Annotated in this window: 53 protein-coding genes (1 of these 53 cut by a window edge); 32 read left to right on the forward strand and 21 right to left on the reverse strand. The window is 70.2% G+C overall.

Annotation, left to right across the window (positions count from 1 at the left end; translation table 11 throughout):
* Both ALA01S_RS00520 and ALA01S_RS00525 read right to left on the reverse strand, forming a co-directional pair.
* On the reverse strand, positions 1–329 hold the start of the coding sequence (locus tag ALA01S_RS00520) for an anti-sigma factor family protein (RefSeq protein WP_066330595.1). It extends 472 nt beyond the left edge of the window; only the first 329 of its 801 coding nucleotides appear in the window; the start codon lies at positions 327–329; its stop codon lies beyond the left edge, outside the window.
* 48 nt (positions 330–377) lie between these two features.
* Positions 378–908 (reverse strand): RNA polymerase sigma factor, encoded by a 531-nt coding sequence (locus ALA01S_RS00525; protein ID WP_066330597.1) that lies wholly within the window; start codon positions 906–908, stop codon positions 378–380.
* 112 nt (positions 909–1020) lie between these two features.
* Between ALA01S_RS00525 and trxC the strand changes: the two genes are divergently transcribed.
* Positions 1021–1464 carry a thioredoxin TrxC gene (gene trxC / locus ALA01S_RS00530; RefSeq protein WP_066330598.1) on the forward strand — a complete coding sequence of 148 codons (444 nt, stop codon included), beginning with the start codon at positions 1021–1023 and terminating at the stop codon, positions 1462–1464.
* Positions 1465–1699: 235 nt separating this feature from the next.
* Here trxC and ALA01S_RS00535 read toward each other — a convergent pair whose 3' ends face one another.
* Positions 1700–3202 carry a PAS domain-containing sensor histidine kinase gene (locus ALA01S_RS00535; protein WP_066330599.1) on the reverse strand — a complete coding sequence of 501 codons (1503 nt, stop codon included), beginning with the start codon at positions 3200–3202 and terminating at the stop codon, positions 1700–1702.
* A 137-nt stretch (positions 3203–3339) separates the two neighbouring features.
* Between ALA01S_RS00535 and ALA01S_RS00540 the strand changes: the two genes are divergently transcribed.
* Positions 3340–4623: a solute carrier family 23 protein gene (locus ALA01S_RS00540; RefSeq protein ID WP_066330600.1), complete on the forward strand. Its 1284-nt coding sequence runs from the start codon at positions 3340–3342 to the stop codon at positions 4621–4623.
* A gap of 30 nt (positions 4624–4653) precedes the next feature.
* Here the strand turns inward: ALA01S_RS00540 and ALA01S_RS00545 are convergent, their stop codons facing one another.
* From ALA01S_RS00545 to purB, 3 genes are read right to left on the reverse strand one after another with little or no spacing between them, the layout of a single operon-like run.
* Positions 4654–6804: a hybrid sensor histidine kinase/response regulator gene (locus tag ALA01S_RS00545; RefSeq protein ID WP_066330602.1), complete on the reverse strand. Its 2151-nt coding sequence runs from the start codon at positions 6802–6804 to the stop codon at positions 4654–4656.
* A gap of 35 nt (positions 6805–6839) precedes the next feature.
* Positions 6840–7661, reverse strand: a complete 822-nt coding sequence (pyrF, locus tag ALA01S_RS00550; protein ID WP_066330604.1) for an orotidine-5'-phosphate decarboxylase — start codon at positions 7659–7661, stop codon at positions 6840–6842.
* A 14-nt stretch (positions 7662–7675) separates the two neighbouring features.
* Complete coding sequence (gene purB, locus ALA01S_RS00555) at positions 7676–9046, reverse strand: adenylosuccinate lyase (RefSeq protein ID WP_066330606.1); 1371 nt, start codon at positions 9044–9046, stop codon at positions 7676–7678.
* 262 nt (positions 9047–9308) lie between these two features.
* On the opposite strand from purB, the gene ALA01S_RS00560 reads away from it, so the two are divergent.
* From ALA01S_RS00560 to ALA01S_RS00630, 15 genes are all read left to right on the forward strand, one after another.
* Complete coding sequence (locus ALA01S_RS00560; protein ID WP_157118677.1) at positions 9309–10301, forward strand: BMP family protein; 993 nt, start codon at positions 9309–9311, stop codon at positions 10299–10301.
* 31 nt (positions 10302–10332) lie between these two features.
* Positions 10333–11940: an ABC transporter ATP-binding protein gene (locus ALA01S_RS00565; protein WP_066330611.1), complete on the forward strand. Its 1608-nt coding sequence runs from the start codon at positions 10333–10335 to the stop codon at positions 11938–11940.
* Entirely contained in the window at positions 11930–12985 is a 1056-nt protein-coding gene (locus ALA01S_RS00570; protein ID WP_066330613.1) for an ABC transporter permease, read from the forward strand. The genes ALA01S_RS00565 and ALA01S_RS00570 overlap by 11 nt, the downstream gene beginning before the upstream one ends.
* On the forward strand, positions 12982–13908 hold the full coding sequence (locus tag ALA01S_RS00575) for an ABC transporter permease (RefSeq protein WP_066330777.1): 927 nt from the start codon (positions 12982–12984) through the stop codon (positions 13906–13908). Before ALA01S_RS00570 ends, ALA01S_RS00575 begins: the two co-directional genes overlap by 4 nt.
* 26 nt (positions 13909–13934) lie before the next feature.
* Positions 13935–15203, forward strand: a complete 1269-nt coding sequence (locus ALA01S_RS00580) for a GTP cyclohydrolase II (protein ID WP_066330616.1) — start codon at positions 13935–13937, stop codon at positions 15201–15203.
* Positions 15193–16494: a URC4/urg3 family protein gene (locus ALA01S_RS00585; RefSeq protein ID WP_238455644.1), complete on the forward strand. Its 1302-nt coding sequence runs from the start codon at positions 15193–15195 to the stop codon at positions 16492–16494. The genes ALA01S_RS00580 and ALA01S_RS00585 overlap by 11 nt, the downstream gene beginning before the upstream one ends.
* A 52-nt stretch (positions 16495–16546) precedes the next feature.
* Entirely contained in the window at positions 16547–17176 is a 630-nt protein-coding gene (gene upp, locus ALA01S_RS00590; RefSeq protein ID WP_066330617.1) for a uracil phosphoribosyltransferase, read from the forward strand.
* A 14-nt stretch (positions 17177–17190) separates the two neighbouring features.
* The gene (locus ALA01S_RS00595; protein ID WP_066330779.1) at positions 17191–18534 is read left to right on the forward strand and encodes an amidohydrolase family protein; all 1344 of its coding nucleotides are present in this window, start codon (positions 17191–17193) and stop codon (positions 18532–18534) included.
* Positions 18535–18563: 29 nt separating this feature from the next.
* Complete coding sequence (locus ALA01S_RS00600; protein ID WP_066330619.1) at positions 18564–19181, forward strand: glutathione S-transferase N-terminal domain-containing protein; 618 nt, start codon at positions 18564–18566, stop codon at positions 19179–19181.
* Positions 19182–19377: 196 nt separating this feature from the next.
* Complete coding sequence (gene metX, locus ALA01S_RS00605) at positions 19378–20559, forward strand: homoserine O-succinyltransferase MetX (protein ID WP_066330625.1); 1182 nt, start codon at positions 19378–19380, stop codon at positions 20557–20559.
* Positions 20556–21140, forward strand: a complete 585-nt coding sequence (metW, locus tag ALA01S_RS00610) for a methionine biosynthesis protein MetW (protein ID WP_066330626.1) — start codon at positions 20556–20558, stop codon at positions 21138–21140. The genes metX and metW overlap by 4 nt, the downstream gene beginning before the upstream one ends.
* 94 nt (positions 21141–21234) lie before the next feature.
* Positions 21235–22701: a M20/M25/M40 family metallo-hydrolase gene (locus tag ALA01S_RS00615; RefSeq protein ID WP_066330627.1), complete on the forward strand. Its 1467-nt coding sequence runs from the start codon at positions 21235–21237 to the stop codon at positions 22699–22701.
* Positions 22702–22869: 168 nt separating this feature from the next.
* On the forward strand, positions 22870–23427 hold the full coding sequence (locus ALA01S_RS00620) for a TRAP transporter small permease (RefSeq protein ID WP_066330628.1): 558 nt from the start codon (positions 22870–22872) through the stop codon (positions 23425–23427).
* Positions 23424–24722 carry a TRAP transporter large permease gene (locus ALA01S_RS00625; protein WP_066330629.1) on the forward strand — a complete coding sequence of 433 codons (1299 nt, stop codon included), beginning with the start codon at positions 23424–23426 and terminating at the stop codon, positions 24720–24722. Before ALA01S_RS00620 ends, ALA01S_RS00625 begins: the two co-directional genes overlap by 4 nt.
* Before the next feature lie 60 nt (positions 24723–24782).
* Positions 24783–25826 (forward strand): DctP family TRAP transporter solute-binding subunit, encoded by a 1044-nt coding sequence (locus ALA01S_RS00630; protein ID WP_066330631.1) that lies wholly within the window; start codon positions 24783–24785, stop codon positions 25824–25826.
* A 40-nt stretch (positions 25827–25866) separates the two neighbouring features.
* Here the strand turns inward: ALA01S_RS00630 and ALA01S_RS00635 are convergent, their stop codons facing one another.
* On the reverse strand, positions 25867–26925 hold the full coding sequence (locus ALA01S_RS00635; RefSeq protein WP_066330632.1) for an aminoglycoside phosphotransferase family protein: 1059 nt from the start codon (positions 26923–26925) through the stop codon (positions 25867–25869).
* Positions 26926–27170: 245 nt separating this feature from the next.
* Here ALA01S_RS00635 and ALA01S_RS00640 point away from each other — a divergent pair, with 245 nt between their 5' ends.
* The 3 genes from ALA01S_RS00640 to rsmA all read left to right on the forward strand — a co-directional run bounded on the left by ALA01S_RS00640 (position 27171) and on the right by rsmA (position 31806).
* The gene (locus ALA01S_RS00640; RefSeq protein WP_066330633.1) at positions 27171–29582 is read left to right on the forward strand and encodes an LPS-assembly protein LptD; all 2412 of its coding nucleotides are present in this window, start codon (positions 27171–27173) and stop codon (positions 29580–29582) included.
* A gap of 89 nt (positions 29583–29671) precedes the next feature.
* Entirely contained in the window at positions 29672–31021 is a 1350-nt protein-coding gene (locus ALA01S_RS00645; protein WP_238455645.1) for a peptidylprolyl isomerase, read from the forward strand.
* Positions 31022–31023: 2 nt separating this feature from the next.
* Complete coding sequence (rsmA, locus tag ALA01S_RS00650; RefSeq protein ID WP_066330638.1) at positions 31024–31806, forward strand: 16S rRNA (adenine(1518)-N(6)/adenine(1519)-N(6))-dimethyltransferase RsmA; 783 nt, start codon at positions 31024–31026, stop codon at positions 31804–31806.
* A gap of 248 nt (positions 31807–32054) precedes the next feature.
* On the opposite strand, the gene ALA01S_RS00655 is transcribed toward rsmA, so the two are convergent.
* The 3 genes from ALA01S_RS00655 to ALA01S_RS00665 form a co-directional block, all read right to left on the reverse strand.
* Positions 32055–32450, reverse strand: a complete 396-nt coding sequence (locus ALA01S_RS00655; RefSeq protein ID WP_084267083.1) for a barstar family protein — start codon at positions 32448–32450, stop codon at positions 32055–32057.
* Positions 32451–32486: 36 nt separating this feature from the next.
* The gene (locus tag ALA01S_RS32485) at positions 32487–32783 is read right to left on the reverse strand and encodes a guanyl-specific ribonuclease (RefSeq protein ID WP_238455646.1); all 297 of its coding nucleotides are present in this window, start codon (positions 32781–32783) and stop codon (positions 32487–32489) included.
* Positions 32784–33189: 406 nt separating this feature from the next.
* Entirely contained in the window at positions 33190–35484 is a 2295-nt protein-coding gene (locus ALA01S_RS00665; RefSeq protein WP_066330642.1) for an NADP-dependent malic enzyme, read from the reverse strand.
* Between the two features lie 110 nt (positions 35485–35594).
* On the opposite strand from ALA01S_RS00665, the gene ALA01S_RS00670 reads away from it, so the two are divergent.
* From ALA01S_RS00670 to ALA01S_RS00700, 7 genes are all read left to right on the forward strand, one after another.
* Positions 35595–37634: a sensor histidine kinase gene (locus tag ALA01S_RS00670; RefSeq protein WP_066330644.1), complete on the forward strand. Its 2040-nt coding sequence runs from the start codon at positions 35595–35597 to the stop codon at positions 37632–37634.
* A gap of 29 nt (positions 37635–37663) precedes the next feature.
* The gene (locus tag ALA01S_RS00675; RefSeq protein ID WP_084267095.1) at positions 37664–38320 is read left to right on the forward strand and encodes a response regulator transcription factor; all 657 of its coding nucleotides are present in this window, start codon (positions 37664–37666) and stop codon (positions 38318–38320) included.
* 63 nt (positions 38321–38383) lie between these two features.
* Positions 38384–39358 (forward strand): thiamine-phosphate kinase, encoded by a 975-nt coding sequence (gene thiL, locus ALA01S_RS00680; RefSeq protein WP_066330645.1) that lies wholly within the window; start codon positions 38384–38386, stop codon positions 39356–39358.
* A 16-nt stretch (positions 39359–39374) separates the two neighbouring features.
* A complete protein-coding gene (locus ALA01S_RS00685) occupies positions 39375–39905 on the forward strand; it encodes a phosphatidylglycerophosphatase A family protein (RefSeq protein WP_174548598.1) in 531 nt (176 codons plus the stop codon).
* 28 nt (positions 39906–39933) lie between these two features.
* The gene (locus ALA01S_RS00690; RefSeq protein WP_066330646.1) at positions 39934–40437 is read left to right on the forward strand and encodes a CinA family protein; all 504 of its coding nucleotides are present in this window, start codon (positions 39934–39936) and stop codon (positions 40435–40437) included.
* Positions 40434–41360: a 2-hydroxyacid dehydrogenase gene (locus ALA01S_RS00695; RefSeq protein ID WP_066330647.1), complete on the forward strand. Its 927-nt coding sequence runs from the start codon at positions 40434–40436 to the stop codon at positions 41358–41360. Before ALA01S_RS00690 ends, ALA01S_RS00695 begins: the two co-directional genes overlap by 4 nt.
* Positions 41361–41432: 72 nt before the next feature.
* Positions 41433–42401 carry a DNA-processing protein DprA gene (locus tag ALA01S_RS00700; RefSeq protein WP_066330649.1) on the forward strand — a complete coding sequence of 323 codons (969 nt, stop codon included), beginning with the start codon at positions 41433–41435 and terminating at the stop codon, positions 42399–42401.
* On the opposite strand, the gene ALA01S_RS32490 is transcribed toward ALA01S_RS00700, so the two are convergent.
* The 8 genes from ALA01S_RS32490 to ALA01S_RS00735 are packed head-to-tail and all read right to left on the reverse strand — an operon-like array spanning position 42394 to position 49632.
* Positions 42394–42927: a hypothetical protein gene (locus ALA01S_RS32490; protein WP_157118680.1), complete on the reverse strand. Its 534-nt coding sequence runs from the start codon at positions 42925–42927 to the stop codon at positions 42394–42396. The two genes, ALA01S_RS00700 and ALA01S_RS32490, sit on opposite strands and share 8 nt — an antisense overlap.
* Complete coding sequence (holA, locus tag ALA01S_RS00705) at positions 42861–43901, reverse strand: DNA polymerase III subunit delta (RefSeq protein ID WP_066330650.1); 1041 nt, start codon at positions 43899–43901, stop codon at positions 42861–42863. Before holA ends, ALA01S_RS32490 begins: the two co-directional genes overlap by 67 nt.
* Position 43902: 1 nt before the next feature.
* Positions 43903–44400, reverse strand: a complete 498-nt coding sequence (locus ALA01S_RS00710) for an LPS-assembly lipoprotein LptE (protein WP_238455650.1) — start codon at positions 44398–44400, stop codon at positions 43903–43905.
* Positions 44401–44405: 5 nt separating this feature from the next.
* Positions 44406–47033 carry a leucine--tRNA ligase gene (leuS, locus tag ALA01S_RS00715; protein ID WP_066330652.1) on the reverse strand — a complete coding sequence of 876 codons (2628 nt, stop codon included), beginning with the start codon at positions 47031–47033 and terminating at the stop codon, positions 44406–44408.
* A 33-nt stretch (positions 47034–47066) separates the two neighbouring features.
* Positions 47067–47516, reverse strand: coding sequence for an ExbD/TolR family protein (locus tag ALA01S_RS00720; RefSeq protein ID WP_066330653.1), 450 nt, complete (start codon positions 47514–47516; stop codon positions 47067–47069).
* A 42-nt stretch (positions 47517–47558) separates the two neighbouring features.
* Positions 47559–48215 carry a MotA/TolQ/ExbB proton channel family protein gene (locus ALA01S_RS00725; RefSeq protein ID WP_238455647.1) on the reverse strand — a complete coding sequence of 219 codons (657 nt, stop codon included), beginning with the start codon at positions 48213–48215 and terminating at the stop codon, positions 47559–47561.
* A gap of 15 nt (positions 48216–48230) precedes the next feature.
* Positions 48231–49064 (reverse strand): 4-hydroxy-tetrahydrodipicolinate reductase, encoded by an 834-nt coding sequence (dapB, locus tag ALA01S_RS00730; protein WP_066330654.1) that lies wholly within the window; start codon positions 49062–49064, stop codon positions 48231–48233.
* Between the two features lie 31 nt (positions 49065–49095).
* Complete coding sequence (locus ALA01S_RS00735) at positions 49096–49632, reverse strand: outer membrane protein assembly factor BamE (protein WP_066330655.1); 537 nt, start codon at positions 49630–49632, stop codon at positions 49096–49098.
* Positions 49633–49734: 102 nt separating this feature from the next.
* On the opposite strand from ALA01S_RS00735, the gene fur reads away from it, so the two are divergent.
* Complete coding sequence (gene fur, locus ALA01S_RS00740; protein ID WP_066330656.1) at positions 49735–50163, forward strand: ferric iron uptake transcriptional regulator; 429 nt, start codon at positions 49735–49737, stop codon at positions 50161–50163.
* Between the two features lie 85 nt (positions 50164–50248).
* Here fur and hprK read toward each other — a convergent pair whose 3' ends face one another.
* The 3 genes from hprK to hpf all read right to left on the reverse strand — a co-directional run bounded on the left by hprK (position 50249) and on the right by hpf (position 52284).
* Complete coding sequence (hprK, locus tag ALA01S_RS00745; RefSeq protein ID WP_066330665.1) at positions 50249–51193, reverse strand: HPr(Ser) kinase/phosphatase; 945 nt, start codon at positions 51191–51193, stop codon at positions 50249–50251.
* Between the two features lie 53 nt (positions 51194–51246).
* Entirely contained in the window at positions 51247–51717 is a 471-nt protein-coding gene (locus ALA01S_RS00750) for a PTS sugar transporter subunit IIA (protein ID WP_066330666.1), read from the reverse strand.
* A 228-nt stretch (positions 51718–51945) separates the two neighbouring features.
* The gene (hpf, locus tag ALA01S_RS00755) at positions 51946–52284 is read right to left on the reverse strand and encodes a ribosome hibernation-promoting factor, HPF/YfiA family (protein ID WP_066330668.1); all 339 of its coding nucleotides are present in this window, start codon (positions 52282–52284) and stop codon (positions 51946–51948) included.
* Between the two features lie 279 nt (positions 52285–52563).
* Between hpf and ALA01S_RS00760 the strand changes: the two genes are divergently transcribed.
* The 4 genes from ALA01S_RS00760 to ALA01S_RS34570 all read left to right on the forward strand — a co-directional run bounded on the left by ALA01S_RS00760 (position 52564) and on the right by ALA01S_RS34570 (position 55628).
* Positions 52564–53349 (forward strand): Stp1/IreP family PP2C-type Ser/Thr phosphatase, encoded by a 786-nt coding sequence (locus tag ALA01S_RS00760; protein ID WP_066330791.1) that lies wholly within the window; start codon positions 52564–52566, stop codon positions 53347–53349.
* A 59-nt stretch (positions 53350–53408) separates the two neighbouring features.
* The gene (locus ALA01S_RS00765) at positions 53409–54086 is read left to right on the forward strand and encodes an FHA domain-containing protein (protein WP_066330669.1); all 678 of its coding nucleotides are present in this window, start codon (positions 53409–53411) and stop codon (positions 54084–54086) included.
* Positions 54087–54133: 47 nt separating this feature from the next.
* On the forward strand, positions 54134–54913 hold the full coding sequence (locus tag ALA01S_RS00770; RefSeq protein ID WP_066330794.1) for an MBL fold metallo-hydrolase: 780 nt from the start codon (positions 54134–54136) through the stop codon (positions 54911–54913).
* A 205-nt stretch (positions 54914–55118) separates the two neighbouring features.
* Positions 55119–55628, forward strand: coding sequence for a pilin (locus ALA01S_RS34570; protein WP_066330670.1), 510 nt, complete (start codon positions 55119–55121; stop codon positions 55626–55628).
* Positions 55629–56071 lie beyond the last annotated feature (443 nt).

A 56071-nucleotide genomic window follows, 5' to 3' on the forward strand; every position in this document is an offset into this window, starting at 1 on the left:
GCGTCCTGCCAGCGCCACATGGCGCCGGCCCCGGCCAGCGCGCCGCCCGTCACCAGCAGCAGCGCCGCGGCGGCGCGGCCCCAGGTGCGGTCCAGCCACGCCTGGCGCGGCCGCAGCAGCCGCTGCATGCCCGCGGGCACGGGCTCGTCCAGCACGGAGTCGAAGCGCGCGCGCAGCGCGTCGCGGTCCGCCGCCCACTGGCGCACGCGGGCGGCATCGGCCGGGTGTTCGCGCAGCCACTGCTCGGCGTGGCCGCGCTGCTCGGGGCTCAGCTCGTCGTCCAGCCAGGCGCTCAGCCGCTCGTCGTCCATGCGTTGATCGGTGTCCATGCTCTCCCGCGGTCTTGTCGTGAGTCCTGTGCCCGGTGGCCGCGCGCTTCAGATCACCCGGCGCAGGTGCGGCACGCGCGTGGGCGGCTTGCCGTCGCCGAGCAGCCGGCGCAGCAGTTGCCGCGCGCGGCTGATGCGCGACATCACCGTGCCCGGCGGTATCTGCAGCACCTGCGCCGTTTCGGCGTAGCTCAACTGCTCCACCACCACCAGCAGCAGCGGCGCGCGCAGCTCCGGCGTGAGCGTGCGCAGCGCGGCCAGCAGGTCCAGCCGCAAGCCGATGTCCGGCTCCAGGGCGGATTGCCGGTCCAGCTCCTGCTCCACGCGCACGGGCTCCAGCACCGACAGCCGCGCGTCGCGCCGCAGCCCGTCCTGGTGCGCGTTGTGCGCGATGGACAGCAGCCACACCAGCAGCTCGCGCCGCTCGTCGAACTGCTGCCAGCGCGCCAGCGCCCGCTCCAGCGTGCTTTGCACCAGGTCGTCGGCCCGCTCGGCGTCGAAGACCAGCGAGCGCGCATAGCGGCGCAGCCGCGGGATGGCGGCCAGCAGTTGTTGTCTGAAGGAGTCGGGAGCGTTCACTTCAGCGGTGTACGAACGAGGTCAAGCCATTATTCCCGGGCACCGCCCTGCCGGAACGAATCGACACGCCAGGCGCCCTTGCGAGGCGGCCAGCCGCCTCCACCATCGGGTCATGGATGCCTCAAACTCCCCCGCTTCGACCCACGTGGCCTGCCCGCACTGCGCGGCGCTCAACCGCATTCCCAGCGCGCGGCTGGGCCAGGACCCGAGCTGCGGCCGCTGTGGCCAGCCGCTGCTGGACGGCCACCCCGTGTCGCTGACCGACGCCAACTTCGAGCAGGTCGTCTCCCGCACCGAGCTGCCCGTGGTGGTGGACCTGTGGGCCCCCTGGTGCGGCCCCTGCCGCAGCATGGCCCCGGCCTACGAGCAGGCTGCCCAGCAGCTCAAGGGCCGCGCCCTGCTGGTCAAGGTGGACACCGACGCCAACCCCCGCACCGCCGCGCGCTTCGCCGTGCGCAGCATCCCCACGCTGCTCAAGCTGCAGCAGGGGCGCGAAGTGGCGCGCGTGAGCGGCGCCATGCCGGCGGGCGAGATCGTGCGGTGGGCAGGGATGTAAGGCGCGCGGCGCCCGCAAGGAACGGCGCCTCCCGCAAGCCAAGGCGCTGCGCCTCCCGCTCCGTCATGCCCGCGAAAGCGGGCATCCACGAGCGCTGAGGTGTCTCCTTCCAACCGCATCGCCCAGGGCTGGCGTCGGCGCGCCAGCAGCCCGGCAGGTGTGGATGCCCGCTTTCGCGGGCATGACGAGGTAGAGGAGGGAGCGCCGCCGCTCACGGGCCGGCAGCGGTCCAGTCTCAACTCGTCGCCGCCAGCGGCGAGCTGAAGCACAAGGTAAAGCAGCTGCCCTCGCCCACGCGGCTTTGCACTTCGATGTTCGCGCCCAGCAGCTCGGCCAGGCGGGCGCTCAGGTGCAGGCCCATGCCCGTGCCCTCGGGGCGGCGGCGCGGGTCGCCCACCTGCGTGAAGGCGCCGAAGAGCTTTTGCTGGTCCGCCTCGCTGATGCCCACGCCCGTGTCGCACACCTGGATGCGCGTGCGCCCCTGAGCCTGGCTCAGCGCCAGCCCAACCGAGCCCTGCTCGGTGAACTTGATGGCGTTGTTGCACAGGTTGATGAGGATCTGCCGCAGCGCGCGGCGGTCCACCTGCAGCACGGGCGAGTCCGCCGGCGCCGCGATGTCGAAGGCCAGCGCCTTGGCCTGCGCCAGCGGCATGAGGCTGGCGTGCACCTCGCGCAGCAGCGCGCCCACGTCCACCGGCTCGGGGTTGAGCTGCACCATGCCGGCCTGGATGCGGGCCACGTCCAGCAGGTCGTTGATCAGCGACAGCAGGTGCTCGGCGCTGCTCTTGACGATGCCCAACTGCCGCTCCTGCTCCGCCGTGAGGTCGCCCCCCAGCCGCATGAGCAGGATGCCGGTGAAGCCGATGATGGCGTTGAGCGGCGTGCGCAGCTCGTGGCTCATGGTGGCCAGGAAGCGGTCCTTGGCCTGGTTGGCCACCTGCAGCGCGGCGTTCTTCTCCTGCAGCTCGCGCTCGAAGCGCTTGCGCTCGGTGGTGTCGCGGATGGCGCTCATCACGAAGAGGCCCTCCTCCGTCTCCAGCGGGCTCAGGCTGATCTCCACCGGAAACTCCAGGCCCGCGTCCCCGTCGCCGCGCAGGCCGAACAGCTCCAGCCCCGCGCCCATGTTGCGCAGCGTCGGCGCGCCGTGGTAGCGGCTGCGGTGGCCGATGTGCGCCTGCCGGTAGCGCGCGGGCAGCAGCGTCTCTATGGAAGCGCCCACCACCTGCTCGCGGCGGCGGCCGAACAACTTCTCCGCCTGGCTGTTGAACAGGACGATGCGCCCGCTGTCGTTGACGATGACGATGGCGTCCGGCACCGACTCCAGCAGGTTGCGGTAGCGCTGGCCTATCCACTGCGCGTCGCGCGCCACCTTTTGCGCCGTCACGTCGCGGTAGCTGCTGATGAAGCAGCGCACCCCGCCCGCGTCACCGTCATCGCGCACCACGCGCTTGAACAGGTCCACGTACAGCAGCCGCCCGTCTTGGTGGCGGCGCATGGCCGCGCGGGCCTGGGCCTCGCCCTCGTCCAGCGCGCGCTGCTGCAGCGCCTCGTGCTCCGCGACATGGTCCGGGGGCACCAGCAGCTCCACCAGCGGGCGGCCCAGCGCCTCGTCGGCGCTGTAGCCGAAGGTCTGCTGCGCCTGGCGGTTCCACAGCCAGACCTCGCCCTCCGGCGAGGTCACGACCAGGGCCTGGGGCGATTCGTCTATCAGTAACTGTTCCAGGCTCCGGCGGGGCATTGGATGGTCCACGGGGCTCCTTGATGAGGGTCAGGGGTGCAATCTAGCGCAGGCCACAAGTGCCCACCATGCGAATGCTGGGTGCTCCTACACTGCCGCGCCGATTTTTTGATTTGCCTCGCAGGCAGGAGCAGTTGATGAGCTTTTTCCCCCATTGGCGCCACGTGGAGGCCCCCGCGGGCGCCGTGGTTGCGCCCGATGAACGTTTGTCCTGGGCGCAGACCGCCGCCTTGGGCGTGCAGCACGTGGTGGCCATGTTCGGCGCCACCGTGCTGGCGCCGCTGCTCATGGGCTTCGACCCCAACGTGGCCATCCTCATGAGCGGCGTGGGCACGCTGGTCTTCTTCGTCCTCACCGGCGGGCGCGTGCCCAGCTACCTGGGATCGAGCTTCGCCTTCATCGGCGTGGTCATCGCCGCCACCGGCTACGCGGCGCCGGGCGCCAATGCCAATCTGGGCGTGGCGCTGGGCGGCATCGTGGCCTGCGGCGCGGCCTACGTGCTGCTGGGCCTGCTGGTGCAGGCCGCGGGCACGCGCTGGATCGAATCGCTCATGCCCCCGGTGGTCACGGGCGCGGTGGTGGCCGTCATCGGCCTGAACCTGGCCTCGGTGCCGGTGAAGAACATGGCGCCCACGGGTTTCGACGCCTGGATGCAGGCCGTCACGTTCACCTGCGTCGCGCTGGTGGCGGTGTTCAGCCGCGGGCTGGCGCAGCGGCTGCTCATCCTGGTCGGCCTCATCCTCGCTTCGCTGCTGTACGCGCTGCTGACCAACGGGCTCGGCCTGGGCAAGCCCATCGACCTCTCCGCCGTGGCCGCCGCGCCCTGGTTCGGCCTGCCGCGCTTCGCGGCGCCCGTGTTCGACGGCCACGCCATGCTGCTGATCGCCCCCGTGGCCGTGATCCTGGTGGCGGAGAACCTGGGCCACCTGAAGGCCGTGGCCGCCATGACCGGGCGCGACATGAACCCCTACATGGGCCGCGCCTTCGTCGGCGACGGTCTGGCCACCATGGCCAGCGGCCTGGTGGGCGGCACGGGCGTGACGACCTACGCCGAGAACATCGGCGTGATGGCCGCCACGCGCATCTACTCCACGGCCATGTTCGTGATGGCGGCGCTGGTGGCGCTGGTGCTGGGCTTCAGCCCCAAGTTCGGCGCGCTGATCCAGGCCATCCCGCTGGCGGTGATGGGCGGCGTGTCCATCGTGGTGTTCGGCCTGATCGCCGTCTCCGGCGCGCGCATCTGGGTGGGCAACCGCGTGGACTTCTCCGACAACGCCAACCTCATGGTCGCGGCCGTCACGCTGGTGCTGGGCACGGGGGATTTCACGCTGCGCTTCGGCGACTTCGCGCTGGGCGGCATTGGCACCGCCACCTTCGGCGCCATCGCGCTGCACGCGCTGCTCAAGCGCGGCGCGCGGTGAACAACGCCTACAGGCTGCGTACCAGCGGGCTCAGACGCGCAGCACCCGCTGCAGCGTGGCCAGCAGCTTGGCCGCGTCGATCGGCTTGGTGAGGAAGTCGTTCATGCCGGCGGCCAGGGCCTCGTCGCGCTCGGCGGGCAGCGCCGCGGCGGTGAGGGCCACGATGGGCAGCGTCTGCGCGTCGAAGCGCCGGCGCAGCTCGCGCGTGGCCTCGCGCCCGCCCATGCGCGGCATCTGCATGTCCATCAGCACGGCCTGGAAGGGGCGGTTCTCGCGCTGCGCGCGCTCCACGGCCTCCAGCGCCTGCAGCCCGTCGCCCACGCCGGTCACGTGCGCGCCCCACTGCTGCAGCATGGCCGTGGAGATGGTCATGTTGATGAAGTTGTCCTCCACCATCAGCACGCGCACGCCGGCCAGGGCCTGCGCGGACGGCGCGGGCGCGGGTGTGGGCGGCGCCAGCGGCGCGGCCGCCGCGGGCAGCGGCACTTCGCACCAGAAGCGGCTGCCGCGCCCCGGCGCGCTGGTCACGCCCACCTCCCCGCCCATGAGCTGCGCCAGCTCGCGGCAGATGGACAAGCCCAGCCCCGTGCCGCCGTGGCGCCGCGTGGTGGAGTCGTCGGCCTGGATGAAGGGTTGAAAGAGCCGCGCCTGCGTGGCCTCGTCCAGGCCCGCGCCGCTGTCCTCCACCTCGAAGCGCACGCGGTCCGCGCCGGCGCGGCGGGCGCTCAGCCGCACCGTGCCCTGCTCGGTGAACTTCAGCGCGTTGCTCAGGTAGTTGCCCAGCACCTGGCGCAGCCGCACGGGGTCGCCATGGGCGCCGGCGGGCAGCGCGGGGTCCACGTCCAGCGTGAGCGTCAGGCCGTGGGTGCGGGCGATGGCGGCGTAGCCGCGCTGCAGCCGCTGCAGCAGGGCGTGCAGGTCGAAATCCTGCGGATGGATGTCGAGCTTGCCGGCCTCGATCTTGGAGAGGTCCAGGATGTCGGAGATCACGGCCATGAGCGTGTCGGCGCTGTCGAGCATCTGCGCCAGGTACTGCTGGCGCTTGTCCTCGCCCACGCCGGGCACGCGCGCGAGCTGGGCCAGGCCCACCAGGGCGTTGAGCGGCGTGCGCAGCTCGTGGCTGGTGTTGGCCAGGAAGGCGCTCTTGGCGCGGCTGGCGGCCTCGGCCTGGTCCAGCGCCTGGCGCAACTCGCGCTGCGAGCGCTCGCGCGCGGCCTCGGCCACGGCCGCGGTGCGCCGTGCCACCGTCACGTCACGCCCAACGCCCCAGTAGCCCAGGAAGCGCCCGCGCGCGTCGCGCCGCGGCTGCCCGCTCACGCGCAGCCGCCGCAGCGCGCGCGGCCCGGCCTGCCAAGCGATCTCGACCTCGCGCAGCGGCCGCTGCGCCAGCAGCTCGGCCTGCAGCGCCTGCGTGGCCGCGCGGCCCAGGCGCAGCGACGGCTGCTCCCACACCGGCTGGCCCAGCCGCACGGGCTGCACGGTGAAGCGCCCGCCCCGGCCGCGGCGCAGCACCTGGGTGAGCCGCCAGTGCGCGTCGGTTTCCCAGTAGATGTCGGCCGCCACGGACAGCAGCGCGGAAAAGCGCTGGCCGCGGTCCTTGCCCGCGTCCTCGTACAGGCCCAGCACGCCGTGCAGCACCCGCCCGCCCGCGGCGGCGGTGGCCAGCACCAGCGCCTGCCAACCCACTTGCAGCACCAGCGGCTGCCCCGGGTGCGCGGGCAAGGCGCCGCGCCACTGGCCCCAGGCCAGCACGCCCAAATGCACGGCGGCCATGGCATTGACCAGCAGCGCCGTGCGCCGCGACGCGATGGCGCCGCACATGCACACCAGCACCGCCAGCAGCCCGCTGCCCGCACCCTGCAGCCCGCGGTCCACCAGCCAGGCGATGAGGCCTATGGGCAGCAGCGCCGCCAGGCAGACGCGGCACACCGCCGCGTCCAGCGCCCCCGAGCGCGAGCGCAGCGCGTGCAGGCTCACGGCGCACAGCAGCAGCTCGGCCAGCAGCAGCGCCGGCCGCTCGACGCCGGGCAACTCCACCCCGGGCAGCGCCAGCAGCGCCGCGCTGCCCGTGGCCGCGGCGGCCGCGGCGGCAAAGAAGAAGCGCGCCACGCGCGGGCGCACGTCGTTCTGCAGCTCGCGCAGCAGTTTCGAGTCGGGTTGGGAAACCAGCGGTCCGAGCATCGCCGCCACCTCGACGAGTGAAGGGCCGGCGGGAATCAGCCCCCGCGGGCGGCGTTGAGCAGGTCGCGCGTGCGCTGCGCCTCGGCGCGGGCGGCGGCGGCGAAGTCCGCGCCCGCACTGGCGTAGAGCACGGCGCGCGAGGAGTTCACCATCACGGTGCCGCCGGCCGCGAGGCCGGCGCGGATGGTGGAGGCGGCGTCGCCGCCCTGCGCGCCCACGCCGGGGATGAGCAGCGGCAGCGTCGGCGCGAGCTCGCGCACGCGCGCGATCTCGGCCGGGAAGGTGGCGCCCACCACCAGGCCCAACTGCCCGCTGCGGTTCCACGGGCCCTGCGCCAGCCGCGCCACGCGCTCATAGAGCAGCTCGCCGCTGTCCAGGCGCTGGGCTTGTAGATCGCTGCCGCCGGGGTTGGAGGTGCGGCACAGCAGGATCAGGCCTTTCTCCGGATACGCCTCCATGTAGGGCTCTATCGAGTCCAGCCCCATGAAGGGCGACAGCGTGAGCGCGTCGGCCTGGTAGCGCTCGAAGGCTTCCTTGGCGTACTGCTGCGCCGTGGAGCCGATGTCGCCGCGCTTGGCGTCCAGGATCACCGGCACGCCGGGGGCGACCCGGCGGATGTGGGCAATGAGCCGCTCCAGCTGCTCCTCGGCGCGGTGCGCCGCGAAGTAGGCGATCTGCGGCTTGAAGCAGCTCACCAGGTCGTGCGTGGCGTCCACGATGGCGGCGCAGAAGTCGTGGATGCGCGAGGCATCGCCCTTCCACTCGCCCGGAAAGCGCGAGGGCTCCGGGTCCAGGCCCACGCACAGCAGCGAGGCGTTGCGCGCCTCGGCCGCCTGCAGCATGTCGGTGAATTTCATGGCGGCGCCGCCTCTCAGATGCGCTTGGCCAGGGCCTCGGCGCAGCCGGTGTAGCTGCCGGGGCTCATTTCCTTCAGGCGCGCGCGCTCGCTGTCGGGCAGCTCCACCAGCGTGTCGATGAAGCCGGCGATGGCCTCGCGCGTGATGGCCTTGCCGCGGGTCAGTTCCTTGAGACGCTCATACGGGTTGGGCAGGCCGTAGCGGCGCATGACGGTCTGGATGGGCTCGGCCAGCACTTCCCACGACGTGTCCAGGTCCGCGGCCAGCGCGTCGCGGTTGAGCTCCAATTTATCGAGGCCGCGCGAGAGCGATTCCAGGCCGAGAACTGCATAACCCAAGGCCACGCCCATGTTGCGCAGCACGGTGGAGTCGGTCAGGTCGCGCTGCCAGCGGCTGATCGGGAGCTTCTGCGCCAGGTGCGTGAGCACCGCGCTGGCCAGGCCGAAATTGCCCTCGGCGTTCTCGAAATCGATGGGGTTGACCTTGTGCGGCATGGTGCTGGAGCCGATCTCGCCCGCCTTGGTCTTTTGCTTGAAGTAGCCCAGGCTGATGTAGCCCCAGACGTCGCGCGACCAGTCCACCAGGATGGTGTTGGCGCGGGTGGCGGCGTCGAACAGCTCGGCCATGTAGTCGTGCGGCTCGATCTGGATGGTGTAGGGATTGAAGGTCAGGCCCAGCGAGCCCTCCACCACCTGGCGGCTGAAGGCTTCCCAGTTCACGGCCGGGTAGGCCGAGAGGTGGGCGTTGTAGTTGCCCACGGCGCCGTTCATCTTGGCCAGCAGCTTGACTTCGGCGATGCGCGAGCGGGCGTGGCGCAGGCGGGCCACGACGTTGGCGATCTCCTTGCCCACCGTCGTCGGACTGGCGGTCTGGCCGTGGGTGCGGCTGAGCATGGGTTCACTGGCGAACTGGTGCGCCATGCCGGTGAGGCGCTCGATGACGCGGTCCAGCGCGGGCAGCAGCACCTGCTCGCGCGCGGCCTTGAGCATGAGGGCGTGGCTGGTGTTGTTGATGTCCTCGCTGGTGCAGGCGAAGTGCACGAACTCGCCGGCGGCCTGCAGCTCAGGCGACGCCTCGAAGCGCGACTTGATCCAGTACTCCACGGCCTTGACGTCGTGGTTGGTGGTCTTCTCGATGTCCTTGATGGCCTGCGCGTCGGCTTCCGAGAAGTTCTCGACCAGGCCGCGCAGCAGCGCGCGGGCTTCCTGCGACAGCGGCAGGAACTCGGCGAAGCCGGCGTCGGACAGGGCGATGAACCACTCGACCTCGACCTGCACGCGCCGGTGCATCAGGCCGAACTCGGACAGCAGGGGGCGCAGCGCCGCGACCTTGGAGGCGTAGCGGCCGTCCAGCGGCGACAGGGCGGTGAGGGCGGAGAGGTTCATGGCAGGAGACTGATTTGTCCACGCGGCGTCGGACCGGCCCGCGGCGGCGGGCGGTTTCAAGCGGCGCGTGAGGGTGGGAAATCGGGGCCGACATTGTAGGAGGCGGGCCACAACGGGCTCCCGGCGCGCCGGTCGGTCTTTCCCTGGGTGACCCTTGCGGGCATGCTTGAGGCGTCCACGGCGGCGGGCCGCACCGGCAGTGGAACAGGTCTTGCGTCAGAGCGCCTACAAGCCACGAACAAACCCCAGGAGGCTTCCCGCCATGCGATCCATGTCCCGCCGCCCCGCTCTCGGCCTGCTGGCCGCCACCGCCCTGCTCGCCGGCGCGGGCCCCGCCCTGGCGCAGTCCAAGCTCAAGGTGGCCGCCATCTACACCGTGCCGGTGGAGCAGCAGTGGGTGAGCCGCATCGACAAGGCGCTCAAGGCGGCCGCGGCGCGCGGCGAGGTGGAGTACGTGTTCAGCGAGAACGTGGCCAACGCCGACTACGAGCGCGTGGTGCGCCAGTACGCCGAAGGGGGGCACGCGCTCATCGTGGGCGAGTCCTTCGCGGTGGAGGCCGCGGCGCGCAAAGTGGCCAAGGACTACCCCAAGGTCGCCTTCCTCATGGGCAGCTCCGGCAAGCCCCAGGCGCCCAACTTCTCGGTGTTCGACAACTACATCCAGGAGCCGGCCTACCTCAGCGGCATGATCGCCGCGGGCATGAGCAAGAGCGGCAAGATCGGCATGGTGGGCGGCTACCCCATCCCCGAGGTCAACCGGCTGATGAACGCCTTCATCGCCGGAGCGCGCGAGATCAACCCCAAGACGGAATTCAGCATCAGCTTCATCAACAGCTGGTTCGATCCGCCCAAGGCCAAGGAAGCGGCCTTCGCCATGATCGACAAGGGCGCCGACGTGATGTACGCCGAGCGCTTCGGCGTGTCGGACGCGGCCAAGGAGCGCAAGGTGCTGGCCGTGGGCAACGTGATCAACACGCAGTCCAGCTACCCCGACACCGTGGTCGCCTCGGCGCTGTGGAACATGGAGCCCACCATCGAGGCCGCGCTGAAAAAAGTGAAGGCCGGCCAGTTCGCGGCCGAGGACTACGGCCTGTACTCGGCCATGAAGCACAAGGGCGCGGAGCTGGCCCCGCTGGGCACGTTCGAGGCCAAGGTGCCCGCCGACCTCAAGGCCAAGGTGAAGGCCAGGGAAAAGGCCATCCTGGACGGCAGCTTCGCCGTCAAGGTGGACGACGGCGCGCCCAAGGCCAGGTAAAGGCGCTCCAGCCGCAGTACCGGGCCGGCGCATGACCTCCACCACCGCAGTTCCCGAGCCGCCGCTGCTGCGGCTCTCCCACATCTCCAAACGCTTTGGCGCGCTGGTGGCCAACGACGACATCTCGCTGGAGCTGCACCGCGGCGAGGTGCTGGCCCTGTTGGGCGAGAACGGCGCGGGCAAGAGCACGCTCATGGCCATCCTGTTCGGCCATTACGTGGCCGACGCGGGGTGCGTGGAGGTCGAAGGCCGCGCCCTGCCCGCGGGCGACACGCGCGCGGCGCTCAACGCCGGCATAGGCATGGTCCACCAGCACTTCACGCTGGCCGACAACCTCACGGTGCTGGACAACGTGATGCTGGGCACCGAGCCGCTGTGGCGGCCCTTCTCGCGCCGGGGCGCGGCGCGGGCCCAGCTGCTGGAAACGGCCGGGCGCTTCGGCTTGCAGGTGGCCCCGGATGCACGCATCGCCGAGCTGTCCATGGGCGAGCGGCAGCAGGTCGAAATCCTCAAGGCGCTGGTGCGCGGGGCGCGGGTGCTGATCCTGGACGAGCCCACGGCCGTGCTCACGCCGCAGCAAAGCGAGGCGCTGTTCGCCACGCTGCGCGATCTGGTGCGCGAGGGCCTGTCCATCCTGTTCATCAGCCACAAGCTCGACGAGGTGCGGCGCGTGTCCGACCGCGTGGCCGTGCTGCGCGCCGGGCGCCTGGTCGCGCGGTTCGACACGCTGGACGGCGTGGACAAGGCGGCCCTGGCCGAAGCCATGGTGGGCCACGCCGTCGCACCGCTTGGGCGCGGCGTGCGCCAGCGCGGTGCGCTGGTGGCGCGGCTGCGGGAGGTGACGGTGGCGGGCAAGCCGCGCCCGCGCCTGAACCGCGTGACGCTGGAGCTGCATGCCCACGAGGTGCTGGGCATCGCCGGCATTTCCGGCAACGGCCAGCAGGCGCTGGCCGACCTGCTGTGCGGCGTGCTGGCCCCCGACAGCGGCACCCTGGTGCTGGAAGGCCAGCGCCTGCCGGCGAAACCCCGTGCGTGGCTGCGCGCGGGCGTGGCGCGCATTCCCGAGGACCGCCATGCCGTGGGCGCCGTGGGCGACCTGGCACTGTGGGAGAACGCGGTGCTGGAGCGCTACGCCAGCCCCAGCTTTTCCGTGCTGGGCTGGCTCAAGCGCCGCCGCGCGCTGGCCCATGCGCAGGCGCTGGTGCAGCGCTTCGACGTGCGCGGCACGGAGGCCGGCGGCTTGTTCACGCCGGCGCGGCGGCTGTCCGGCGGCAACCTGCAAAAGCTCATCCTGGGCCGCGCGCTGGCGGGCGACCCGGCCGCGCCGGCGCCCAAACTGATCGTCGCGAACCAGCCGACCTGGGGCCTGGACGTGGGCGCTGTGGCCTACGTGCACGGCCAGTTGCAGTCGGCCTGCGCGGCCGGGGCGGCGCTGCTGCTCATTTCCGACGACCTGGACGAGCTGTTCGCGCTGTCCGACCGCATCGCCGTGATGCACGGCGGCCGCTTGGGCGTGGCGCGGCCCGTGGCCGAGTGGACGCGCGCCGACATCGGCCTGGCCATGGCGGGCGCGGCGGCGGCGGGCCACGCCGGCTCCTTCTTTGCCACGGCGGCCGACGGGGTGGTGCATGCGGCTTGAGCGGCGCGCCTTTCCCTCCCGCGCCATGGCGCTGGCCGCGCCGCTGCTGGCCGTGGCGGTGACGCTGGCCTTGAGCGCGGCGCTGGTGGCCTGGGCCGGCGCGCCGGTGGGCCGCGCCTACTGGCTGCTGCTCGAAGGCGGCTTCGGGTCGCGCCTGGCGCTGACGGAAACGCTCACCCGCGCCACGCCGCTCATCCTCACCGGGCTGGCCGCCGCGGTCGCCTTCCGCGCGCGGCTGTGGAACATAGGCGCCGAGGGGCAGCTCTACGCGGGCGCGCTGGCCGCCGTGGCCGTGGCGGGCGCGGGCGGCTCCTTCGCGCTCATGGTGATCGCGGCCATGGCCGCCGGGGCGCTGCTGCTGCTTGGGCCGGCGCTGCTCAAGCGCTTGGGCGTGGACGAGGTCGTCACCACGCTGCTGCTGAACTTCATCGTCCTGCTCTTCGTCTCGGCCATGCTGGACGGGCCGATGAAGGACCCGATGGCCATGGGCTGGCCGCAGAGCATCGCGCTGCCGGACGAGCTGCAGATCGCCAACCTCGTGCCGCGCAGCCGGCTGCACCGCGGGCTGCTGGCCGCGCTGGGGGTGGCCATCGCCCTGGCGGTGCTGCTGCGGCACACCACGCTGGGGCTGGAGATACGCGCCGTGGGCGCGAATGCGCGGGCCGCGGCCTTCGCGGGCATGCCGGTGCAGCGGGTGACGCTGCTGGTGGCGCTGATGTCCGGCGCGCTGGCCGGGCTGGCCGGCGTGGTGGAGGTGGCGGGCCGCGCCGGCTACCTGACGCTGGACATGTCGCCGGGCTATGGCTACAGCGGCATCGTGGTGGCGATGCTCGCCGGGCTGAGCCCGTTGGGCGTGGTGGCGGCGGCGACGTTCGTGGCCGGCATCCTGGTCGGCGCCGACGGCATGAGCCGCCAGGTGGGCGTGCCCACCTACATCGCCGACGTCATCGTGGCCCTGGCGCTGCTCGCCATGCTGGTGGCCACGCTGCTGGTGCACTACCGCGTGGTGTGGCGCCGGCCGGCGGCGGCGGGGAGCGCGGCATGAGCGACCTCCTCGACCTGCTCGCCGCCGCCCCCTTCTGGGTCGCCGTGCTGCGCATCGCCACGCCGCTGCTGCTGGGCACCCTGGGCGTGCTGCTGTGCGAGCGCGCGGGCGTGCTCAACCTGGGCGTGGAAGGCATCATGGTGGCCGGCGCCTTCGCCGGCTGGTTAACCGTGTACGCCGGCATGGGCCTGTGGACGGGCGTGCTGGTGGCAGCAGGCGTGGGCGCGCTGCTGGGCCTGCTGCACGCCTTCCTGACCGTCACGCTGGCGCTGAGCCAGCACGTGGCCGGGCTGGGCCTCACGCTGCTGGCGACCAGCCTGGCCAGCTACGCCTACCGCGTGAGCTTTCCCAAGGTGGAGCGCCCGCCCACCATCACGCCCTTCGAGCCCATGGGGGAGTTGCCTATTCCCGTGCTGGCCGAGCAGACGCCGCTGACGCTGCTGGCCCTGCTGCTGGTGCCGCTGCTGGCCTACGGGCTGCAGCGCACGCCGCTGGGCCTGGCGCTGCGCATGGTGGGCGAGAACCCGGCGGCGGCGGAGGGGCAAGGCTTGTCGGTGGCGCGGCTGCGCACGGGCGCGGTGGTGGCGGGCTCGGCGCTCATGGGCGTGGCGGGGGCCTTCCTGACGCTGTCGGCCTTCAACGCCTTCTACTTCAACATGGTCAACGGCCGCGGCTGGGTGTGCGTGGCGCTGGTCGTGTTCGCCTCGTGGCGGCCGGGCAAGGCGCTGCTCGGCGCGCTGCTGTTCGCCTTCTTCGACGCGCTGCAGTTGCGGCTGCAACAGGCCGGCGGCGAGGCCGCCATTCCCTACCAGTTCTACCTCATGCTGCCCTATGCCATGGCCATCGTCGCGCTCGTCGTGATGGCACGGCGGGCGGCTTATCCTCAAGCCTTGATGAAGCCCTACCGCAAGGGCGAGCGCTAGCGACCAGCAGCAGGAAGGAGACCGTGATGTCCACCGAATCGGCCAGCTCCACACGCAGCAGCCACATCCGACTGACTTCCCATCCCGGACAGGGCGCCGGCGGCGCCCCGGCCATCCACTGGGGGGCGGCCGATCCGAAGGAGCGAGGGCCCGTCATAGGCACCACGACCAACCGCAGCCAGCGCAACGTCATAGGCACGCACAGCGGCAGCTACGGCGTCTACCGCGCCCTGGCGGTCGCCGCGGGCAACCTCACCAAGGGCCACCGCGCCGACCTCACCAACACCTCGCCCACCGACCGCATCGGCCCCTACCCGCAGTGGGCCGACGCGGAAAAGATCGTCTCCATCGACCCGTTGGGCGCCTCCGTCGCCGAGGTGTTCTCCGATCTGCTGGCCGCGGGCGCCGACATACGGCCCACCATCGCCGTGACCCAGGCGCACATCCACCTGCCGGAAATCCGCCAGGCGCTGGCCTTCCAGCGGCTGCAGGTGGACGGGAAGATCCTGCTGGAGGATTCATCGGCCACCGTCACCAAGATCGCCGTCGAGCCCGTGTGGTGGCTGCCGGGCGTGGCCAAGCGCTTCGGCGTGAGCGAGGCCGTGCTGCGCAAGACGCTGTTCGAGGAAACGGGCGGCATGTACCCGGAGCTCGTCACGCGCGGCGACCTGGAGGTGTTCCTGCCGCCCATCGGCGGGCAGACGCTCTACGTCTTCGGCAACGTGCAGGACCTGGCCAACCCGGAGGTCACGCTCACCGCCCGCGTGCACGACGAGTGCAACGGCTCCGACGTGTTCGGCTCCGACATCTGCACCTGCCGGCCCTACCTCACGCACGCCATCGAGGAGTGCATTCGCGGCGCGCAGGCCGGCGGGGTGGGCCTCATCGCCTACAGCCGCAAGGAGGGGCGCGCGCTGGGCGAGGTGACGAAATTCCTGGTCTACAACGCCCGCAAGCGCCAGGTGGGCGGCGACAGCGCGGACAAGTACTTCCTGCGCACGGAGTGCGTGGCCGGCGTGCAGGACATGCGCTTCCAGGAGCTGATGCCCGACGTGCTGCACTGGCTGGGGGTGAAGAAGATCCACCGGCTGGTGAGCATGAGCAACGACAAGTACGACGCCATCACCGGCAGCGGCATCGAGGTCGGCGAGCGCATCAAGATCCCCGACGAGCTCGTCCCCGCGGACGCGCGCGTGGAGATCGAGGCCAAGATCGCCGCGGGCTACTTCACCGACGGCAGCGTCCCCGATGCCGCCCAACTCGCAGCCACCAAGGGGCGCGACCTTGTCGAATGACCTCCACCCCACGCTGACGCCCGGCGACGTCTCCGAGGGCGTGCGGCGGCTGCGCCAGGCCGCCACGGTGCGCGAACGCTGCGCCCACATCACCCAGGGCGTGCGGGAGGGCCGCTCCGAGCACTTCCGGCTGGACGAAGGGCGGCTGGACGCGGTGGCGCAACGCATCGCGGCGCTCACGCAATCGCGCTTCCCCGACGGGCGCATTCCGCTGCACAGCCGCTGGCGCCACTTCGAGGCCGGCGGCGTGGACCGGCTGGCCGAGGTCAATGCCCGCCTGGCCGGCCACAGCCACGTGGCGCGGGCGCGCGCGCACATCGAGTTGGTCATGATCAGCGTGCTGCTGGACGCCGGCGCGGGCGCGCAGTGGCAGTACGTCGAGACCGAGAGCAGGCAAACCTTCTCGCGTTCGGAAGGTTTGGCCGTGGCCAGCCTGCGCGCCTTCCTGGCCGGCGCCTTCTCCAGCGACCCGGGCGACCCCTGCCGCGTGGACGCCAAGGCGCTCTCGCGCATGGACGTGCCCACGCTGGCCGCCCTCTTCCAGGTGCGCGACATCAACCCGCTGCTCGGCCTGGAGGGCCGCGTCAACCTGCTGCGCCGCCTGGCGCAGGCGCTGCGCGCGCAGCCGGACACCTTCACGGCCGACGGCCGGCCCGGCCACCTCTTCGACGCGCTCACCCACCACCACCATGCGCCGCGGCTGCACCACCACCACGTGGTGCCGGGCAGCACGCAGCACCAGCACCACGTGGCCGCGCCGCGGCTGCTGCAGGCACTGCTGGACGGCTTCAGCGCCATCTGGCCCAGCGGCCAGCAGTTTTTGGGCGTGCCGGTGGGCGACGCCTGGGCGCATCCGCTGGCGGGCGGCGAAGGCCCAAGCGCCGGCTGGGTGCCCTTCCACAAGCTCAGCCAGTGGCTGACGTGGTCGCTGGTGGAACCCTTCGAGGCGGCGGGCGTGCACATCACGGAGCTGGAGGCGCTGACCGGCCTGCCCGAGTACCGCAACGGCGGGCTGCTGCTGGACGCGGGCGTGATCGTCCCGCTGGATGCCGAGTTCGGCACCCGGCTGCGCGTGCCGGGCGAGGCCTGGGTGATCGAGTGGCGCTCGCTCACCGTCTCGCTGCTGGACGCCCTGCTGCCGCGCGTGCGCGCGCTGCTCGCCAACGAGCACCTGCCGCTGGGCTGCCTGCTGGAGGGCGGCAGTTGGGCGGCGGGGCGGCAGATCGCCGCCGAGCGGCGCCCCGGCGGCGCGCCGCCGGTGGCCATCGACAGCGACGGCACCGTGTTCTGACGAGCCGGCACCTTCAACGAGCACACAGATTCATCCACGAGGGAGAGCGTCCATGCCTGTTGTCCACGTTCTGGATCACCCGCTGGTGCAGCACAAGCTCACGCTGCTGCGCGAAAAGGAGCGCAGCACCAACAGCTTCCGGCGGCTGATGCACGAGATCAGCATGCTCATGGCCTACGAGGTCACGCGCGACATGCCCACGCAGCTCATAGACATCGAAACGCCCATGGAGCCCATGCGCTCGCCGGTGATCGATGGCAAGAAGATCGTCTTCGTCTCCGTCATGCGCGCCGGCGGCGGCTTCCTGGACGGGATGCTGGAGATCATCCCCGGCGCCCGCGTGGGCCACGTGGGCCTGTACCGCGACCCGCGCACGCTGGTGGCCGTGGAGTACTACTTCAAGATGCCGGACCACATGGAGGAGCGCGACGCCATCGTGCTCGACCCCATGCTGGCCACCGGCAACTCCGCCGCCGCCGCCGTGGAGCGGCTCAAGGAGGTGAAGCCGCGCTCCATACGCTTCGTGAGCCTGCTGGCCGCGCCGGAGGGGCTGCAGAACTTCCACGCCCAGCACCCGGACGTGCCCGTCTACACCGCCGCCATCGACCGCCAGCTCAACGAGCACGGCTACATCCTGCCGGGCCTGGGCGACGCGGGCGACCGGCTGTTCGGCACCAAGTGATGGCGGCACAGGCGATGACGGGAGGCTCCGATCTGCTGCTGCGCGACGTGCGCCTGCCTGACGCTCGCGCGGGCGTGGACGTGCTGGTGCGCGAAGGGCGCATCGCCGCCGTGGGCCCCGCCCTGCCGGCGCCGCAAGGCACGCCGGTGCTGGACGGCGGCGGCTGGCTGCTGAGCCCGCCCTTCGTGGACGCGCACTTCCACATGGACTCCACGCTCAGCCACGGCCAGCCGCGGGTGAACGTCAGCGGCACGCTGCTGGAGGGCATCTCGCTCTGGGGCGAATTGAAACCGTTGCTGACGCAGGAGGCCCTCGTCGAGCGCGCCCTGCGCTACTGCGATTGGGCCGTGGCGCGCGGGCTGCTCGCCATCCGCTCGCACGTGGACGTGAGCGACCCGCGGCTGCTCACCGTGGAGGCGCTGCTGCACGTGAAAAAGCAGGTGGCGCCCTACCTGGAGCTGCAGCTCGTGGCCTTCCCGCAGGACGGCGTGCTGCGCAGCCCGGGAGCTTTCGAAAACCTCAAGCGCGCGCTGGACCTGGGCGTGGAGGTGGTGGGCGGTATTCCGCACTTCGAGCGCACAACAGCTGACGGCGCCGAGAGCGTGCGGCTGCTGTGCGAGCTGGCGGCCGAGCGCGGCCTGCGCGTGGACATGCACTGCGACGAGAGCGACGATCCGCTCTCGCGCCACGTGGAGGTGCTGGCCTTCCACACCCACCGCCTGGGGCTGCACGGGCGCGTGACGGGCTCGCACCTCACGTCCATGCACTCCATGGACAACTACTACGTCTCCAAGCTGCTGCCGCTCATGGCCGAGGCGCAGCTCAATGCCGTGGCCAACCCGCTGATCAACATCATGTTGCAGGGCCGCCACGACACCTACCCCAAGCGCCGCGGCATGACGCGCGTGCCGGAGCTCATGGCCGCGGGCGTGAACGTGGGCTTTGGGCACGATTGCGTGATGGACCCGTGGTATCCGCTGGGCTCGGCCGACATGCTGGAGGTGGCGGCCATGGGGCTGCACGTGGCGCAGATGGGCTCGGTGGCGGGGCAGCGCGCCTGCTTCGACGCCGTGACGGTGAACAATGCGCGCATCCTGGGCCTGGAGGGCTACGGGTTTCAGCCCGGCTGCCGCGGCGACTTCGTGCTGCTGCAGGCGCGCTCCACGGAAGAGGCGGTGCGGCTGCGCGCGCCGCGGCTGCTGGTGGTGCGCGGCGGCCGGGTGCTGGCGCGCGCGCCGCGCCAGGCGGTGGAGCTGGACCTGCCGGGCCGGCCGCGCGAGGTGGATTTCACGCTGGAGGCGGGCGACCGAAGTAGGACGGTCCCCCCACCGTCTGGGTTGGACCCCGGCATTACTTAAAATCGGCGCGTTAGGGAATTCTTTCAGGCATGAAGCTCATCGGATCGCTCACCAGCCCCTACGTGCGCAAGGTGCGCATCGTGATGGCGGAAAAAAAGCTGGACTATCAATTCGTCCAGGAAGACGTCTGGGGGAGCGACGCGATCCTGGCCTCCAACCCGTTGGGCAAGGTGCCTTGCCTGATCACGGAGGCGGGCGAGTCGGTGTTCGACTCGCGCGTGATCGTCGAGTACGTGGACACGCTCTCGCCCGTGGGCCGGCTCATCCCCGCCAGCGGCCGCGAACGCGCCGAGGTGCGCACGCTGGAGGCGATGGCCGACGGCGTGCTGGACGCCGCCGTCCTGGCCCGCCTGGAGCTGACCTGGGCCGGCCGCAGCGACGCGCAACGCAGCCCCGCCTGGGTGGACCGCCAGATGCTGCGCGTGCAGACCGCGCTCAAGGCCATGTCGCAGGCGCTGGGCGACGGCCCCTGGTGCGTCAACAACCACTTCTCGCTGGCCGACATCGCCGTGGGCTGCGCGGTGGGCTATTTGTCCTTCCGCTTCCCGCACATCGACTGGCGCGGCGACCACCCCAACCTGGCCCGCCTGTCGGACAAGCTGGAGGCGCGCGCGAGCTTCATCGCCACCGCGGTGCCCAAGACCTGATCGGTTGATTTGCCGCAGCGCCGGGCCAGGCGCCGCGGCCCGGGCGGGCTTTGCGGCTCGCCTATACTTATTCCTTCAGCGCCGATTTGTTCCGGATTGCGGGCGCTCAACAAATACAGCTAAAGAGGGACGCCCACACCCGGTGTCCGCTTGAGCGGCGCCGGGTTTTTTGCTTCTGGAGGGACGGGTTTCATCCATGGGTTCTATCGGGCATGTCACACCGCAGCGCATGCACTTCGCGTTGCCGCTGCCGCTCAAGAGCGGCGCGCAGCTCACTGACTACACGCTGGCCTACGAGACCTACGGCACGCTCAACGCCGAGCGCAGCAATGCCGTGCTGGTGTGCCATGCGCTCAACGCCAGCCACCACGTCGCGGGCACCTACGCCGGCAAGGAAAAGAGCGAGGGCTGGTGGGACAACCTGGTCGGCCCCGGCAAGCCGCTGGACACGGACCGCTTCTTCGTCATAGGCGTCAACAACCCCGGCTCCTGCTTCGGCTCCACGGGCCCCAAGGACGTCAACGCCGCCACCGGCCAGCCCTGGGGCGCGGATTTCCCGGTGGTGACGGTGGAGGACTGGGTCAACGCCCAGGCCCGGCTGCTGGACGCGCTGGGCATCGAGCAGCTCGCGGCCGTCATCGGCGGCAGCTTGGGCGGCATGCAGGCCTTGAGCTGGACCATCCAGCACCCGCAGCGCCTGCGCCATGCGCTGGTGATCGCCAGCGCCCCCAACCTCTCGGCGCAGAACATCGCCTTCAACGAGGTGGCGCGCCGCGCCATCTGCACCGACCCCGAGTTCCACGGCGGCCACTTCTACGCCCACGGCGTGGTGCCGCAGCGCGGCCTGCGGGTGGCGCGGATGATCGGCCACATCACCTACTTGTCCGACGACTCCATGGAGGCCAAGTTCGGCCGCGCCCTGCGCGCCGCGGAGCTGGCCTACAGCACGCAGCAGATCGAGTTCCAGATCGAGAGCTACCTGCGCTACCAGGGCGACAAGTTCAGCGAGTACTTCGACGCGAACACCTACCTGCTGATCACCCGCGCGCTGGACTACTTCGACCCCGCGCGCGAGCACGGCGGCGACTTGTCGGCGGCACTGGCCAAGGCGACCGCGAAATTCCTGGTGGTGAGCTTCACCACCGACTGGCGCTTCTCGCCGCAGCGCTCGCGCGAGATCGTGCAGGCGCTGCTGGACAACGGCCACGACGTGGCCTACGCCGAGATCGACGCCCCGCACGGCCACGACGCCTTCCTGCTGGAGGACCCGCGCTACCACGGCGTGGTACGCGCCTATTTCGAGCGCGTGGCGGCGGAAGTCGAAAGCCTGGGTGGCGGCGCCGTGCCGGCCGTGGCGACGCAACGGGAGGCCGCATGAGCGACCGCCAGGCCATGAGCCTCATCGCCCAAATGATTCCCAAAGGCAGCCGCGTGCTGGACCTGGGCTGCGGCAACGGCGCGCTGCTGGAGCTGCTGCGCAAGGAGCGCGGCTGCACGGGCTACGGCGTGGAGATCGACGACGCCAAGGTGCTGGAATGCGTCAAGCGCGGCGTGAATGTCATCCAGCGCAACCTGGACGACGGCCTGGGCCTGTTCAAGGACGGCAGCTTCGACGTGGTGCTGCAGCTCGACACCTTGCAGCACCTGCGCAACACGGCCGAGCTGCTGCGCGAGACGGCGCGCGTTGGGCGCAGCGCCATCGTGAGCTTCCCGAACTTCGCGCACTGGCCCAACCGCTTCTCGGTGCTGCGCGGGCGCATGCCCGTGACCAAGACGCTGCCCTACCAGTGGTACGACACGCCCAACATCCGCGTGGGCACCTTCGCCGACTTCGAGGTGCTGGCCGGCCAGTGCGGGCTGCGCGTGCTGCAGTCGTTTGGGCTGCACAACGGCCGCAAGGTGGATGCGTGGCCGAATCTCATGGCGAGCACGGCGGTGTTCAGGCTGGAGCGGGGCTGACGACGGGCTGAACCGTTGGGCGGGTCCATCCCGCCTTTGCCAGGAGTGAAAAAGGCGGCTCCTAGAATCGATCGATTCCTTGCCGGAGCCCGCCATGAACGCCCCCGAACGTTTTCACCCCGACCCCCAAGCCCTGCGCGCCTTCGCCGACGAGGCCTGGAAGCAGCGCATCGAGCCCGCCCTGGTGGACTACATCCGGGTGCCGGCCAAGAGCCCCATGTTCGACAAGGACTGGGCCGCCCACGGCTACATCGACCGCGTGCTGGAGGACGCCGCGCGCTGGGTCGAGTCCCGCCGCGTGCCGGGGCTCAAGCTCGAAGTCATCCGCCTGCCCGACCGCACCCCGGTCATCTTCTTCGAGGTGGAGGCGACCACTTCCGGCGGCTCCGGCCAGACCGTCCTCTTCTACGGCCACCTGGACAAGCAGCCCGAATTCACCGGCTGGCGCCCGGACCTCGGCCCCTGGACGCCCAAGGTGGAAAACGGCCTGCTCTACGGCCGCGGCGGCGCCGACGACGGCTACGCCATCTACGCCGCCGTCTCGGCCATCGAAGCCTTGAAGGCCCAGGGCACGCCGCACCCGCGCTGCGTGGGCCTGATCGAGACCTGCGAGGAAAGCGGCTCCTTCGACCTGCCCGCCTACGTCTCGGCCCTCGGCGCTCGCCTGGGCGACGTTGGCCTGGTCGTCTGCCTGGACTCCGGCGCGGGCAACTACGACCAGCTCTGGCTCACCACCTCGCTGCGCGGCATGGTCAGCGGCGTGCTGAAAGTGCAGATCCTCACCGAGGGCGTGCACTCGGGCGACGCCAGCGGGCTGGTGCCGTCGAGCTTCCGCATCCTGCGCCAGGTGCTGGACCGCCTGGAAGACGCCCGCACCGGCGACCTGCTGCCGCCGGATTTCCACGTCGAAATCCCGCAGGAGCGCATCGCCCAGGCCCAGGCCACGGCCGCCGCGCTGGGCGACGAGGTCTGGAAGCGCTACCCCTGGGCCTGCGGCAACGACGGCGCACCCGCCCTGCCCGTCACCACCGACCCTGTGGAGGCCCTGCTCAACCGCACCTGGCGGCCCACGCTCTCCGTCACGGGCGTGGACGGCTTCCCGGAGCTGTCGCAAGCGGGCAACGTGCTGCGCCCCTACACGGCCTTCAAGCTCTCGCTGCGCCTGCCGCCCACGCTGGACGGCAACAGCGCCGCGCTGAAGCTGCAGCAACTGCTGGAGGACAACGCGCCCTACAACGCCAAGGTCACCTTCCATGCCGACGGCCGCGCCGGCGCGCTGGGCGCCAACGGCTGGAACGCGCCCTCGCTGCAGCCCTGGCTGGCCACGGCGCTGGATGCCGCCTCCGCCGCCCACTACGGCGAGCCCTGCGGCTACATCGGCCAGGGCGGAACGATCCCCTTCATGGGCATGCTCCAGGAAGGTTTCCCCAAGGCGCAGATGATGGTTTGCGGCGTGCTCGGCCCCAAGAGCAACGCGCACGGGCCCAACGAGTTCCTGCACCTGGACTACGCACGCCGGCTGACGGCGGCGGTGGCACAGGTGGTGGCGGCGATGCCGTGAACGCCCTTGGGCGGCCTGCGTCCCAAAAGGCAGGCCGCCTGGAATGAGCACTGCTGGCGGTCCATAGCGCCCTAAGCAAGGCCCGCAACCGTCACGCCCAGGCAAGCGGTAACAATCGCCGTCTTTGCCTGAACCCGCCCGGCCGCCACCGCCGGGCCTGCCGTGACCATGAAGCCCGCCGATTCCGCAGCGCCGCCGCACGAGCCGCCGCTGCCTGCCGCCACGCTCATAGACCAGGAACCCGAGATGGCGCCCGTCAAGGTGCCGCTCGCCCTCGAAGACTGGCTGGCCGTGCTCTCCATGGGCGCGCTGTGCCTGATCACCTTCGCCAACGTCGTGGTGCGCTACCTCACCGACCAGTCGCTGGCGTGGACCGAGGAGATCTCCGTCTTCCTGCTCATCGTCACCACGCTGGCCGGCGGCTGCGCCGCCATGGCGCGCGACCGGCACATCAAGATCGAGTACTTCAGCGAAAGCGGCAGCCCCGAACGGCGCCGGCGCATGGCGCGCTTCGGCGCGCTGTGCTCCAGCGTGTTCTTCCTCGTCCTGGCCGCCTTGAGCATCCGCCTGGTGTGGGACGAGTACCGCTTCGAGGAAACGACGCCCGGCATCGGCCTGCCCAAGTGGTGGTACTCCATCTGGCTGCCGGTGCTCTCGTTCGCCATCGCGGCGCGGGCCTTCGGCCTGTTCCTGCGCAACGCCCGCAAGAAGGGCGGTGCCCAATGATCGCCGCGCTGCTGTTTGCCGTCTTCATCGTCCTGATGCTGCTGGGCGTGCCCATCGGCGTGGCACTGTCCATCGGGGGCGGGCTGGCCATCGCGCTGGCCAACACCACCACGCAGCTCTTCGGACTGCTGGCCGTCCCGCAGAACTTCTACGCCGGCCTGGCCAAGTACCCGCTGCTGGCCATTCCGATGTTCGTCTTGGTCGGCTCCATCTTCGACCGCTCCGGCGTCGCGCAGCGGCTGGTGAATTTCGCCATCGCCATCGTGGGCCGCGGCCCCGGCATGCTGCCGCTGGTGGCCATCGCGGTGGCCATGTTCCTGGGCGGCATCTCCGGCTCGGGGCCGGCCACGGCCGCCGCGGTGGGCAGCGTGATGATCGCCGCCATGGCCCGCGCCGGTTACCCCGGCGCCTACTCGGCCGCCGTGGTGGGCGCGGCAGCGGCCACCGACATCCTCATCCCGCCCTCGGTGGCCTTCATCGTCTATTCGGTCATGGTGCCCGGCGCCTCGGTGCCGGCCCTCTTCGCCGCAGGCATGGTGCCGGGCGTGCTGGCTGGCCTGGCGCTCATCGTCCCGGCCGTGTGGCTGGCGCGGCGTCACGGCATGGGCGCGGCGGAAGCCAGGCTACCGCGGCCGGCGTTCTGGCCGGCGCTGAAAGAGGCGTCCTGGGGGCTGGCGGCGCCGGTGCTCATCCTGGGCGGCATGCGCGCAGGCTGGTTCACGCCCACGGAGGCGGCGGTGGTGGCCGTGTTCTACGGCCTGTTCATCGGCATGGCGGTGCACAAGACCATCACCGTGCGCGACCTCTTCCCCATCCTGCGCGAGGGCGCTGAAACCTCGGCCGTCATCATGGTGGTGGTGGCGCTGGCGGGCATCTTTGCCTACGCACTGTCCACGCTGTCCGTCATCGACCCCATCACGCAGGCCATCGTCAATTCCGGCCTGGGCGAGTGGGGCGTGATGGCGCTGGTGGTGGCGGTGCTCATCGTGGCGGGCATGTTCCTCGACGGCATCTCCATCTTCCTGATCTTCGTCCCGCTGCTGCTGCCGCTGCTGCAGGCCTACCACTGGGACCCCGTGTGGTTCGGCGTGATCCTGACGCTGCTGGTGGCGCTGGGCCAGTTCACGCCGCCCATGGCCGTGAACCTCATGGTGTCCTGCCGCATCGCGGGCGTGCGCATGGAGTCCACGATTCCCTGGGTCCTCTGGCTGCTGCTGGCCATGGGCCTGGCCATGCTGCTGGTCATCGTGTTCCCGCCCCTGGCGCTGTGGCTGCCGCAGCGGCTGGGCTACTGAGCAAGTCCGCTCATCCTTCCCGTTCCCTCCTTCCCCCAAGTCCATTCCTGGAGACAAAAGATGAAACGCCGCAACCTGTTCGCCGCTGCCGCCACGGCGCTGGCCGCCGCCCTGTCGCTGGGCACCGCCGCGCAGGCCCAAGTGCCTGCCAACTACAAGCCTGAATACAAGATGTCGCTGGTGCTGGGCCCGGCCTTCCCGTGGGGCAAGGGCGGCGAGATCTGGGCCGACCTGGTCAAGCAGCGCACCAGCGGGCGCATCAACATCAAGCTCTACCCTGGCGTGTCGCTGGTGCAGGGCGACCAGACGCGCGAGCTCACCGCCATCCGCCAGGGCGTGATCGACATGGCCATCGGCTCCACCATCAACTGGTCGCCGCAGGTCAAGGAGCTCAACCTCTTCTCGCTGCCCTTCCTGATGCCGGACTACGCCGCCATCGACGCCATCACCCAGGGCGAGCCGGGCAAGGACATCTTCAAGGCGCTGGAAAAGGGCGGCGTCGTACCGCTGGCCTGGGGCGAGAACGGCTTTCGCGAGCTGAGCAACTCCAAGCGCGACATCCGCAAGCCCGAAGACCTCAAGGGCCTGAAGCTGCGCGTGGTGGGCTCGCCGCTGTTCATCGACACCTTCACCGCGCTGGGCGCCAACCCGACGCAGATGAGCTGGTCCGACGCGCAGCCGGCGCTGGCCAGCGGCGCGGTGGACGGGCAGGAGAACCCGCTGTCCATCTTCAGCGCCGCCAAGCTGCACACCGTGGCGCAGAAGCACCTGACGCTGTGGGGCTACGTGGCCGATCCGCTGATCTTCGTGGTCAACCGCGACGTGTGGGAGAGCTGGACGCCGGCCGACCGCGACATCGTCCGCCAAGCCGCCGTGGACGCCGGCAAGCAGCAGATCGACGTCGCCCGCAAGGGCCTGGCCGAGGCCGATCCCGCCGTGCTCAAGGACATCGCCGCCAACGGCGTGAGCGTGGTGAAGCTCTCGGCGGCCGAGCGCGAAGCCTTCGTCAAGGCCACGCACCCGGTCTACGAGAAGTGGAAGAAGACGGTCGGCGAAGCCCTGGTGGCCAAGGCCGAGGCGGCCGTGGCGGCGCGCAGGAAGTAAGCGCCACCCCGAGGCGCCGCCTGCAATGGGCGGCGCCGCTTCAGAACGTGTAGCCCTGCTCCACGAAGGTGCCCGACAGCGGCTCCAGCAGCGGCAGCAGCGGCTGGAGCTGGCGGTAGCGCATGGCCACCTTGGTGGCGTAGGTGAAGAAGCGCGGCAGGTCGGCGGCGTAGCCGGGCTTGCCGTCGCGGTGCTTCAGGCGGCAGAAGATGCCCAGCACTTTCAAATGGCGCTGCAGGCCCATGTATTCCATGGCGCGCCAGAACTCGCCGAAGTCGTCCTGCAGGCCGCCGTCCAGCGGCACGCCGGCTTCGCGGGCGGCCTGCCAGTAGCGCACGGCCCAATCGATCTCGCGCTCCTCGTCCCAGGAGACGAAGGCATCGCGCAGCAGCGAGGCGATGTCGTAGCTCACCGGGCCGCGCACGGCGTCCTGGAAGTCCAGGATGCGCGGGCCGCCCTCGCCCACCATGAGGTTGCGCGGCATCCAGTCGCGGTGCACGGCCACGCGCGGCTGCGCCAGGGCGCTGGCCGTCAGCAGCGCGGCCACGCGCGCCCACTGCTCCTGCTGCGTGTCGGTCCAGGTGATGCCGAACTCGCGCTGCACGCACCACTCGGGGAACAGCGCCAGCTCGCGCTGCAGCATCGCGCCGTCGTACAGGGGCAGCGTGGAGGCGTCCACCCGCGCCTGCCACTGCACCAGCGCGGCGATGGCCTGGCGCATGAGCACGTCGGCCTGCGCCGCGTCGGCCTGGCGCAGCGCGTCCAGGTAGAGCTGCTGGCCCAGGTCGGACAGCAGCAGGAAGCCGTGGGCCTCGTCCACGGCCAGCAGCTCGGGGCCGTGCAGGCCGGCCGCGGCGATGAGGCCGGCGACGTGGACGAAGGGGCGCACGTCCTCTTGCGGCGGGGGCGCGTCCATGACGATGCGCGAGGCGCCGCCGGCGTCCTGGGCGTCTATGCGGAAGTAGCGGCGAAAGCTCGCGTCGGCCGAGGCCGGGCGCAGCGACTCCAGGCGCAGGCCGTGTCGTGCCGCCAGCGGCGCGAGCCAGGCGTTGAAGGCCTGCTCGCGGGCAGGGTCGGTCCAGGTGATGGTGGTGCTCATGGGCGCAGGGCGTTGGGCGGGATGGCGGTCAAGGTCAGGGCCGGGGGCGGCACGCCCCGGGCTTGGGCGCGGCGGCGGCGCGCGCGGGGGTGGGCTGACCCTCATGGATAATCGGCGCGATTTTACGAACCGCTCCCGGCGCCCAACTTTGCGCGCGCCGGCCCGGCCGCCGCCCCGGCCTGCAACCGCCCGTCGCCGCCTTGCGCCTGCCCACCCACGTCCGTCCTGTCGCCTTGCCTCCGCGGTTGCCGCGTCCGCGTGCCGAGCGGCTGCTGGCCCTGGCCCTGGCGGCCGGCCTGCCGCTGGGCGCCGCGGCCCAGGTCGGGGCCATGGACGACTTCACCCCGCCGCCCGCCCTGCCCGCCACGCCGGCGGTGCCGGTCCCGGCGCCTGCGCCCGCTTCCGCGCCCGCACGCCAGCAGGCCGATGCCGATGCCAACTTGCCCGTGGACGTGCAGGCCGACCGCATAGGCGGGCGTCCGGACGTGGACGTGGAGGCCGAGGGCGAAGTGGACGTGCGCCGCGGCGACGTGCGCGTGCAGGCCGACCGCGCCCGCTTTCGCCAGGACACGCAGGTGCTCAAGGCCGAGGGCAACGTGCGCATGTCGCAGCAGGGCAACCGCGCCAAGGGCACCGAGCTGGAATACAAGCTCGACACCAGCCAGGGCTACATGCTGGAGCCCGAATACTTCATCGCCGTGACCAAGGGCGGCGGCACGGCCGAGCGGGTGGATTTCCTGGGTCCCAACCGCGCCCGCATCATCGAAGGCAACTACACGAGCTGCGGCCTCGACGGCGAAGGCACGCCGGCCTGGCTGCTGACGGCCGAGCGGGTGGACCTGGACATGGACGCCAACGAAGGCATCGCCCGCGGCGGCGTGCTGCGCTTCATGGGCGTGCCCATCCTGGCCGCGCCGCGGCTGAGCTTTCCGCTGTCGGACGAGCGCAAGTCCGGCTGGCTGCCGCCCTTCATCAACATCGACAACCGCAACGGCCTGGACGTGGCCGTGCCCTACTACTGGAACATCGCGCCCAACCGCGACGCCACGCTCACGCCCACGCTGTCCGCGCGCCGCGGCCCCGGCCTCAACAGCGAGTACCGCTACCTGGAGCCCACCTACCAGGGCCGGCTCAACCTGAACCTGCTGCCCAACGACCGCGTGGCCGGCGAAACGCGCTACGCCTTCGGCTTCGAGCACAGCGGCACGGCCTACGACATGGGCTACCGCACCGCGGGCGTGCGCGTGTCGGACGACAACTACTGGAAAGACTTCACCCGCGGCACCAGCGCGCTGATGAACGCGCGCACCAACCCCTACCTCACGCCGCGGCTGCTGGGGGCGGAGGCGCAGGTGGACCGCGGCCTGGGCGATCTGGGCCTGCCCGGCGGCCAGTGGCGCAGCTACGCCCGCGTGCTGACCTGGCAGGTGCTGCAGGACACCGATCCGGCTGCGCGCATCACGCCGCCCTACGAGCGGCTGCCGCAGATCGGCCTGCAGGGCGGCGCGCCCCTGGGCGGTGGTCTGCGCATGGAGCTTCAGACCGAGATCAACCGCTTCAGCCGCGCGCCTTCCGCCGATCCGACCACCATAGAGGCGACGCGCGTGCACGCGCTGGGCTCGCTGAGCCGGCCCTGGACCACGAGCTGGGGCTGGCTCACGCCCAAGGCGTCGTTCAACGCCGCGAGCTACAGCTTCGACCAGGCGCTCAGCGACGGGCGCACCAGCACCTCGCGCCTGATCCCGACCCTCAGCGTGGACACGGGCCTGGTGTTCGAGCGCCCCTTCAGTCTGTTTGGCCCCAAGCTGCGCCAGACGCTGGAGCCGCGGCTGCTGTACGTGCGCACGCCCTACCACGCGCAGAGCACGCCGCTGTTCGACACGGCGGTCAAGGACTTCAACATCACCTCGCTGTACGCCGAGAACACGTTCACGGGCGTGGACCGGGTCTCGGACGCCAACCAGATCACCGCCGGCGTGACGTCGCGCTTTCTGGATGTAGCCAGCGGCAACGAGGTTGGCCGCTTCACCGTCGCGCAGCGGCTGCTGCTGAGCGACCAGCGCATCACGGCCGACGGCGTGCCCATCACGCAGCGGCTGTCGGACCTGCTGCTGCAGGGCTCATCGATGATCACGCAGCAGTGGAGCGCCGACGGCACGCTGCAATACAAGCACCAGACGCGGCAGGTGTCGAGCTGGACGGCCGGCACGCGCTACTCGCCCGGGCCCTACCGCACGCTGGCCGTGCGCTACCGCTACACGCGCGACGCCAGCGACCAGATAGAGGCGGGCTGGCAGTGGCCGGTGTACGGTACCGCGCCCGGCTCGCTCATCAAGCGCGGCAGCGGCGGCGGCTGCGGCGGCGGCACGCTCTATGCCGTGGGCCGCACCGTCTACAGCACGAAGGAAAGCCGCCTGGTGGACGGTATTGGCGGCTTCGAGTACGACGCAGGCTGCTGGATTTTCCGCGCCATAGGCGAGCGCATTTCCACCGGCACGGCCCAAGCCACCACGCGGCTGATGCTGCAACTGGAGCTGGTGGGCCTGTCGCGGCTGGGCACCAACCCGCTGCAATTGCTCAGGACCACCGTGCCGGGCTACCTGATGCTGCGAGATGACCCCTCCGGCGCGACGCCGCCGCCCGCCTCCTATGAGTGAATCGCCGTGCCGCGGCCCGCTGCCGCATCTTCCTCCCCAGGGTCCGGCGCCGCTGTTGCCCGCCCCTCAAGCCATTCGTGAGTGATCCCGTGTCTTTCAAGCCCAAGACCCTCGTGCTCGGCTGTGTGTTGGCGGCGTGTGCGCTGCAGGCGCCGGCCCAATCAGCCAACGCCCCGGCCGCCAAGGCGCAGCAAAGCGCTGCCAACGTGCCGCGCACCGCGGACTTCATCGTCGCCGTCGTCAACCAGGAGCTGGTGACGGCGGTGGAGCTGGAGCAGCGCGTGGCGCGCGTGCGCGCCGACGCCGCGCGCGCCGGCCAGAGCCTGCCGCCCGAGAACCAGTTGCGCCAGCAGGTGCTGGATGCGCTCATCGACGAGCGCGTGATCCTGAGTTATGCCCGCGACACCGGCGCGCGCGTGGACGAGGCCGAGATCGACCGTGCCGTGAACAGCGTGGCCGCGCAGAACCAGCTCACGCCGGCGCAGTTGCGCGAGCGGCTGCGCCAGGACGGCGTGGACATGCAGCGCTTCCGGGCCAACATGCGCGACCAGATCATGATCGAGCGGGTGCGCGAGCGCGAGCTGCAGCAGCGCATCAAGATCAGCGACGCCGACATCGAAGCCTTCCTGGAGCGCCAGCGCCAGGAGTCCGGCGGCCAGGCCGAATACAACGTGGCGCAAATCCTGGTGCCCGTGCCGGACGGCGCGCCGGCGGCCGAGGTGGAGCGGCTGCGCGCGGTGGCCGAGAAGGCGCTGCAGCGCGTGCGCGGCGGCGAGGACTTCGCCGCCGTGGCGCGCGAGGTGTCGCAGGACGCCAACCGCGAGCGCGGCGGCGAGATCGGCCTGCGCCCCGCGGCGCGGCTGCCCGACGTGTTCGTGGACCAGGTGGGCAAGCTCAAGCCCGGGCAGGTGGCGCCCACCGTGCTGCGCAGCGGCGCGGGCTTCCACGTGCTCAAGCTGGTGGACAAGCGCGAGGACGCCGGCATGCGCGTGACGCAGACGCATGCCCGCCACATCCTGCTGCGCCCCTCGCCGCAGTTGTCGCTGGAAACGGCCAAGAAACGGCTGGAGGACTACAAGCGCCAGATCGAAAGCGGCAAGGCGCGCTTCGAGGACGTGGCGCGCGCCCAATCGCAGGACGGCAGCGCCGCGCAGGGCGGCGACCTGGGCTGGACCTCGCCGGGCGCCTTCGTCCCCGAGTTCGAGCAGGCCATGAACGGGCTGCAGCCCATGGGCGCGCTGTCCGAGCCCGTGGTCTCGCGCTTTGGCGTGCATCTCATCCAGGTCATGCAGCGCCGCGAGGTGGCGCTGGAGCCCAAGCAACTGCGCGAGCTCGCCCGCGACTCGCTGCGCGAGCAGCGCTTCGAGCAGGCCTACGTGGACTGGGTGCGCGAGCTGCGCTCGCGCGCCTACGTCGAGATGCGTGAAGGGCCGCGCTGAGCATGGGACAGCACATCGCGCGCAAGCGCTTCGGCCAGCATTTCCTCTCGGACATGGGCGTCATCGACGCCATCGTCCGCGCCATAGACCCGCGCCCGGGCGAGCCGCTGGTGGAAATCGGCCCGGGCCTGGGCGCCATGACGGACCCGCTGGTGGCGCGCGCGGGTGCGCTCACCGTGGTGGAGCTGGACCGCGACCTGGCCGCGCGGCTGCGCAAGCGCGCGGAGCTGACGGTGGTGGAGTCCGACGTGCTGCGCGTGGACTTCCGCGCCTTGGCCGCCGAGCGCGCCGCGCAGGGGCCGCTGCGTGTGGTGGGCAACCTGCCCTACAACATCTCCAGCCCCATCCTGTTTCACCTGCTGCCCGTGGCCGACGTGGTGCGCGACCAGCACTTCATGCTGCAGAAGGAAGTGGTGGACCGCATGGCCGCCGCGCCGGGCAGCAAGGACTACGGGCGGCTGTCGGTGATGCTGCAGTGGCGCTACCAGGTGGAGTCGCTGTTCGACGTGCCGCCAGAGGCGTTCGACCCGCCGCCGCGGGTGGACTCCTCCATCGTGCGCATGCTGCCCTGGCCCACGCTGGTGGCGCTGGACGTGAAGCTGCTGGAGGAGCTCGTGGCCGTGGCCTTCTCGCAGCGGCGCAAGCTGCTGCGCCACACGCTGGGCCGCTGGCTGGAGCAAAAGGGCTTCGGCGGCGACTTCGACGTGCAGCGCCGTGCCGAGGAAGTGCCGGTGGACGAGTTCGTGGCGCTGGCGGCCAAGGTGTCGGCGACCACAGCGGGCTGAGGCCCGGTTTCGCGCGCCCATGAAAAAAGGCGACCCGAGGGTCGCCTTTCGTTTGCGTTGGTGACTGTCGTCTGAGCGTTGCAGGCTTCAGGCGGCGCTTCGCCACATGGCGGTGTCGAATGCGCTGCACATGAGCGGCATGTTGGTGCCGAAATTCGCCTGTTGCTGGGCCTTCGTCAGTGCCTTCGGCTTTTCCGCCGGGGCCACTTCCGTCGCCCGCTCCCATGACCCGTTTTCCTGGGAGCGGGCTACTGAAAAGAATAGAAGCACCTGAAGGGCACTTTGCGCTCGGCCCAGAAGTCGGCCGCGTCGCGGAAGACGTCGAGCAGTTGCTCGCGCGCCTCGCGGTCAAAGCGCGGGTTGTCCGGCAGCTGTTCCAGCACCACCACGAAGCCCGGCTGCACGCCGGACTTGTGGACCAGGTCGGTCATGCAGTCGTACAGCGCATCCAGGTTCTTGCCGAAATGCGCTGGGAACAGGAAGGACTGGGCGATGCTTTCCAGCACCTCCTGCTTGGACTGGGCATTGCTGAGGTTGGCGTGGAGGAAATGCTGGCCGGCGCCCTGGGCGGCATGCATCAGATCCTCGACGCGGTACGCACGTATCGACTGAACGATGTTTGATCGGACGGTCTGCAACAACATGGTCGCGTTACCTCCTGGAGTCACACAAAGCGGTGGTCATCGGTCGAACACGATGCGGCTGAAGCTCGCGTAGTGGTCGGCCGTGTAGTAACAGGCATCAGGTTGCGTGGGCGGCTGGCCGCCGCAGACGATGCGGCGCGCGCCGCGATCGCGGCTGCCGGGCGTGGGGACGGTGTACTCCCGATAGTGGCCGCGCTCGCGCGCGGGCAGCAGCCGTTCGCGGTTGCGAAACACGCTGCCGTCCTTCTCGTAGGGAAATGGACCGCCGGCACGAATGAGCCGCTCGGTGGCGCGTGCCTGCGCCGGCAAAGCCGACATGGGCACTTCCTGCAAAGCGGCTTCCGCACCGTTGAAGTTCCGGCTCCACGCCGGCCCCCATGCCAGGCCGCTTGAAAACGTGGCACCAACGGCAACAGCGAGTCCCCACTTACGCAAAGACGGCCACAACCGCGGCAGACCACTCCTCAACACGGGATAACCCTGAATTCTGCGAAAGCGCGGATGGTAACCAAAGCCCCCCGGCAACTCAAGTTTTTGCCTCAAATTGCGGCAAGGACCCAAGGCCATAGCTGGGGCTTGCGTGAAGAAGTCGCACCAGCGCAGTGCAAAAACCCCGTGCGGCTTGCCGTCACGGGGTTTTTTTGGTGCAGCAGGGTTCAAGGCCGCCGCCAAGGCGCCAATGGCGGGCACCCGGGACAATCCCGGGTGGGCCTCGACGGGCCGGGCGGCGCCTGCCGGATCAGCGCGGGGCGTTGGCGTCGGCGACGGTCAGCGCCGTCATGTTGACGATGCGGCGCACCGTGGCCGAGGGCGTGAGGATGTGCACCGGCTTGGAGGCGCCCAACAGGATGGGGCCGATGGCGATGCCGCCGCCCGCGGCCGTCTTGAGCAGGTTGTAGGCGATGTTGGCCGCGTCGATGTTGGGCAGCACCAGCAGGTTGGCCTCGCCGCTGAGGCTGGAGCGCGGCATCTGCTCGGCGCGCAGCGCGGCGTCCAGCGCGGTGTCGCCATGCATCTCGCCGTCGATTTCCAGCCAGGGGGCCTGCTCGCGCACCAGGGCCAGGGCGTCGCGCATCTTCACGGCCGAGGGCTGGTTGCTGGAGCCGAAGTTGGAGTGCGACAGCAGCGCGGCCTTGGGCTCGATGCCGAAGCGGCGCAGCTCCTCGGCGGCCAGGATGGTGATCTCGGCGAGCTGCTCGGCGGTGGGGTCGTAGTTGACGTGCGTGTCCACCAGGAACACCTGCTTGCCCGGCAGGATGAGCGCGTTCATGCAGGCGTAGTTGCCCACGCCCTCGCGGCGGCCGATGAGCGCGTCGATGTGCGTGAGGTGCAGCGCCGTGGTGCCCCAGGTGCCGCAGATCAGCCCGTCCACGTAGCCCTTGTGCAGCAGCATGGAGCCGATGAGCGTGAGGCGGCGGCGCATCTCGATCTTGGCGAACTGCTGCGTGACGCCGCGGCGCTCCATGAGCTGGTGGTAGGTCTGCCAGAAGTCCTTGTAGCGCTCGTCGTGCTCGATGTTGACCACGTCGTAGTCGCGGCCCTCCTGCAGGCGCAGGCCGAACTTCTCCACGCGCTGGGCGATGACGGTGGGGCGGCCGATGAGCGTGGGCCGCGCCAGGTTCTCGTCCACCACGATCTGCACGGCGCGCAGCACGCGTTCTTCCTCGCCCTCGGCGTAGGCCACGCGGCGGTGCTCGGCGGACTTGGCCACGGCGAAGATGGGCTTCATCGTCGTCCCGGAGGCGTAGACGAAGTGCTGCAGCCTCTCGCGGTAGGCGTCCATGTCCTGGATGGGACGCGAGGCCACGCCGGAGTCGGCCGCCGCCTGGGCCACGGCCGGGGCGATCTTGATCATCAGCCGCGGGTCAAACGGCTTGGGGATGAGGTACTCGGGGCCGAAGCTCAGCGTGGCGCCGGCGTAGGCGGCGGCCACCACCTCGCTTTGCTCGGCCTGGGCCAGCTCGGCGATGGCGTGCACCGCGGCGATCTCCATCTCCACCGTGATCGTCGTGGCGCCGGAGTCCAGCGCGCCGCGGAAGATGTAGGGGAAGCACAGGACGTTGTTGACCTGGTTCGGGTAGTCGGTGCGGCCCGTGGCCATGACGGCGTCGTCGCGCACCTTCTTGACGTCCTCGGGCGCGATCTCCGGCGTGGGGTTGGCCAGCGCGAAGATCAGCGGTTTCGTCGCCATGCGGCGCACCATGTCAGGCTTGAGCACGCCGCCGGCCGACAGGCCCAGGAACACGTCGGCGCCCTCGATCACTTCGGAGAGCGTGCGCGCGGTGGTTTCCTGCGCGAACTCGGCCTTGTCCGGGTCCATCAGCTCGGTGCGGCCCTGGTAGACGACGCCGGCCAGGTCCGTGACCCAGATGTTCTCGCGCGGCATGCCCAGCTTGAGCAGCAGGTTCAGGCAGGCCAGCGAGGCGGCGCCGGCGCCCGAGGCCACGAGCTTGACCTGGGTGATGTCCTTGCCCACGACCTTCAGGCCGTTGAGCAGCGCCGCGCCCACGACGATGGCGGTGCCATGCTGGTCGTCGTGGAACACGGGGATGTTCATGCGCTCGCGCAGCTTGCGCTCGATGTAGAAGCAGTCCGGCGCCTTGATGTCTTCGAGGTTCACGCCGCCGAAGGTGGGCTCCAGCGCGGCGATGATGTCGACGAGCTTGTCGACGTTCTTCTCGTTGAGCTCCAGGTCGAAGACGTCGATGCCGGCGAACTTCTTGAACAGCACGCCCTTGCCTTCCATGACCGGCTTGGACGCCAGCGGGCCGATGTCGCCCAGGCCCAGCACGGCGGTGCCGTTGGTCACCACGGCCACCAGGTTGCCGCGCGAGGTGTAGCGGAAGGCGTTGGCCGGGTCGGCCACGATTTCCTCGCACGCGGCGGCCACGCCCGGCGAATACGCCAGCGCCAGGTCGCGCTGGTTGACCATGGACTTGGTGGCCGCGATGGACACCTTGCCCGGGACCGGGAACTCGTGATATTCGAGGGCAGCGCGACGCAACTCGGCGCTCTTGTCTTCAGCAGTGGACATGGAGGTGGACGTTCTTTGCTGTGCGGGGGGCAGTGATTGTAGGAGCCTCGTCAAAGCGTTCCCCCGCGCCTTGGTGTAGAGGCCTTGCACTGGCCGATACTCGCGCCCCGATGAACGTCTTGTTGTTGCTTCGCGATGCCCTCTCCGGCCGGGTGCGGCGCGCGCTGTTGTGGGGGGCGCTGGTGGCGCTGCTGCTGGTGGCGCAGACGCTGCTGGTGTTGCTGACGGTGCGCCACGAGGCCACGCGGCAGCAGGAGGCGGTGGACCGCGTGGCCGAGGAGGTGTCGGCCGAGCTGCGCCGCACGGTGCTGCGCAGCGTGCAGGCGCTGCAGGCGCTGCTGTGGAGCGCGGGCGCGCCGGCGCAGTGGCAGTCCGGCGCCACGCAGTTGCTGCGCACGCAGCACGAGGTGCTGCGCGTGGAGCGCCGCGGCGAGGACATGGCGCTGCTCGGGAGCCTGGCCTCCCCCTTCAGCGCGCCGCTGTTCACGCAGTTGGGCCGCCAGGAGATGAGCGCCGAGCTGGAGCCCGCCTGCGGCGCCGCGCGCCGGGCCAGCGCGCCGGCCTTTTCGCGCAGCTACTTCGTCCCGCAGCCCGGCGGCTTGGGCGTGGAGGTGGTGGATGCCTGCATCCCCGTGCAGCGCGAGGGCGTGGCCGACGGCTTCGTGGTCGTGAGCTTCGGCCTGGGCGCGCTGCTGGAGGCGGCGGCGGGCGAGGAGCGGTTGCGGCGGCACGAGTTCTCCATCGTGGAGGTGGACGGCACGCGGCTGGCGCGCGCGGGCATGGCGCGGGGTGCGGGCGTCTACAACGCACGCCACCTGCTGGAGCTGCCGGGCAGCGCGCTGCAGTTGCGCGTGGACAGCGCCGAGGGCAGCCCGCGGCTCATCCCGAATCTCGCCACGGCGCTGGTGCTGGGCCTGTCGGTGGCGCTGTTTGCGCTGCTGCTGCTGCTGGCGCGCGACGTGCGGCGCCGCGCGCACGCCGAGCACGCGCTGGCCGAGGCGCTGGCCTTTCGCAAGGCGATGGAGGATTCGCTGAGCACCGGCTTGCGCGCGCGCACGCTGGACGGGCGCATCTCCTACGTCAACGCCGCCTTCTGCTCCATGGTGGGCTTCAGCGCCGAGGAGCTGCTGCAGACCGCGCCGCCGCCGTACTGGCCGCCCGAATTCGTTGAGGAGTACACCGAGCGCCAGGCCGTGCGCATGCGCGCCGAGCCCGTGGCCAACCCGCACCAGGAAGGGTTCGAGACGGTGTTCATGCGCCGCGACGGCGAGCGCTTCCCGGTGATGATTTACGAGACGCCGCTGGTGGACGGCGCGGGCCGGCACACGGGCTGGATGAGCGCGGTGCTGGACATGAGCGCGCAGCGCCGGGTGGAGGAGCTTTCGCGCCAGCAGCAGGAGCGGCTGCAGGCCTCGGCGCGGCTGGCCACCGTGGGCGAGATGGCCTCGCTGCTCAGCCACGAGCTCAACCAGCCGCTGGCGGCCATCGCCAGCTACGCCACCGGCTCGCTCAACCTGCTGCAGCAGCCCGACGACCAGACCTACGACATGCTGCGCCATGCGGTGACGCGCATCGCGGAGCAGGCCGAGCGGGCCGGGCGCGTGATCAAGAGCGTCCACGACTTCGTGCGCCGGCGCGAGCAGGCGCGCGAGAGCATCCGCGCCGACCAGCTCATGGACGCCGTGCTGCCCCTGGTGCGGCTGCAGGCGCGCAAGAGCGGCACGCGCATCGAGATGGAGTACCCGGACCCGATTCCGCGCGTGCTGTGCGACCGGACCATGCTGGAGCAGGTGCTGCTCAACCTCACGCGCAACGGCATACAGGCCATGGAAACGGCCACGCCGCTGGCGCAGCGCGTGCTGCGGCTGCGCGTGCACCCGTCGGCCGAGGGGCGCGTGGCGTTTTCGGTGATGGACGCCGGCCCCGGCATCCCGGCCGAGGTGGCGCAGCGCCTGTTCACGCCCTTCTTCACCACGCGCACCGAGGGCATGGGCCTTGGCTTGAGCCTGTGCCGCACCGTGATCGAGCAGCACGGCGGGGCGCTGGAGTTCGAAAGCCACCCGCCGCCGGAAGGACCCGGCGGCACCGAGTTCCGCTTCACGCTGCCGGATGCGGCGCGCGCGCTGCGCGGCGCGCCCACGAAGGCGTGATCGTCCATCCCATCGCCGATACTTCCGAAATGTTGCCTCCCCTCGGTCTCCCCATGGTGTACCTCGTCGATGACGAGGATGTGGTGCGCGACGCGCTGGCCTGGCTGCTGCGCTCGCGGCGGCTGCTTTCCGAAGGCTTCAACAGCGCCGAGTCCTTCGAGGCGATGCTGGACGGGCTGCCACCCGCCTCGCGCGCGAGCTGGCCGGACGCGCCCTCCTGCCTGCTGCTGGACGTGCGCATGCCCGGCGCCAGCGGCCTGACACTCTTCGAGCGCCTGGTGGAGCGCGGCATCACGTCGGCGCTGCCCGTGATCTTCCTCACCGGCCACGGCGACGTGCCCACGGCGGTGGCGGCGGTCAAGCGCGGCGCCTTCGACTTCGTGGAGAAGCCCTTTTCCGACAACGCGCTGGTGGACCGCGTGGAGCAGGCGCTGGCCCTGTCGGCCGAGGCCATCAACCGCCGCCGCGAGGCGCAGGTGAAGTCGCATGCGCTGGCCGAGCTGACCGAGCGCGAGCGCGACGTGATGCAGCTCGTCATCGAGGGCAAGCCCAACAAGCTCATCGCCAACGCGCTGGGCATCAGCGTGCGCACGGTGGAAGTCCATCGGGCCCGCCTCTTCGAGAAGATGAACGTGAAATCCGCCGTCGAGCTGGCCAACCTGCTGCGCGAGCAGGGCCAGGGCTGAAGCCGCCGCTCTGGCCGCGCCTTTTGCCTTTCTTTTTTTCTCCGCTTCAACCGCTCCTGACCCATGGCCCTCGGCGAGTTCGACCTGATCGCGAAGTTCTTCAAGCGCCCGGTGCGGCGCGCGGCGCTGGGGGTGGGCGACGACTGCGCGCTGCTCCAGGTCACGCCGGGCATGCAGCTGGCCGTTTCCAGCGACATGCTGGTGGAGGGGCGGCACTTCCTCTCCACCGTCGATCCGGCGCGGCTGGGCCACAAGTCGCTGGCCGTGAACCTGAGCGACCTGGGCGCCTGCGGCGCGCGGCCCCTGGCCTTCACCCTGGCGCTGTCGCTGCCCAAGGCGGACCCGGCCTTTCTCGAAGGTTTTGCGCGCGGGCTGCTCGCGCTGGCGGACGAGCACGGCATTGAGCTGGTCGGCGGCGACACCACGGCCGGGCCGCTGAACATCTGCATCACCGTCTTCGGCGAGGTGCCCGCGGGGCAGGCGCTGCTGCGCAGCGGCGCGCGCGCGGGCGACGACTTGTGGGTCAGCCACCCGGTGGGCGGCGGCATCGGCGACGCGCGGCTGGCCCTGGAGGTGTTCCGCGGCCAGGTGTCGCTGGAAGGCCGCGACTTCGACGCCGCCCGCCGCGCCATGGAGCTGCCCACGCCGCGCGTGGCGCTGGGCCAGGCGCTGCGCGGCCTGGCGCACAGCGCCATAGACCTCAGCGACGGCCTCTTGGGCGACCTGGGCCACGTGCTGCGCGCCTCCGGCGTGGGCGTGCGCATCGACGCCGACGCCCTGCCCCGCAGCCCCGTGCTGGCGTCGCAGCCGCGTGCGCTGCAACTGGAATGCGGCTTGTCCGGCGGCGACGACTACGAGCTGCTGTTCACCGCCCCGCCCGCGCGGCGCGGCGAGGTTCTGGCCGCTGCGCAGGCCCTGGGCGTGGGCGTGGCGCGCATTGGCGAATTGCAGGGCGAACCCGGCGTGCGGCTGGTGGATGGCGAGGGCCGGCCTTTGCAGGGCGACTTCCCGTCCTTCGACCATTTCCTGTCGGCCTGAGCCGAGGGCGCGCGCGATGAGCACCTCCGCCCCGCGCCGGGCCACGTTCCGCTTCATGGTGGGCCACCCGGCGCACTGGATCGCGCTGGGTTTCGGCAGCGGGCTCTCGCCCAAGGCGCCGGGCACGGTGGGCACGCTGTGGGCGTGGCTGAGTTTCCTGGTGCTGGACCAATGGCTGACCAGCGCGCAGTGGGGCTGGTTGCTGCTGGGCGGTTTCTTCGTGGGCTGGTGGGCCTGCACGCTGACGGCGCGGCACCTGCGCACGGGCGACCCGGGCGCCATCGTGTGGGACGAGGTCATCGCCTTTTGGGCCGTGCTGTGGCTGGCCCTGCCCATGGGCCTCACCGGGCAGCTCGTCGCCTTCGCGCTGTTCCGCTTCTTCGACGCGGCCAAGCCTGGGCCGGTGGGCTGGGCCGACGGGCTGTTCAAGAGCCACGACCAGCGGCCGCCGGGCTGGGCCCAGGGCTTCGGCATCCTGATCGACGACGTGGTGGCCGCCTTCTGCACGGTGCTGGTGATCGCGCTGTGGCGGCGGTTCACGATGTGAGCCGCCCGGCTGGCAGGAGAGCTTTCACATGAACTTCCCCGACGATCTGAACCCTCTCGTTGACGCCCTCGCCGCCGCCTTGCGCAGGCGCGGCTGGCGCATCGCCACGGCCGAGAGCTGCACCGGCGGCCTGATCGCCGCCGCCTGCACGGCCGTGGCCGGATCGAGCGACTGGTTCGAGCGCGGCTTCGTCACCTACAGCAACGAGGCCAAGACGGAATCCCTGGGCGTGCCCGCCGCGCTGATCGCCGCCCACGGCGCCGTGAGCGAGGCCGTGGCGCGCGCGATGGCCGCCGGCGCCCTGGCGCACGCCCATGCCGACCTGGCGCTGTCCGTCACCGGCATCGCCGGCCCCGGCGGCGCGGTGCCGGGCAAGCCGGTGGGCACGGTCTGGTTCGGTTGGGCCGGCCGCAGCGGCGCCGCTGGGGCCGAGCTGCTGCAACTCGGCGGCGACCGGGCCGCGGTGCGCCAAGCGACCGTCCGCCACGTGCTGGCCTGGGCGGCGGCACACGCCGCCAAGGCGTCCTCATGAGACTCGCCCTGGTCGGCCAGCTCGGTGCCGCCGAGCGCCAGTCCTGGCTCACGGCGCTGCAGGCGGCGCTGCCGCAAGCCCAGTGGGTGGACGCCGTGCCCGGCGCCGAGGTGGACGTCGCGCTGGTCGCCAACCCGCCCCCGGGCAGCCTGCGCGGCTTGACGGGCTTGAAACTCATCCAGTCGCTGTGGGCCGGCGTGGACCGCCTGCTGGCCGACGACACCCTGCCCCCCGGCGTGCCCATCGTCCGCATGGTGGACCCTGCCATGAGCACGGCGATGGCCGAAACGGCGCTGTGGGCCGTGCTGTCGCTGCACCGCGGCTTCTTCGACTACGCGCGGCAGCGGCGCGAGGGCGTCTGGAAACACCTGCCCCAGCGCCGCGCCGACGAGGTTGGCGTGACCGTGCTGGGCTTAGGCGAGATGGGTCTGGCCGCCGCGCGCCGCCTCGTGGCCCAGGGCTACCGCGTGGCGGGCTGGAGCGCGCGGCCGCGCAGCGAGCCCGGCATCGAGTGCGTCAGTGGCGACGCCGAGCTGCCCGCACTGCTTGCGCGCAGCCAGATCGTCGTGAACCTGCTGCCACTGACGCCGGCCACGCGCGGGTTGTTCGACGCCGCGCGGCTGTCGCTGCTGCCGCAAGGCGCCAGCCTGGTGAACCTGGCGCGCGGCGGGCATGTGGTGGAAGCCGATCTGCTGGCCGCGCTGGACGCCGGGCGGCTGCGGCATGCGGTGCTGGACGTGTTCCAGGCCGAGCCGCTGGCGGCCGATCACCCCTTTTGGACGCATCCGCGTGTGACGGTGCTGCCGCACGCCGCGGCGCTGACGGACGCGCGCAGCGCGGCGGAAGTGGCAGCCCAGAACGTGCGCGCCGTCCTGGCCGGCGAATTGCCGTTGCACCGCGTGGAGTCCGGCCGGGGCTACTGATCCCCGCCGTCAACGGGTTTCAAAAGCCGGGCACCGCCCGGCCCGCAAGGCCATTTCTCCAAGGAGTGATGGATGCTTGAAACCCTGTCTCCCAATACCCAGGCGATTCTCCTGTTGACGGCGCCGCTCATGGGCGGACGTGGCGCCGCGCCGTCAGAGCTTCTGAAACTCGCGGAATACAACGCGCTGGCGCGCCATCTGCGGGACATCAAGCGGCAGCCCGCGGATTTCCTGGGAGAGGAGGCGGAAGATTTATTGCAGCTCTGCCAGTCTGTGGTCGATGCCGTGCGCCTGCGCTGGCTGCTGGGTCGTGTTGCCGTGCTGGAGCAAACCGTGAAACGTTGGCAATCCCACGACATTTGGGTCGTGAGCCGCGCGGATGCCGATTACCCCCGTCGATTCAAATCCCATCTGCGCGAGGAATCACCGCCGATCATTTACGGCTGCGGCGACAACACACTGCTGGATTCCGGCGGGCTGGCCGTGGTCGGCTCGCGGCATATGGACGATGCCTTGGTGGATGACGCCATGGCGGTGAGCCGCCTGGCGGCCCAGGCCGGCAAAACCCTGGTATCCGGCGGCGCCCAGGGCATTGACCAGATCGCCATGCACGGCGCATTCAGCGCCGGCGGGCAGGTTTCCGCCGTGCTGGCGGATAGTTTGGAAAAGACGGCAAAGGGCCGGGACTATCGCAGGCGCCTGGGCGACGGTCGTTTGGTTTTGATTTCGCCCTACGACCCCAATGCCACGTTCAACGCCAGCCTGGCGACGCGCCGGAACAAATTGATTTATGCGCTGGCGGATGCGGCCTTGGTGCTGAATGCCAGTTTCAGGAAGGGCAGCACTTGGGCAGGAGCGGTGGAGCAGTTGGACAAGCTCAATCTTGTGCCGGTGTACGTGAGGGCGACGGGCGAGGCCTCTGCCAGTGTTGACGCCTTGTGTACCAAGGGAGCAATGGTCTGGCCCAATCCTCGAATCGTCACTGAATTTGAAACGGCACTTGATGTGAATTTGCCAGCCCAGCGCGGTTTGGCTATTTAACTTCCGATGGGATTTGAAGTGTGCCGTGCCCGGCCGCGACCTTGGGATGGCCGTCTATGCGGCACGTGAAGTGGTATTCGTATTCGACGTTGGCTTGCTTCAATGGGAATTTGAAGCGATATAAAAGCTGATTGTCGGCATTGCCTTTGACTTCTTCTGGCTCTCCTATTGGAGCAACGGTAGTCCATGCATCGGTTCCTTTGGGACGGAACTGCAATTGCATGTCGGTGAATCGGTTGAAGGCGGGAGCGTCCAAATCCAGGACAGCCACACGCAATGCCAAATCGACGGTGCCGTCATGTGAAACAACAGGCGGCGTGTCTTGGAAAGCAGACGCATCGCCCGCCTTGAAAATAAAAAGCGTGCTCAGCAAATAGGCCAAGGGAACCAGCATCGACGCGGCAATGATGGCGCCGATCACATATTTCTTGGAGGCGGAAGCTTTTGACATATTAATTTTCAGCGCAGCCCCTGCATCACCATCAAGGCCAGTTTCTGCAACCCATCCCAGGGTTCCGAAGGCCATTCCGGGTGCTTCAAGCCCTTCACCAGCCCGTCGCAAATCCGCGCCGCCGTCAGCCATTCCGTCAATTGCGCGTCGGTGACGCGCGGCAAGGCGCGTTCGAACAGCCGCTCCCGCGCCCCCCAGGCCCGCGCCTCGCGCAGCGCCATGGGCAGCGGTTTGCCCTGGTTGAGCGCATCCCGCCCGCGTTTCAAGGCGCGGATGTCCTCGGCCAGCGTCCAGTGCACCAGCACGGCCGCCTCGCCTTCCGCTCTCAAGCCCTGCAGCATGCGCAGCGTGCGCGCCGGGTTGGCGGACAGCACCGCCTCGCTGAGCTTGAAGACGTCGTAGCGCGCCACGTTGAGCACGGCCTGCTCGACCTGCTCGAAACCCAGTTCGCCCGCCGGGTACAGCAGCGCGAGCTTTTCGACCTCCTGGTGCGCGGCCAGCAGGTTGCCTTCCACGCGGTCGGCGAAGAAGGCCAGCGTGCGTTCGCCCTCCTCGCCCGGCACTACGCGCTGGCCGTGCGCCCCCAAGCGGCGGGCGATCCACGCCGGCAGCTCGCGGCGCTCCACGGGATCGATGCGCAGGCTCACGCCCGCGCCGTCCAGCGCCAGGAACCAGGCCGACTGCTGCTGCTGGCGGTCCAGCCGCGGCAGGTGCACCAGCGTCAGCACGTCCGGGTTGATCAGCTCGCAGTAGCGCTGCAGCGCGACGGAGCCGTCCTTGCCGGGCTTGCCCGACGGGATGCGGATCTCTATGAGCTGCCGGCTGGCGAAGAGGCTCATCTCCTGGGCGGCGCCCAGGAGGCTGCTCCAGTCGAAGTGGTTGCCGCTGACGGTGAACACCTGGCGCTCGGTGAAGCCGGCCGCGCGCGCGGCGGCGCGAATGGCGTCGGCCGCTTCCTGCATCTGCAGCGGCTCGTCGCCGTACAGCGCGTACACGGGCCTGAGGCCTTGGGCCAAGTGGGCGGCCAGGGCCTGCGCGCGCAACTGCACTTCAGATCTCCCGCACCGTTTCCAGCCGGCGCAGCACCTGTATGGCGATGTCGGTCTCCATGTCGCGGTAGAGCTCGGTCTGCTCCAGCTCCTTGGCCAGGGCCAGGGTTTCGTTGTAGCTCTGGTCCCGGGCCTGCAGCAGCTCTGACGGATCCACGAGCGGCTTGCCGGCGCGCGTGCTCACGCGGTAGCGAAACCGCACCCGCACCGCCATGTCGCGCACCTGGCCGAAGGACGTGGTGCCGGAGACGACGCGCTCGCGCCGCTCCAGCAGCGACTCCAGCACCACCTGCGCCTGCTGCGGCGCATCCACCAGCGTCACCGTCTCCGGCATGAGGCGCCGCAATGCCTGCTCCATGGGAGAGCCCGCCGCGAAGCCCACCAGCGCCAGGCGCTCGAAGCTCAGCGGCGGCGGGCGCCGCAGCGCAAAGCCGCAGCCACCCAACAGCGAGGCGGCAGGCAGGGTGGCCGTGGCGGCCAGCAGCGTGCGGCGGCGCATCACGCTCAGACCACCACGTTGACCAGGCGGCCCGGCACCACGATCACCTTCTTGGGCGCCTTGCCCTCGGCGAACTTCTGGAAGTCGGGGCTGGCCAGGGCGGCGGCTTCGATCGCCGCCTTGTCCGCGCCGGCGGGCACGCTCACCGCGCCGCGCAGCTTGCCGTTGACCTGCAGCACCAGCTCGATGCGGTCCTGCACCAGCGCGGCTTCGTCCACCTGCGGCCAGGGCGCGTCCAGCAGCTCGCCCAACGCCGCCGCGTAGCCCAGGTCCTGCCACAGGCCGTGCGTGAGGTGCGGGCAGGCCGGGTACAGCGTGCGCAGCAGCACCGAGAAGGCTTCGCGCTGCACCGCGGCCGCGGCGGCGCCTTCGCCCTTGAAGGACTCCAGCGCGTTGAGCAGCTTCATGCAGCCCGACACCACGGTGTTGTATTGCATGCGCTCGTAGTCGTAGCTGACTTGCTTGAGCACGAGGTGCACCTCGCGGCGCAGGGCGCGCGCGGCGTCGTCAGCCGCCTGCGACGGGTCGCCGCCGGCCTGGAGCGCTTCGGCGTTCTTCACGCCGTAGCCCCACACGCGCTTGAGGAAGCGGTGCGCGCCTTCCACGGCCGCGTCGTTCCACTCCAGCGTCTGCTCCGGCGGGGCGGCGAACATCACGAACAGCCGTGCCGTGTCCGCGCCGTACTGCTCGATGAGCTGCTGCGGGTCCACGCCGTTGTTCTTGCTCTTGCTCATGGTGCCCACGCCTTCGTAGGTCACCGCGGAGCCGTCGCTCTTGAGCTTGGCGCCGGTGATCTTGCCGCCCGCGTCGAGCACGTTCTCCACCTCGTGCGGCCAGAAGTACTCGATGCCGCCCTTCTCGGTGCGCCGGCTGTAGATGTGGTTGAGCACCATGCCCTGCGTGAGCAGGCGCTGGAAGGGCTCGTCGACCTCGACCAGCTTCAGGTCGCGCATCACCTTGGTCCAGAAGCGCGCGTAGAGCAGGTGCAGGATGGCGTGCTCGATGCCGCCGATGTACTGGTCCATGGGCATCCAGTACTTGGTGCCGCCGGCCACCATCGCCTCGGGGTTCTTCGGGTCGCAATAGCGCATGAAGTACCACGAGCTGTCCACGAAGGTGTCCATCGTGTCCGTCTCGCGGCGCGCGTCGCGGCCGCAGCAGGGGCAGGCGACGTTGAGGAAGTCCGCGCGCTTGTTCAGCGGGTTGCCGCTGCCATCGGGGATGCAGTCTTCCGGGAGCACCACCGGAAGATCTTCTGTCGGCACCGGCACGGCGCCGCAGGTGTCGCAGTGGATGATGGGAATGGGCGTGCCCCAGTAGCGCTGGCGGCTGATGCCCCAGTCGCGCAGGCGCCAGGTGGTCTTCTTCTCGCCCAGGCCCTTGTCGCCCAGCAGCGAGGCGACCTTGTCCACGGCCGCCTTGTAGGCGAGGCCGTCCAGCTCGCCGGAGTTGACGTTCACGCCGCGCTGCTTGTCGCCGTACCACTCGGCCCAGGCTTCGGTCGAGAAGGTCTCGCCTTCCACGGCCACGACCTGCTTGATGGGCAGGCGGTACTTCAGCGCGAAGGCGAAGTCACGCTCGTCGTGCGCGGGCACGCCCATGACGGCACCGTCGCCGTAGCTCATGAGCACGTAGTTGCCCACCCACACTTCCACTTGCGCGCCGGTGAGCGGGTGCGTGACGAACAGGCCCGTGGGCTGGCCCTTCTTTTCCTGCGTGGCGAGCTCGGCTTCGGTGGTGCCGCCGTGCTTGCACTCGTCGATGAAGGCGGCCAGCGAGGCGTTGCCGGCCGCGGCGTGCGTGGCCAGCGGGTGCTCCGGCGCCACGGCGCAGAAGGTCACGCCCATGATGGTGTCGGCACGCGTGGTGAAGACGTAGAGCCTGCCGCCCTGGATCAGCTCGCCGGTGGCGTCGCGGATGTCGTGCGGGAAGGCGAAGCGCACGCCCTCGCTCTTGCCAATCCAGTTCTCCTGCATGAGCTTGACGCGCTCAGGCCAGCCGGCCAAGCCGTTCTGCACGTGCTGCAGCAGCTCCTCGGCGTACTGGGTGATCTTGAGGTAGTAGCCCGGGATCTCGCGCTTCTCGACCGGGGCGCCGGAGCGCCAGCCGCGGCCGTCCACCACCTGCTCGTTGGCGAGCACGGTCTGGTCCACCGGGTCCCAGTTGACGACCTGGGTGCGGCGCTCGCAGATGCCGGCTTGCAGCATCTTCAGGAACAGCCACTGGTTCCACTTGTAGTAGTCGGGCTTGCAGGTGGCGATCTCGCGCGACCAGTCGATGGCCAGGCCCAGGGCCTGCATCTGGCCCTTCATGTATTCGATGTTGGAGTAGGTCCACTGCGCGGGCGGGACCTTGTTCTTCATCGCCGCGTTCTCGGCCGGCAGGCCGAAGGCATCCCAGCCCATGGGCATGAGCACGTTCCAGCCGTTCATGCGCAGCTGGCGCGCGAGCATGTCGTTGATCGTGTAGTTGCGCACATGGCCCATGTGCAGCTTGCCGCTGGGGTAGGGCAGCATGGAGCAGGCGTAGAACTTGCGCTTGCTGTCATCCTCGACGACGCGGTAGGCGTCGCGCGCGTTCCAGTGCGCTTGGGCGGCCGACTCGACCTCGGCGGGGACGTACTTTTCGTTCATGGGCCGGGATTGTAGGAGCCGGCCCGGCGCCCCTCATTTCGGGGCCGAGGCCCCACCCTGCCCCGCGGCGGCTTGCGGCGGCTCGGTGATGAACCCGATGCGCGTGAGCCCGCTTTCCTGCAGCAGCGCGAGCAGCTCGGCCACGCGGCCATAGGGCACGGCGCGGTCGGCGCGCAACTGCACTTCGGCCTGCGCGTTGCGGCGGGCGGCCTCCTGCAGCCGCTCCTTCAGGGCCGCCTCGCCCAGCGGCTGGTCGTCCAGGTAGGCCTGGCCCTTGGCGTCCAGGGCGAGGTTGAGCGGGTCGCGCGATTCGCTCTCGGCGCCCTGGGCCTGCGGCAGGTCCAGGCGCAGGCTGGAGGTCATGAGCGGGGCGGTGATCATGAAGATCACCAGCAGGACCAGCATCACGTCGATGAGCGGCGTCATGTTGATCTCGCTCATCGGCTTGGCCGGTTTCTTGCTCTCCAGGCGGCCGAAGGTCATGGCGACTCCCGTGCCGGGCTGCGATGGCTGCCCATGGATGGCTCAGGACTCCCGCGCCGCGTCGAGCACCAGCTCGCGCAGGTCGTGCGCAAAGCCTTCGAGCTCCGCCTCGCTGCCGGCGATCCAGCGGCCGAACACGTTGTAGGCCAGCACGGCAGGGATGGCCACGGCCAGGCCGGCGGCCGTCATCACCAGCGCCTCGCCCACCGGGCCGGACACCTTGTCTATGCCCCCGCTGCCCTCGGCGGCGATGCCCATGAGCGCGTGGTAAATGCCCCAGACCGTGCCGAAGAGGCCGATGAAGGGGGCCGTCGAGCCGATGGAGGCCAGCACCACCTGCCCGGCCTGGAGCTGGCCGAGGACACGGTGCAGCGCGTCGCGCAGGCGGCGGGTGAGCTGCGAGTCGGCATGGCCGTGCGCCTCCAGCGTGCCGCCGCGCGCGCCCGCTTGGGCAGCGTCCACCAGCGGCAGCAGCAGTTGCTCGCGGTCCATCGGGGCCAGGCGCTCGCGCGCGGCGTCCAGCGCCGGGGCGGCCCAAAAGGCCGGCACGCCGCGGGCGATGTCACGCGCGGCGCGGCGCAGCAGCCAGCCCTTCCACAGGATCAGCACCCACGCCGAGATGGACATCAGCAGCAGCAGCGCCGCCACGGTGCGGCCTATGCCGTCGCTGCGGTCCCAGAACGCCTGCAGGCCGTCCACGGCGCGGCGGCGGCGTCAGGCCAGGCCCAGCACGGCTTCCATGCCGAACAGGCCTTGCGGCTTGTCGGCCAGGAAGCGCGAGGCGCGCAGGCTGCCTTGCGCGTAGCCGGCGCGGCTGCTGCTCTTGTGGCTGATCTCGATGCGCTCGCCCGTGCCGGCGAACAGCACGGTGTGGTCGCCGATGATGTCGCCGCCGCGCACGGTGGCGAAGCCGATGGTGCTGGGGTCGCGCTCGCCGGTGACGCCCTCGCGGCCGTAGACGGCGCATTCCTTGAGGTCGCGGCCCAGGGCGGCGGCCACCACTTCGCCCATCTTGAGCGCCGTGCCGCTGGGGGCATCGACCTTGTGGCGGTGGTGGGCCTCGATGATCTCGATGTCGTAGCCCTGGCTCAGCGCGCGCGCGGCCATGTCCAGCAGCCGCATCACCACGTTCACGCCCACGCTCATGTTGGGCGCCATGACGATGGAAATGTCTTGGGCCGCCTCGTCGATCTGCGCCTTTTGCTCCTCGCTGAAGCCGGTCGTCCCGATCACCAGCTTCACGCCCAGCTCGCGGCAGGCCTGCAGGTGCGCCATGGTGCCTTCGGGGCGGGTGAAGTCGATGAGCACCTGCGCGTTGGCCAGGCCCTCGCGCAGGTCGGAGACGATGGCCACGCCGGCGGGGCGGCCGAGGAAGGCGGCGGCGTCCTGGCCCAGCGCGGGGCTGCCCGGGACGTCCAGCGCGCCGGCCAGCACGCAGTCGCCGGAATTGAGCACGGCCTCGATGAGCATGCGGCCCATGCGGCCGGAAGCGCCGGCGATGGCAATGCGCAGCGGCGCGGTGGCGGTGGAAGCGTTGGTGGTCGTCATGCGAGAAGGCTTGGGAGGAACGCGCGGGGGCTCAGGGCTCCAGCGTCGGGTAGTCGCGCGTGGCGCCGGTGGGCGCGGCAGCGGCGGGCGCGGCCTCGGTGCGGGCCGGCGCGGGCAGCTTGGCGCGCTGCTCCGGCGTCAGCTCCAGCACCGGCAGCTTGGCGGGCAGCTTGGCCGTGCTGATGGAGGAGACGAACTCGGCTTCGGAGGGCAGGTCCTGCGGCGCGTCCAGGCGCTGCAGCCGCTCGCCGTCGAAGTAGGCCGTCACGCTGCGGCGCTGCGGCTCGGCGCCGGTGCGGCGGATGGTGAAGATGTAGTCCCAGCGGTCGGCGTGGAACACGTCGGCGAGCAGCGGCGAGCCCAGGATGTCGCGTACCTGGGCGCGCGCCATGCCCGGCTGTATGGCCGCGGCCTGCTCGCGCGTGACCACGTTGCCCTGGACGATCTCGATGCGGTAAGGCGTCACCATGCCGAGCAGGTTCTGGTCCGAGGACTGCAGCGAGGCACAGCCCGCAAGAGTGCAGGCGGCCAGCAGCGCGGCGGGCAGGCGTGAGACTGATCGGTGCATGGGGATGGGCCTGCGCCGGGCCGGGCCTCGCAGGCTGGATATGATCCGGCCCATTCTACCGGCCCCCTTTCCGGGGGCCCGTCTGCCTGAGAGAGAGCCGTCATGACGCATGCCGATGAACTCAAGAGCAGCGGCCTGAAGGCGACGCTGCCCCGTATCAAGATCCTGGAGGTGTTCCAGAAAACCTCCCAGCGCCACATGACCGCCGAAGACGTGTTCAAGGCGCTGCTCATCGAAGGCTCGGACATCGGCCTGGCCACCGTTTACCGCGTGCTCATGCAGTTCGAGCAGGCCGGGCTGCTCACGCGCAGCCATTTCGAGTCCGGCAAGTCGGTGTTCGAGCTCAACGAGGGCCAGCACCACGACCATTTGGTGTGCCTGACCTGCGGCCGCGTGGAGGAGTTCTACGACCCGGAAATCGAGCGCCGCCAGCGCGCCGTGGCCGAGGCGCGGGGCTTTGCCATCCACGACCACGCCCTGGCCTTGTACGCCACCTGCACCAAGCAGGAGTGCCAGTTCCGGCCCAAGTAAACGCCCCCGCCATGAGCAAAGGGCGCCCTGGCGGGCGCCCTTTTCGCTTTTGCGGCGGCGGCCCTCGGCCGCGCTGACTGCGCGATCAGCGCTGCATGGCCTTCTGGTGGCGCTGAATGAACTCGTTGTAGGTGTCTATGCCGCGCAATTGCAGGATGGTGTTGCGCACGGCGGCTTCCACCAGCACGGCCAGGTTGCGGCCGGCGTCCACGGCGATGACGACCTTGCGCACGGGCACGCCCAGGATTTCCTCGTACAGCGGCTCGTAGGGCAGGCGCTCGAACTCGCGCTCCAGCGTCTCGCGGCGCACGAGGTGGACGATGAGCTTGAGCTTCATCTTCCGCCGCACCGCCGTCTCGCCAAAGATGGCCTTGATGTCCAGCAGGCCGATGCCGCGCACTTCCAGCAGGTTGAGCAGCAACTCGGGGCAGCGGCCCTCCAGCGCGTTCTGCGCCGTGCGGTGGATGTCCACCGCGTCGTCGGCCACCAGGCCGTGGCCGCGCGAGATCAGCTCCAGACCCAGCTCGCTCTTGCCCAGGCCGGACTCGCCCGTGAGCATCACGCCCAAGCCCAGGATGTCCATGAACACGCCGTGGCGCGTGGTGCGCTCGGCAAAGAGCTGGCCCAGGTAGCCGCGCAGCACGTCGATGACGTGGCCGGCCGACTCCTTGCTCGCGAACAGCGGAATGCCCGCGCGCTCGCACAGCCGCAGCATCACCTCCGGCGGCGGCTGGTCGTCGGCCACGACGACCATGGGCGGCTCCAGCGTGAGGATGCGCGTGGCGCGGCGCTCCTGGACTTCCGGCGGCACGGCGGTGAGGTAGCGCACCTCGCGCTCGCCCACGATCTGCACGCGGTAGGGGTGGATGTAGTTCAGGAACCCGACGAGGTCGGCCGAGGAGTGCGCCTCGCGCACGGCGGCGTCGTCGAAATGGCGCTCGGGGTGGGCGTGTCCGGCCACCCATTCCCAGCGCAAGGCCTTGCGATGCTCCTCGAACAGCGCTTCGGCACTGACTGAAATCGGCTTCATGCGGCGTTTCTTCTAATGTTGGAAGGAAGCCGCAAGCGCCATCGGGAAGCGGGTCAGGCCACCGATTTGAGCGGCTCCCAGTTCTGGATCAGCTTGTGCAGCGCGGCGGCGTCGGGCTCGGCCTTGAGGCGCTCGCGCAGCTCGCGATCGCTGAGCATCTCGGCGATCTCGGAGAGGATTTCCAGGTGCCGCTGCGTCGCGGCCTCGGGCACCAGCAGGAAGATCAGCAGGCTCACCGGCTCGTCGTCCGGCGCGTCAAAGGGAATGGCCTGCTGCACCCGCAGCACCGCCGCCAGCGGGTTCTTCAAACCCTTGATGCGGCCGTGCGGAATGGCCACGCCATGGCCCAGGCCGGTGGAACCCAGGCGCTCGCGCGCGAACAGGTTGTCCGACACCGTGGCGCGGGCGATGGAGTGCTGGTTCTCGAACAGCAGTCCCGCATGCTCGAAAACCCGCTTCTTGCTGGTGGCTTCCACATTCACCAGCACATTGGTGGCAGGCAGTATGGCGGCGAGACGGTTCATGGTGATTTCTCCGCGGCGCAGGTCCGGGCGAATGCGGAGACTGTGTCAGGGCGCTCGATTATAGAAAGCCCTCTTGTCACGCTTTCCGCAAGGGGTCCCCTGCGTCCTTCCTTGTTGCGTGAATGCTGCGCAAACCTGCCCGCCACGTCCACAGCAAAAAGCGGCCCCGTGGGGCCGCTTGCTGGGTGCGGGGCCCCGGTTCAGGCCCCCTCAAACGCGATCGGACACTCAGACGCTGGCAGGCAGCCGCTTGGCGGATGCGTGGTGATGCTCTTGCGTACGGTCTTTGTGGCGCATCACCTGGCGGTCGAGCTTGTCCATCAACTGATCAATCGCGGCATACAAATCCTCGTGCGACTGTTCGACGAAGATGTCCCGTCCCTTGACATGCAGCGTCACCTCGGCTCGCTGGCGACGGTCCTTTTCCTTGGACTTGTCTATGGCCAGCAGCACGTTGACATCGACCACCTGGTCGAAGTGGCGCGTGACTCGATCCAGCTTGGTGAGAACGTACTCACGCAGGGCAGGTGTCACGTCGAGATGGTGTCCGCTGATCGTCAGATTCATCAGAGCCTCCTTTCGGAAGTGTTGCTACCAAACGGGGGTGACCGCAGCACCTATCCCGTTGAGACCAGTTTGCCCCCGAGATTTGGTGGTGACAAGTTGATGACAGTACGGTTTGCCGGCGCTTTACGGTAAGAGTTGACGCAGCGCAAGGCCGGCATGAAGGGGTTTTGCACTGCGCGCTGATGCGACATTTGCCACCGTCGGCGCGTTCGCTGCGCCGCTTGGGCTGCCCAGGGCACGGGCGGCGGGGCACAATGATCCGCTGACCTCATGCAAACCATGAACCCCGAGTTCTTCAGCGCCATCGATACCGGCCGCGCGCGCAGCAACAACGAGGACGCGGTGGCGCTGGACGAAGCCGCGGCGCTTGCCGTGCTGGCCGACGGCATGGGCGGCTACAACGCCGGCGAGGTCGCCAGCGGCATGCTCACCACGCAACTGCGCAACGAGCTCGGCGCCTGGCTGCAGCAAACCGCCGACGCCGCCTCCGACCAGGAAGTGCGCAGCGCCATGGAGCTGTGCGTCGGCCAAGCCAACCGTGCCATCTTCGAAGCCGCCCGCGCCAACCCGCAGTACGCCGGCATGGGCACCACGCTGGTGATGCTGGTGTTCCGCGCCGGACACGTGCTCAGCGGCCACGTCGGCGACTCGCGCGCCTACCGGCTGCGCGGCCACAAGCTGTCGCGCCTCACGCGCGACCACTCGCTGCTGCAGGAGCAAATCGACGCCGGGCTCATCACGCCCGAGCAGGCGGCCTTCAGCGCGTACAAGAATCTCGTCACCCGCGCCGTGGGCGTGGAAGAGCGCGTGCTGCTGGAGACGCAACTGCACGAGCTGCACCCGGGCGACCTCTACCTGCTGTGCTCCGATGGCCTGTCCGACATGCTCGACGACAGCGCCATCGCCGAAATCCTGCTGGCCCACCAGGCCGACCTCGCGCAGGCCGGCCGCGCCCTGGTGGACGCGGCCAACCAGGCGGGGGGAAAAGATAACATCGCCGTCATCCTGGCCCGCGTACCGGGGGCCGCGGCGGCATCCCGCTCCTGGTGGCCGTTCAAGCGCTGAGGCGCGCTGCCCCCTCGCCGTCCGCCCCTCCCGCCGTTGCCAGCCACACGAGGACAAGCATGGGCAAACTGGTCGTCTCCCTGGACGGCGTCGTGATCAAGCAGGTCGAGCTCACCAAGGACAAGACCACCCTGGGCCGCCGCCCCTACAACGACATCGTCATCGACAACCTGGCCGTCAGCGGCGAGCACGCCGTGCTGCAAAGAGCGGGCGAGGCGGTGTTCATCGAAGACCTCAACAGCACCAACGGCACCTACATCAACGGCCGCGCCATACGACGCCAGCAGCTCTCGCACAACGACAGCGTGGAGATCGGCAAGTACAAGCTGCGCTACCTGGCCCGCGACAGCGGCGACTTCGAGCCCGCGCCGGCCGCTGCGCGCCCAACCGGCGTGGCCGACTTCGCCCACACCGCACCGCTGCCCGGCATGAGCGAGGGGTTCAGCCACTACACCGCCGCCGAGCTGCCCGCGGCCTCCGCAGCGCTCAAGGTGCTCAACGGCAACGCCGCCGGACACGAGGCGCAGCTCACCAAGATCGTCACCACCGTGGGCAAGCCCGGCGTGCAGGTGGCCAGCATCACGCGGCGCCCAAACGGCTACGTGCTCACGCACGTGGAAGGCGGCTCGCGGCCCAGCGTCAACGGCGCGCCGCTGCATGCCGACGCCGTGACGCTGCGCGACGGCGACGTCATAGAGCTCGCCGGCACGCAGATGCTCTTCGTCCTGCAACGCTGATGCGGCAAGGCGCGATCCGCGGCGCGCCGCAAGCTCCATCGCCTTCCATGGACATCCGCGTCCTGGGCTGCGCCGGCGCCATTGCCGCCGGCAGCTTCACCACCTCCTTCCTGCTGGACGGCGACGTGCTCGTGGACGCGGGCACCGGCGTGGGCACGCTCACGCTGGAAGAGCTCGCGCGCATAGACCACATCCTGCTGAGCCACTCGCACCTGGACCACGTGTTGGGCGTGCCGCTGCTGGCCGACAGCGTGATGCGGCTGCGCGCGGCGGCCGGCCGCGGCCCCATCCGCGTCCACGCCCTCCCCGAGACGCTGCAGACGCTGCGCGAGCACGTCTTCAACAACCGCATCTGGCCGGACTTCACCCGGCTGCCCTCGGAGCAGTCGCCCGTGCTGGTGCTGCAGCCGCTGGCCGTGGGCGACGTCCTGGTGCTGGGCGAGCGCCGCATCGAGGTGCTCAGCGCCCACCACACCGTGCCGGCCGTGGGCTTTGCCGCCTCGGCAACGCCTGGCGGCCCCTGCTGGGTCTACACCGGCGACACCGGCCCCAACGAGCCGCTGTGGCAACGCCTGGCCCAACTGCCGGTGGCCCATCTCGTGATCGAAACCTCCTTCTGCGACGAGGAAGCCACCCTGGCGCAGCTCAGCCGCCACCTCTGCCCAAGCATGCTGGCCGAGCTGCCGCTGAGCGATCTGCCCGCGCCGGCGCAACTGCACATCACCCACGTCAAGCCCGGCGAGGTGAAGACGGTGATGGAGCAGCTCCGCCGCCACGGCCTCAAGGCCCGCGCCCTGCGCAGCGGCGACCGCCTCACGCTGCGCTGACGCCCGTCCGCGCGCGGACGGGCCTGCCGTTTGTACTGAGCCTGCGCGCCCTGCCCCGGCCTCAGCATCGCAGGCACCGGCGCGGCCGCGCCGGGCAAGCTGTTCCCGCCCTCAGCAGTGCGGCCGCAGTGCGCCGGCAGCAGCCCGGTTTCCTTCCTCGCAAGACCCGGGCAACGACGTCTTTCCATCCGAGGAGGAGTTCGCAATGCCAAGCCTTTGCCGTCGCCGTACCTGCCCGCAGCAACAACAGCGCCGCCGCCGTGGCTTCACGCTAATAGAGCTGATGATCGTCGTGGCCATCATCGGCATCCTGGGCGCCGTGGGCCTGCCGCTCTACCAGAACTACATCGTCAAGGCCCGCGTGGGCAACGCGCTGCGCTCCGTGGACGCGGTCAAGACGGCCGTGAGCGTGTGCATCCAGGAGCAGGGCGGCGTGCTCACCGGCTGCAACGCCGGCGACCGCGGCGTGCCCGCCTTCACGCCCACCAAGGAAGTGGCCTCCGCCACCGTGGAGAACGGCGTGATCCAGGCCACGCTGGCCGACGGCATAGGCAGCGGCGTGGACGGCAAGACCATCACCTTCACGCCCGCTCCCGGCAGCTCCAGCGTGGTCTGGACCACCACGACCACCGTCACCCATGCCGACGCCGCCGCGCTCATCCAGAAGAACAACCCGCCCGCCGCCGCAGGCAGCGCCTCCGGTGCCGTCTTGTGAGCCCGCCCTGAAATCCGCACGCGGCAGCCCTGCCGCACGGAACAAAAAACCTTCGAAGACCGCCATCGGCGGTCTTTTTTTGTGGACAGCGCAAGGTTGCCCACAAGGTTGTTCACGGGTGGCGCAAGGGTGTTCGGCTCGGCCTGCGGCGCCCACAACCATTTACGCCAGTACTAACGTTTTTAATTGGTCATGGTGGTAGAGCAGCCTTTTTGATGTGGACAACTCTGGTTTTCCCTTGCTTATCAACAACTTGTGCGCCGCATAAGGCTGTGGGCCCGCCTGCCGGATTAGTTCTTTCCAAAACACAACAACTTGGCGCCGGGACGTTGCGCGTGTGGACAAGCCCGACTTGTCCAGACAACTGTCCACAGGCTTGTACAGGGTGGTGCGAGGGGGGCTCGCCGCTTCTTGCTAGAGTGCGCCGCCTTCGTTTTCCGCCT

The sequence above is a fragment of the Azohydromonas lata NBRC 102462 genome, from assembly GCF_001571085.1.
Classification (GTDB): Bacteria; Pseudomonadota; Gammaproteobacteria; order Burkholderiales; family Burkholderiaceae_C; genus Azohydromonas; species Azohydromonas lata.

Coding starts and splice junctions, on each gene's coding strand:
- ALA01S_RS00635 (WP_066330632.1), bottom strand. CDS start 26,925: ATGAGCACCACCATCACCTGGACCGACCCTGCCCGCGAGCAGGCCTTC.
- ALA01S_RS00600 (WP_066330619.1), top strand. CDS start 18,564: ATGAAGCTCATCGGATCGCTCACCAGCCCCTACGTGCGCAAGGTGCGC.
- ALA01S_RS00625 (WP_066330629.1), top strand. CDS start 23,424: ATGATCGCCGCGCTGCTGTTTGCCGTCTTCATCGTCCTGATGCTGCTG.
- ALA01S_RS00760 (WP_066330791.1), top strand. CDS start 52,564: ATGAACCCCGAGTTCTTCAGCGCCATCGATACCGGCCGCGCGCGCAGC.
- rsmA (WP_066330638.1), top strand. CDS start 31,024: ATGGGACAGCACATCGCGCGCAAGCGCTTCGGCCAGCATTTCCTCTCG.
- upp (WP_066330617.1), top strand. CDS start 16,547: ATGCCTGTTGTCCACGTTCTGGATCACCCGCTGGTGCAGCACAAGCTC.
- ALA01S_RS00620 (WP_066330628.1), top strand. CDS start 22,870: ATGAAGCCCGCCGATTCCGCAGCGCCGCCGCACGAGCCGCCGCTGCCT.
- ALA01S_RS00595 (WP_066330779.1), top strand. CDS start 17,191: ATGACGGGAGGCTCCGATCTGCTGCTGCGCGACGTGCGCCTGCCTGAC.
- metW (WP_066330626.1), top strand. CDS start 20,556: ATGAGCGACCGCCAGGCCATGAGCCTCATCGCCCAAATGATTCCCAAA.
- ALA01S_RS00735 (WP_066330655.1), bottom strand. CDS start 49,632: ATGCACCGATCAGTCTCACGCCTGCCCGCCGCGCTGCTGGCCGCCTGC.
- ALA01S_RS00675 (WP_084267095.1), top strand. CDS start 37,664: ATGTTGCCTCCCCTCGGTCTCCCCATGGTGTACCTCGTCGATGACGAG.
- ALA01S_RS32490 (WP_157118680.1), bottom strand. CDS start 42,927: ATGGCCTTCGGAACCCTGGGATGGGTTGCAGAAACTGGCCTTGATGGT.
- dapB (WP_066330654.1), bottom strand. CDS start 49,064: ATGACGACCACCAACGCTTCCACCGCCACCGCGCCGCTGCGCATTGCC.
- ALA01S_RS00700 (WP_066330649.1), top strand. CDS start 41,433: ATGCTTGAAACCCTGTCTCCCAATACCCAGGCGATTCTCCTGTTGACG.
- fur (WP_066330656.1), top strand. CDS start 49,735: ATGACGCATGCCGATGAACTCAAGAGCAGCGGCCTGAAGGCGACGCTG.
- ALA01S_RS00580 (WP_066330616.1), top strand. CDS start 13,935: ATGTCCACCGAATCGGCCAGCTCCACACGCAGCAGCCACATCCGACTG.
- ALA01S_RS00655 (WP_084267083.1), bottom strand. CDS start 32,450: ATGTTGTTGCAGACCGTCCGATCAAACATCGTTCAGTCGATACGTGCG.
- hprK (WP_066330665.1), bottom strand. CDS start 51,193: ATGAAGCCGATTTCAGTCAGTGCCGAAGCGCTGTTCGAGGAGCATCGC.
- ALA01S_RS00615 (WP_066330627.1), top strand. CDS start 21,235: ATGAACGCCCCCGAACGTTTTCACCCCGACCCCCAAGCCCTGCGCGCC.
- purB (WP_066330606.1), bottom strand. CDS start 9,046: ATGAACCTCTCCGCCCTCACCGCCCTGTCGCCGCTGGACGGCCGCTAC.
- ALA01S_RS00710 (WP_238455650.1), bottom strand. CDS start 44,400: ATGCGCCGCCGCACGCTGCTGGCCGCCACGGCCACCCTGCCTGCCGCC.
- trxC (WP_066330598.1), top strand. CDS start 1,021: ATGGATGCCTCAAACTCCCCCGCTTCGACCCACGTGGCCTGCCCGCAC.
- ALA01S_RS00575 (WP_066330777.1), top strand. CDS start 12,982: ATGAGCGACCTCCTCGACCTGCTCGCCGCCGCCCCCTTCTGGGTCGCC.
- ALA01S_RS00560 (WP_157118677.1), top strand. CDS start 9,309: ATGCGATCCATGTCCCGCCGCCCCGCTCTCGGCCTGCTGGCCGCCACC.
- ALA01S_RS00670 (WP_066330644.1), top strand. CDS start 35,595: ATGAACGTCTTGTTGTTGCTTCGCGATGCCCTCTCCGGCCGGGTGCGG.
- ALA01S_RS00695 (WP_066330647.1), top strand. CDS start 40,434: ATGAGACTCGCCCTGGTCGGCCAGCTCGGTGCCGCCGAGCGCCAGTCC.
- ALA01S_RS00665 (WP_066330642.1), bottom strand. CDS start 35,484: ATGTCCACTGCTGAAGACAAGAGCGCCGAGTTGCGTCGCGCTGCCCTC.
- ALA01S_RS00570 (WP_066330613.1), top strand. CDS start 11,930: ATGCGGCTTGAGCGGCGCGCCTTTCCCTCCCGCGCCATGGCGCTGGCC.
- ALA01S_RS00685 (WP_174548598.1), top strand. CDS start 39,375: ATGAGCACCTCCGCCCCGCGCCGGGCCACGTTCCGCTTCATGGTGGGC.
- ALA01S_RS00630 (WP_066330631.1), top strand. CDS start 24,783: ATGAAACGCCGCAACCTGTTCGCCGCTGCCGCCACGGCGCTGGCCGCC.
- thiL (WP_066330645.1), top strand. CDS start 38,384: ATGGCCCTCGGCGAGTTCGACCTGATCGCGAAGTTCTTCAAGCGCCCG.
- ALA01S_RS00765 (WP_066330669.1), top strand. CDS start 53,409: ATGGGCAAACTGGTCGTCTCCCTGGACGGCGTCGTGATCAAGCAGGTC.
- ALA01S_RS00770 (WP_066330794.1), top strand. CDS start 54,134: ATGGACATCCGCGTCCTGGGCTGCGCCGGCGCCATTGCCGCCGGCAGC.
- ALA01S_RS00750 (WP_066330666.1), bottom strand. CDS start 51,717: ATGAACCGTCTCGCCGCCATACTGCCTGCCACCAATGTGCTGGTGAAT.
- metX (WP_066330625.1), top strand. CDS start 19,378: ATGGGTTCTATCGGGCATGTCACACCGCAGCGCATGCACTTCGCGTTG.
- ALA01S_RS00535 (WP_066330599.1), bottom strand. CDS start 3,202: ATGCCCCGCCGGAGCCTGGAACAGTTACTGATAGACGAATCGCCCCAG.
- ALA01S_RS00565 (WP_066330611.1), top strand. CDS start 10,333: ATGACCTCCACCACCGCAGTTCCCGAGCCGCCGCTGCTGCGGCTCTCC.
- ALA01S_RS00720 (WP_066330653.1), bottom strand. CDS start 47,516: ATGACCTTCGGCCGCCTGGAGAGCAAGAAACCGGCCAAGCCGATGAGC.
- leuS (WP_066330652.1), bottom strand. CDS start 47,033: ATGAACGAAAAGTACGTCCCCGCCGAGGTCGAGTCGGCCGCCCAAGCG.
- ALA01S_RS00690 (WP_066330646.1), top strand. CDS start 39,934: ATGAACTTCCCCGACGATCTGAACCCTCTCGTTGACGCCCTCGCCGCC.
- hpf (WP_066330668.1), bottom strand. CDS start 52,284: ATGAATCTGACGATCAGCGGACACCATCTCGACGTGACACCTGCCCTG.
- pyrF (WP_066330604.1), bottom strand. CDS start 7,661: ATGAAATTCACCGACATGCTGCAGGCGGCCGAGGCGCGCAACGCCTCG.
- ALA01S_RS34570 (WP_066330670.1), top strand. CDS start 55,119: ATGCCAAGCCTTTGCCGTCGCCGTACCTGCCCGCAGCAACAACAGCGC.
- ALA01S_RS00540 (WP_066330600.1), top strand. CDS start 3,340: ATGAGCTTTTTCCCCCATTGGCGCCACGTGGAGGCCCCCGCGGGCGCC.
- ALA01S_RS00545 (WP_066330602.1), bottom strand. CDS start 6,804: ATGCTCGGACCGCTGGTTTCCCAACCCGACTCGAAACTGCTGCGCGAG.